Annotated in this window: 48 protein-coding genes and 1 pseudogene (2 of these 49 only partly in view); 26 read left to right on the top strand and 23 right to left on the bottom strand. The window is 68.0% G+C overall.

Features of this window, described 5'->3' with window-relative positions; translation table 11 throughout:
• Positions 1–1,699: the 3' portion of a malto-oligosyltrehalose synthase gene (treY, locus tag ABFX45_RS34060; RefSeq protein WP_346134500.1), read on the top strand. The gene continues 374 nt to the left of window position 1, outside the view; 1,699 of the gene's 2,073 nt are visible here — the last part of the coding sequence; the start codon falls outside the window, past its left edge; it ends in the stop codon at positions 1,697–1,699.
• Here the strand turns inward: treY and ABFX45_RS34065 are convergent.
• Positions 1,623–4,151: a tetratricopeptide repeat protein gene (locus tag ABFX45_RS34065; protein WP_146231491.1), complete on the bottom strand. Its 2,529-nt coding sequence runs from the start codon at positions 4,149–4,151 to the stop codon at positions 1,623–1,625. The two genes, treY and ABFX45_RS34065, sit on opposite strands and share 77 nt — an antisense overlap.
• A 202-nt stretch (positions 4,152–4,353) precedes the next feature.
• Between ABFX45_RS34065 and ABFX45_RS34070 the strand changes: the two genes are divergently transcribed.
• Positions 4,354–6,153, top strand: a complete 1,800-nt coding sequence (locus ABFX45_RS34070) for a trypsin-like serine protease (protein WP_346134502.1) — start codon at positions 4,354–4,356, stop codon at positions 6,151–6,153.
• A gap of 97 nt (positions 6,154–6,250) precedes the next feature.
• Entirely contained in the window at positions 6,251–7,924 is a 1,674-nt protein-coding gene (gene treZ / locus ABFX45_RS34075; RefSeq protein ID WP_109635448.1) for a malto-oligosyltrehalose trehalohydrolase, read from the top strand.
• Here treZ and ABFX45_RS34080 read toward each other — a convergent pair.
• Positions 7,843–8,187 (bottom strand): ANTAR domain-containing protein, encoded by a 345-nt coding sequence (locus ABFX45_RS34080; RefSeq protein ID WP_109635450.1) that lies wholly within the window; start codon positions 8,185–8,187, stop codon positions 7,843–7,845. The two genes, treZ and ABFX45_RS34080, sit on opposite strands and share 82 nt — an antisense overlap.
• A 215-nt stretch (positions 8,188–8,402) precedes the next feature.
• Here ABFX45_RS34080 and ABFX45_RS34085 point away from each other — a divergent pair, with 215 nt between their 5' ends.
• The 4 genes from ABFX45_RS34085 (at position 8,403) to ABFX45_RS34100 (ending at position 10,245) form a co-directional block, all read left to right on the top strand.
• Positions 8,403–8,582 (top strand): CsbD family protein, encoded by a 180-nt coding sequence (locus ABFX45_RS34085; protein ID WP_030473283.1) that lies wholly within the window; start codon positions 8,403–8,405, stop codon positions 8,580–8,582.
• Positions 8,560–9,219, top strand: a complete 660-nt coding sequence (locus ABFX45_RS34090; protein WP_346134505.1) for a UdgX family uracil-DNA binding protein — start codon at positions 8,560–8,562, stop codon at positions 9,217–9,219. Before ABFX45_RS34085 ends, ABFX45_RS34090 begins: the two co-directional genes overlap by 23 nt.
• A gap of 233 nt (positions 9,220–9,452) precedes the next feature.
• Complete coding sequence (locus ABFX45_RS34095) at positions 9,453–9,710, top strand: helix-turn-helix domain-containing protein (RefSeq protein ID WP_109635455.1); 258 nt, start codon at positions 9,453–9,455, stop codon at positions 9,708–9,710.
• Between the two features lie 31 nt (positions 9,711–9,741).
• On the top strand, positions 9,742–10,245 hold the full coding sequence (locus tag ABFX45_RS34100) for a GNAT family N-acetyltransferase (protein ID WP_346134507.1): 504 nt from the start codon (positions 9,742–9,744) through the stop codon (positions 10,243–10,245).
• A gap of 225 nt (positions 10,246–10,470) precedes the next feature.
• On the opposite strand, the gene ABFX45_RS34105 is transcribed toward ABFX45_RS34100, so the two are convergent.
• A complete protein-coding gene (locus ABFX45_RS34105) occupies positions 10,471–11,649 on the bottom strand; it encodes a cytochrome P450 (RefSeq protein WP_346134509.1) in 1,179 nt (392 codons plus the stop codon).
• Between the two features lie 165 nt (positions 11,650–11,814).
• Here ABFX45_RS34105 and ABFX45_RS34110 point away from each other — a divergent pair, with 165 nt between their 5' ends.
• The 3 genes and pseudogenes from ABFX45_RS34110 to ABFX45_RS34120 form a co-directional block, all read left to right on the top strand.
• Positions 11,815–14,625 carry a glycosyl hydrolase family 95 catalytic domain-containing protein gene (locus tag ABFX45_RS34110; RefSeq protein WP_346134511.1) on the top strand — a complete coding sequence of 937 codons (2,811 nt, stop codon included), beginning with the start codon at positions 11,815–11,817 and terminating at the stop codon, positions 14,623–14,625.
• A 47-nt stretch (positions 14,626–14,672) separates the two neighbouring features.
• Entirely contained in the window at positions 14,673–15,455 is a 783-nt protein-coding gene (locus ABFX45_RS34115) for a Tat pathway signal sequence domain protein (RefSeq protein ID WP_346134513.1), read from the top strand.
• 38 nt (positions 15,456–15,493) lie between these two features.
• A pseudogene (locus ABFX45_RS34120) lies at positions 15,494–15,925 on the top strand (glycoside hydrolase family 27 protein); the annotation flags it as partial.
• A gap of 2,217 nt (positions 15,926–18,142) precedes the next feature.
• On the opposite strand, the gene ABFX45_RS34125 reads toward ABFX45_RS34120, so the two are convergent.
• Together ABFX45_RS34125 and ABFX45_RS34130 are read right to left on the bottom strand one after the other, a co-directional pair.
• Positions 18,143–18,937, bottom strand: coding sequence for an inositol monophosphatase family protein (locus tag ABFX45_RS34125; protein WP_346134515.1), 795 nt, complete (start codon positions 18,935–18,937; stop codon positions 18,143–18,145).
• Entirely contained in the window at positions 18,937–19,821 is an 885-nt protein-coding gene (locus ABFX45_RS34130; protein ID WP_346134516.1) for a DUF5919 domain-containing protein, read from the bottom strand. Before ABFX45_RS34130 ends, ABFX45_RS34125 begins: the two co-directional genes overlap by 1 nt.
• Positions 19,822–20,016: 195 nt before the next feature.
• Between ABFX45_RS34130 and ABFX45_RS34135 the strand changes: the two genes are divergently transcribed.
• From ABFX45_RS34135 to ABFX45_RS34175, 9 genes are all read left to right on the top strand, one after another.
• Positions 20,017–20,439: a hypothetical protein gene (locus ABFX45_RS34135; RefSeq protein ID WP_346134518.1), complete on the top strand. Its 423-nt coding sequence runs from the start codon at positions 20,017–20,019 to the stop codon at positions 20,437–20,439.
• Between the two features lie 21 nt (positions 20,440–20,460).
• The gene (locus ABFX45_RS34140) at positions 20,461–20,748 is read left to right on the top strand and encodes a hypothetical protein (RefSeq protein WP_346134520.1); all 288 of its coding nucleotides are present in this window, start codon (positions 20,461–20,463) and stop codon (positions 20,746–20,748) included.
• Positions 20,749–20,795: 47 nt separating this feature from the next.
• Complete coding sequence (locus ABFX45_RS34145; protein WP_428834268.1) at positions 20,796–20,996, top strand: AMED_5909 family protein; 201 nt, start codon at positions 20,796–20,798, stop codon at positions 20,994–20,996.
• Between the two features lie 19 nt (positions 20,997–21,015).
• Complete coding sequence (locus tag ABFX45_RS34150) at positions 21,016–21,282, top strand: hypothetical protein (RefSeq protein WP_346134524.1); 267 nt, start codon at positions 21,016–21,018, stop codon at positions 21,280–21,282.
• Between the two features lie 302 nt (positions 21,283–21,584).
• On the top strand, positions 21,585–23,066 hold the full coding sequence (locus ABFX45_RS34155) for a cell division protein FtsK (protein WP_346134526.1): 1,482 nt from the start codon (positions 21,585–21,587) through the stop codon (positions 23,064–23,066).
• A 98-nt stretch (positions 23,067–23,164) separates the two neighbouring features.
• Entirely contained in the window at positions 23,165–24,793 is a 1,629-nt protein-coding gene (locus tag ABFX45_RS34160) for a replication initiator (protein ID WP_346134528.1), read from the top strand.
• 23 nt (positions 24,794–24,816) lie between these two features.
• Positions 24,817–25,005, top strand: coding sequence for a helix-turn-helix domain-containing protein (locus ABFX45_RS34165; protein WP_346134530.1), 189 nt, complete (start codon positions 24,817–24,819; stop codon positions 25,003–25,005).
• Between the two features lie 103 nt (positions 25,006–25,108).
• Positions 25,109–26,440 (top strand): tyrosine-type recombinase/integrase, encoded by a 1,332-nt coding sequence (locus tag ABFX45_RS34170; protein ID WP_346134532.1) that lies wholly within the window; start codon positions 25,109–25,111, stop codon positions 26,438–26,440.
• A 68-nt stretch (positions 26,441–26,508) separates the two neighbouring features.
• Complete coding sequence (locus tag ABFX45_RS34175; protein ID WP_346134534.1) at positions 26,509–28,044, top strand: NPCBM/NEW2 domain-containing protein; 1,536 nt, start codon at positions 26,509–26,511, stop codon at positions 28,042–28,044.
• Here ABFX45_RS34175 and ABFX45_RS34180 read toward each other — a convergent pair.
• From ABFX45_RS34180 to gabT, 5 genes are all read right to left on the bottom strand, one after another.
• Positions 27,998–29,293 (bottom strand): amino acid permease, encoded by a 1,296-nt coding sequence (locus ABFX45_RS34180; RefSeq protein ID WP_233439422.1) that lies wholly within the window; start codon positions 29,291–29,293, stop codon positions 27,998–28,000. The genes ABFX45_RS34175 and ABFX45_RS34180 overlap by 47 nt on opposite strands.
• 1,095 nt (positions 29,294–30,388) lie before the next feature.
• On the bottom strand, positions 30,389–30,952 hold the full coding sequence (locus ABFX45_RS34185; protein ID WP_109635468.1) for a CAP family protein: 564 nt from the start codon (positions 30,950–30,952) through the stop codon (positions 30,389–30,391).
• 341 nt (positions 30,953–31,293) lie between these two features.
• Entirely contained in the window at positions 31,294–32,256 is a 963-nt protein-coding gene (locus ABFX45_RS34190) for a LacI family DNA-binding transcriptional regulator (protein WP_346134537.1), read from the bottom strand.
• A 101-nt stretch (positions 32,257–32,357) separates the two neighbouring features.
• Positions 32,358–33,770 carry an aldehyde dehydrogenase family protein gene (locus ABFX45_RS34195; protein ID WP_407656895.1) on the bottom strand — a complete coding sequence of 471 codons (1,413 nt, stop codon included), beginning with the start codon at positions 33,768–33,770 and terminating at the stop codon, positions 32,358–32,360.
• Positions 33,665–34,948: a 4-aminobutyrate--2-oxoglutarate transaminase gene (gene gabT / locus ABFX45_RS34200; RefSeq protein ID WP_109635475.1), complete on the bottom strand. Its 1,284-nt coding sequence runs from the start codon at positions 34,946–34,948 to the stop codon at positions 33,665–33,667. The genes ABFX45_RS34195 and gabT overlap by 106 nt, the downstream gene beginning before the upstream one ends.
• 81 nt (positions 34,949–35,029) lie before the next feature.
• Here gabT and ABFX45_RS34205 point away from each other — a divergent pair, with 81 nt between their 5' ends.
• Positions 35,030–36,292 carry a PucR family transcriptional regulator gene (locus ABFX45_RS34205; protein ID WP_109635478.1) on the top strand — a complete coding sequence of 421 codons (1,263 nt, stop codon included), beginning with the start codon at positions 35,030–35,032 and terminating at the stop codon, positions 36,290–36,292.
• Here the strand turns inward: ABFX45_RS34205 and ABFX45_RS34210 are convergent.
• The gene (locus ABFX45_RS34210; protein WP_346134540.1) at positions 36,266–37,078 is read right to left on the bottom strand and encodes a dioxygenase family protein; all 813 of its coding nucleotides are present in this window, start codon (positions 37,076–37,078) and stop codon (positions 36,266–36,268) included. The two genes, ABFX45_RS34205 and ABFX45_RS34210, sit on opposite strands and share 27 nt — an antisense overlap.
• 109 nt (positions 37,079–37,187) lie before the next feature.
• Between ABFX45_RS34210 and ABFX45_RS34215 the strand changes: the two genes are divergently transcribed.
• Positions 37,188–37,775, top strand: coding sequence for a histidine phosphatase family protein (locus ABFX45_RS34215; protein WP_346134542.1), 588 nt, complete (start codon positions 37,188–37,190; stop codon positions 37,773–37,775).
• Positions 37,776–37,779: 4 nt separating this feature from the next.
• Here the strand turns inward: ABFX45_RS34215 and ABFX45_RS34220 are convergent, their stop codons facing one another.
• From ABFX45_RS34220 to ABFX45_RS34245, 6 genes are read right to left on the bottom strand one after another with little or no spacing between them, the layout of a single operon-like run.
• Complete coding sequence (locus ABFX45_RS34220; RefSeq protein ID WP_109635485.1) at positions 37,780–39,111, bottom strand: PEP/pyruvate-binding domain-containing protein; 1,332 nt, start codon at positions 39,109–39,111, stop codon at positions 37,780–37,782.
• Positions 39,108–39,710 carry a transcriptional regulator gene (locus ABFX45_RS34225; RefSeq protein ID WP_346134545.1) on the bottom strand — a complete coding sequence of 201 codons (603 nt, stop codon included), beginning with the start codon at positions 39,708–39,710 and terminating at the stop codon, positions 39,108–39,110. Before ABFX45_RS34225 ends, ABFX45_RS34220 begins: the two co-directional genes overlap by 4 nt.
• Positions 39,707–40,762 (bottom strand): TetR family transcriptional regulator, encoded by a 1,056-nt coding sequence (locus tag ABFX45_RS34230; RefSeq protein ID WP_346134547.1) that lies wholly within the window; start codon positions 40,760–40,762, stop codon positions 39,707–39,709. The genes ABFX45_RS34225 and ABFX45_RS34230 overlap by 4 nt, the downstream gene beginning before the upstream one ends.
• A 46-nt stretch (positions 40,763–40,808) precedes the next feature.
• A complete protein-coding gene (locus ABFX45_RS34235) occupies positions 40,809–43,187 on the bottom strand; it encodes a TIM-barrel domain-containing protein (RefSeq protein ID WP_346134549.1) in 2,379 nt (792 codons plus the stop codon).
• A complete protein-coding gene (locus ABFX45_RS34240; RefSeq protein ID WP_109635493.1) occupies positions 43,184–44,575 on the bottom strand; it encodes a glycoside hydrolase family 28 protein in 1,392 nt (463 codons plus the stop codon). Before ABFX45_RS34240 ends, ABFX45_RS34235 begins: the two co-directional genes overlap by 4 nt.
• 13 nt (positions 44,576–44,588) lie before the next feature.
• Complete coding sequence (locus ABFX45_RS34245) at positions 44,589–46,013, bottom strand: glycosyl hydrolase family 28 protein (protein ID WP_346134551.1); 1,425 nt, start codon at positions 46,011–46,013, stop codon at positions 44,589–44,591.
• 144 nt (positions 46,014–46,157) lie between these two features.
• On the opposite strand from ABFX45_RS34245, the gene ABFX45_RS34250 reads away from it, so the two are divergent.
• Positions 46,158–47,132 carry a helix-turn-helix domain-containing protein gene (locus ABFX45_RS34250; RefSeq protein ID WP_233439423.1) on the top strand — a complete coding sequence of 325 codons (975 nt, stop codon included), beginning with the start codon at positions 46,158–46,160 and terminating at the stop codon, positions 47,130–47,132.
• Here the strand turns inward: ABFX45_RS34250 and ABFX45_RS34255 are convergent.
• The 4 genes from ABFX45_RS34255 to ABFX45_RS34270 all read right to left on the bottom strand — a co-directional run bounded on the left by ABFX45_RS34255 (position 47,117) and on the right by ABFX45_RS34270 (position 52,813).
• Positions 47,117–50,860: a S8 family serine peptidase gene (locus ABFX45_RS34255; protein WP_346134554.1), complete on the bottom strand. Its 3,744-nt coding sequence runs from the start codon at positions 50,858–50,860 to the stop codon at positions 47,117–47,119. The genes ABFX45_RS34250 and ABFX45_RS34255 overlap by 16 nt on opposite strands.
• A gap of 182 nt (positions 50,861–51,042) precedes the next feature.
• Positions 51,043–51,678 (bottom strand): lamin tail domain-containing protein, encoded by a 636-nt coding sequence (locus ABFX45_RS34260; protein WP_109635503.1) that lies wholly within the window; start codon positions 51,676–51,678, stop codon positions 51,043–51,045.
• Positions 51,679–51,806: 128 nt separating this feature from the next.
• Positions 51,807–52,391 carry a lamin tail domain-containing protein gene (locus ABFX45_RS34265; RefSeq protein ID WP_109635506.1) on the bottom strand — a complete coding sequence of 195 codons (585 nt, stop codon included), beginning with the start codon at positions 52,389–52,391 and terminating at the stop codon, positions 51,807–51,809.
• A 113-nt stretch (positions 52,392–52,504) separates the two neighbouring features.
• Complete coding sequence (locus ABFX45_RS34270) at positions 52,505–52,813, bottom strand: helix-turn-helix transcriptional regulator (RefSeq protein WP_233439424.1); 309 nt, start codon at positions 52,811–52,813, stop codon at positions 52,505–52,507.
• Between the two features lie 254 nt (positions 52,814–53,067).
• Here ABFX45_RS34270 and ABFX45_RS34275 point away from each other — a divergent pair, with 254 nt between their 5' ends.
• The 4 genes from ABFX45_RS34275 to ABFX45_RS34290 all read left to right on the top strand — a co-directional run bounded on the left by ABFX45_RS34275 (position 53,068) and on the right by ABFX45_RS34290 (position 56,749).
• Entirely contained in the window at positions 53,068–53,478 is a 411-nt protein-coding gene (locus ABFX45_RS34275; protein ID WP_109635508.1) for a nuclear transport factor 2 family protein, read from the top strand.
• Positions 53,475–54,092, top strand: a complete 618-nt coding sequence (locus ABFX45_RS34280; RefSeq protein ID WP_109635510.1) for a ScbR family autoregulator-binding transcription factor — start codon at positions 53,475–53,477, stop codon at positions 54,090–54,092. The genes ABFX45_RS34275 and ABFX45_RS34280 overlap by 4 nt, the downstream gene beginning before the upstream one ends.
• A 98-nt stretch (positions 54,093–54,190) precedes the next feature.
• On the top strand, positions 54,191–55,417 hold the full coding sequence (locus ABFX45_RS34285) for an ATP-grasp domain-containing protein (protein WP_346134558.1): 1,227 nt from the start codon (positions 54,191–54,193) through the stop codon (positions 55,415–55,417).
• Between the two features lie 69 nt (positions 55,418–55,486).
• Positions 55,487–56,749: a serine/threonine-protein kinase gene (locus ABFX45_RS34290; RefSeq protein WP_346134560.1), complete on the top strand. Its 1,263-nt coding sequence runs from the start codon at positions 55,487–55,489 to the stop codon at positions 56,747–56,749.
• A gap of 4 nt (positions 56,750–56,753) precedes the next feature.
• Here the strand turns inward: ABFX45_RS34290 and ABFX45_RS34295 are convergent, their stop codons facing one another.
• Together ABFX45_RS34295 and ABFX45_RS34300 are read right to left on the bottom strand one after the other, a co-directional pair.
• Positions 56,754–57,419, bottom strand: coding sequence for an HAD family hydrolase (locus ABFX45_RS34295; protein ID WP_109635521.1), 666 nt, complete (start codon positions 57,417–57,419; stop codon positions 56,754–56,756).
• Between the two features lie 21 nt (positions 57,420–57,440).
• Positions 57,441–57,671, bottom strand: partial view of a wax ester/triacylglycerol synthase domain-containing protein gene (locus ABFX45_RS34300; protein ID WP_109635524.1) — the final stretch only. It continues 1,059 nt past the right edge of the window; 231 of the gene's 1,290 nt are visible here — the last part of the coding sequence; its start codon lies beyond the right edge, outside the window — the gene reads right to left on this strand; the stop codon is at positions 57,441–57,443.

Consider the following 57,671-nt stretch of genomic DNA (forward strand, 5'->3'; position numbering starts at 1 on the left):
CCTGCTGCCGGTGCTCGCGGAAGCCTCGGACGACGAGGTCCACGAGCACCACCTGAAGGTCGACTGGCGGCGCGGCAACACCGAGCTCAACTACCGGCGGTTCTTCGACATCACCGAGCTCGCGGCGGTGCGGGTCGAGGATCCCGAGGTGTTCGACGCGACCCACCGCGAGGTGCTGTCGTGGGGCGTCACGGGGTTGCGCGTCGACCACCCGGACGGGCTCGCCGACCCCGGCGGGTACTTCCGGCGGCTGCGCGAGCACTTCGACGGCTGGCTGGTCGTGGAGAAGATCCTCGGGCCGGACGAGCCGCTGCCGCAGAGCTGGCCGGTCGACGGCACCACGGGCTACGACGCGTTGCGCGAGGTCTGCGGTGTGTTCATCGCGCCCACGGACGCGTTCGCGGGTGACTTCCACGAGGTCGAGCACGCGTCCCGGCAGCAGGTCGCGGACTCGATCCTGGTCGCGGAGGTGCGCCGGATCGCGCGGCTCGTGCAGGGTGTGCCGTTCGAGGACGCGTGCGCGGCGGTCGCCGAGGTGATGGTCAACTTCCCGGTGTACCGGTCGTACCTGCCGGAAGGCTCGCGGTACTGGGAAACCGCGGTACGGCTGAGCAAATCACCGGCGGTGCGCGCGCTCGACGAGCAGGTCCGCGCCGATCCGCACGGCGAGCTGGCGACCAGGATCCAGCAGACGTCCGGCATGGTCGTCGCGAAGGGCACCGAGGACACGGCGTTCTACCGGTACACGAACTTCGTGGCGCTCAACGAGGTCGGCGGCGCACCGGACCGGTTCGGTCTGCCGGTGGAGGAGTTCCACCAGCGCGCGGCAGCCCGTGAGGCGCAGACCCCGGACGCCATGACCGCGCTGTCGACGCACGACACCAAGCGGTCGGAGGACGTGCGGGCGCGGCTCGCGGTGCTGGCCGAGATGCCGGAGGAGTACCTGGCGTTCGAGTCGGAGATGTCCGCGAAGCACGGCCTCTCCGAACCGACGCTGAACCGCCTGGCGTGGCAGTCGCTCGTCGGCGCCTTCCCGATCACCGCGGAACGCCTGGGCCAGTACCTGGAGAAGGCGTCCCGCGAAGCCAAGATCAAAACGTCGTGGGTCGACCGGAACGCCGAGTTCGACGCCGAGGTGGCCGCGTGGCCCTCGAAGGTGCTGAACGAGCCGGAGGTCGCTGCGTTCGCCGAGCGGATCAAGGCGCCGGGCTGGTCGAACTCGCTGGGGCAGAAGCTGGTCCAGCTCATCGCGCCGGGTGTGCCCGACGTCTACCAGGGCACCGAGCTGTGGGATTTCTCGCTGGTCGACCCGGACAACCGCCGGCCTGTCGACTACGTGGTGCGCCGGGAGCTGCTGGACCGCATCGACGACGGCTGGCTGCCGGAGGTCGACGACTCGGGCGCGGCGAAGCTCCTCGTCGTGAGAAAGGCCCTGCAGGTCCGCGCTCGCGGTCTGCACGGCTATCGGCCGTTGCGCGCCGAGGGCCCGGCCGCGGAGCACGTGCTGGCGTTCGAACGATCCGGCGTGATCGCGGTGGCGACCCGGTTGCCGGTGACCCTGGCTCGCACGGGGTGGCAGGACACGGTGTTGCCACTCCCGGATGGACGGTGGACGGACGTGCTCACCGGGCGGCCGGCGCCGGAGAGCCTGGCGTCGCTGCTCGACCGGTATCCAGTGGCCTTGCTGACTCGCGGCTAGCCGAGGGCACGGGCAGGTTCAGGTCGGCGAAGAGCGCCACCGCCTCGGCGCGGTGGCGCAGCGCCTCTTCGTGGCGGCCCGCACGGGACAAGGCGGCGGCGAGACCGTCGAGGGCGCGGGCCCGCTCGAACCGGATTCCGGTCTGCGAGGCCAGCTCGAGCGCCCGCTCGTGGAACGGGCGCGCGGAGGCGGGGCGGCCGAGCGCGGTCAGGGTTTCGCCGTACCGGTTGAGGGCCTCGGTCTCGACGCTGAGCTCGCCGACCTCCCTGGCGAGCGCGAGAGCCTCGTCGTGGTGGTCGAGCGCGAGCTTCGTGAAGCCCAGCCTCATCAGGACCTGGGCCAGGTAGGCCAGCGCGTACGAGCGGTTGGACCTGTCGTCCAGCTCGTCGAAGATCGCGAGCGCCTGTTCGTAGTGGTCGCGGGCGGGTCTCCACTGCTGCAGGCACTGGTGGGTCTCGGCGATGTTGGCGAGCACCGCGCCTTCGCCTTCCCGGTCGCCGACCTCGCGGCGGATCACCAGTGCCTGCCGGTAGTGGAGGAACGCCTCCTGGTAGCGGCCCATGCGGTGGTAGATGATGCCGACGTTGCCGACCGTCGCACCCTCGCCGACCCGGTCGCCCAGCTCGCGGCGCAGCACCAGCGCTCGCAGGTAGAGCTGCAGCGCCAGGGCGTAGTGGCCGAGCCGCTGGTGGACGTTGCCCATGTTGTTGAACGCGGCGGCCTCGCCTGCCCGGTTTCCGGTGGCGCGGTGGATCTCCAGCGCCCGCGCGAAGTGGTCGAGCGAGCTGTCGTGATCGCCCAGCCGCCAGTGGACCCGGCCGAGGTTGTGCAGTGCGGCGCCCTGGTCGGCGAGGTCACCGGTGTTCAGCACGTGCTGGTAGAGGGTGATGGCGTCGTGGTGCCGTCCGGTCATGTCGAGATGCTTCGCCAAGATCGTCATCAGCCGTGCCGTGTGGCGGTGCCAGCCGTGGCGGGCCGTGTGGTCGGCGATCGCCATGAGATTCGTGTGCTCCGTCTCCAGCCACGCCCTGGCGTCGGCGACGGAAGCGACGGGGGCGCACTCGTGCCGTTCGGCCGGGTTGAGGGTGTTGCGCGCGGCCGCCGCGGTCTGCAGGTAGTGGTCGAAGAGCCGGGTCAGTGCTTCTCGTTGCGCGGACTTGGGTTCCTCGTCGACCACGCGGGCGTCCGCGAAGACGCGCACCAGGTCGTGCAGCTCGTACCGTGATGGCGCCTTGAGCTGCAGGAGGTGGTCCGCCAGCAGGTCGTCGAGGTGGCGTTGCGCGAGGTCCGGGTCGACGCCGGCCAGCGCGGCGGCGGCGTCGGCGCCGAAGTCGGGACCGGGATGCAGTGCGGTGAGCCGGAACGTGCGCTGGTGCCCGGCGGGCAGGGCGCGGTAGGAGAGGTCGAGTGCCAGTTCCACGCCGCTGTCGAGGTGCCGGTGGTCGTGCCGCTCGGTCAGCCGGAGCAGGTGGTCCGCCAGTGTCCAATGCGGACGGTCCGCGATGATGCCCGCGACCAGCCCGACCGCCAGCGGCAACCGGCCGACCAGCTCGCCGATCCTGGTCGCCGTGTCCAGGTCGGCGGCGATGAGGTCCGCGCCCGCACTGCGGCGCAACAGGTCCAGCACCTCGTTCTGGCCGAACACGGTCAACGGCAGCCGTCGCGCACCGGGCAGCTCCGGCAGCGTGCGGCGGCTGGTGACCAGCACCAGCGCGTCGGGGCTCTCCGGCAGCAGCGGCCGCACCTGGTCCTCGCTCATCGCGTTGTCCAGCAGCACCAACGCTTTTCGTCCGACCAGCAGCTTGCGGAACGCCGCACCGCGGGCAGCGAGGCTCATGGCGTGGATGCGGTCGCCGGACAGGCCGAGATGCCGCAGGAACCCGTCCAGGACGGCGGCGGGATCGGCGGGTGGCCGCTCGCGGTCGTACCCGCGCAGGTTCACCGAGAGCTGCAGGTCCGAATAGTTTCCTTGGCGCAGCAACAAGTGTGCGGCACGAGTGGCGAGCACCGTCTTGCCCACACCCGCCATGCCCTCGATCACGACAACGCCCGGACCTGCCAGGATCATGTCCAGCTCGTCCGCACGGCCGGTGAACTCGGCGATGTCGTCCGGCAGCGAGCTGTTGACGCGGACGATCTCGGCCTCGGTCGCCACACCGGTGATCACCTGGTGCGCGAGCCGCCATTCGGCGGCCGTGGCGTCCTCCTCACCGAGCAGCACACGGGCGATGTGCACCACCAGTTCGGCGTCCATGCGAGTCCGCCCGGCCTGGAAACACCGGAAAACCGTGTTGTAGGAAGGAAGTTCGGCGATCCCCCTGGCCCGTCGGAAACTCACCACCCGGCGATGGACCTCGTGGTAGCTCACACCCGCCCACGACCGCAACGCGCGCAGCCGACCGGCGAGATCTTCGAACGACTGCGCCCCCTGCGGTCCGGGAGGATCTCCCACCGGGCCGCTTCTTCCCCCTCTGGCCACGCACTTTCTCCCGTTCCCCCCAGGAGGGCTTCAACGTACTGAGGCCGTAGCGCACTGTCACTCGGCTGAACCGCTCAGTGGTCGAAGTTGGTCGAGAACGGTGACGGAGGAGGGGGCCAGTCGGCACTGTCGGCCGCGGTGAACAGCTCAACAATGCGAGGGGGAATCGCGAAAAGTGAGACTCATCAAGAGATCCCTGGCGGTACTGGCCGCCATGAGCATGGCGACCGCGGGGATGGCGGCCCAGGCTCACGGGGACGACACCGATCCGCCGAGCACCAGGATCGTCGGCGGCAACCCGTCACCGACGAACGCCTACCCGTGGATGGTGTCCATCTCCCGGCCGGGCGTGTTCAGCCACTGGTGCGGCGGCACGCTGATCGACCCGTCCTGGGTGCTGACGGCCGCGCACTGCGTCCAGGGCCTGTCCGCGTCGAACTTCAGCACGCTGATCGGCCAGACCCGGATTTCCGGCGGTTCGGGCGGTGACGTCCGCAGCGTCGCCGAACTCCGCATCCAGCCGCAGTACACCAGTGCCAGCGGCAGCGGGTTCGACGTCGCGCTGATGCGGCTCAGCTCCCCGTCGTCGAAGGCGACGCTGCCGATCGCCTCGTCGGCGGAGCGCAACCTGTGGATGCCGAACGTCACGGTCCGCACGATGGGCTGGGGCGCCACGTCCGAGGGCGGCGCCGGGAGCAACGACCTGCGTGAGGTCGACGTTCCGGTGCAGCCGGACGCGACGATGTCGAGCGCCGCGGCCTACGGCAGCGCGTTCAAGCCGGCCTCGATGCTCGGCGCGGGCCCGCTGGCCGGTGGCCTCGACAGCTGCCAGGGCGACTCGGGCGGTCCGCTGCTGACCGGCACCGCGCGAGGCTGGCGCCAGGTCGGCATCGTGTCGTGGGGTACCGGCTGCGCCCGGCCGAACAAGCCGGGCATCTACAGCCGGATCGGCGAGCAGTCGATGAACGACTGGGTGCGCCAGAACGTCCCCGGCTCGTTCGCGGACGGGTTCGCCAGCAAGAGCGGCGACTTCAACGGCGACGGCCGTGACGACATCGCGACCTTCACCCGCGGCGGCGCCGCCGACGTGTACGTGGCCCTGTCGAACGGTTCTTCGTTCGTGGGCACTTCGGTGAAGTGGCACGACTTCTTCGCCGTGGGCGACGAGTTCCCGTTGATCGGTGACTTCAACGGGGACAACCGGGATGACATCGCGACGTTCACCCGTGGTGGTGCGGCCGACGTGTACGTGGCGCTGTCGAACGGTTCTTCGTTCGTGGGCACGTCGATCAAGTGGCACGACTTCTTCGCGGTCGGCAGCGAGACGCCCTTGGTGGGCGACTTCAACGGGGACAACCGCGACGACATCGCGACGTTCACCCGTGGCCCCGCGGCGGACGTGTATGTCGCGCTGTCGAACGGTTCTTCGTTCGTGGGCACTTCGGTGAAGTGGCACGACTTCTTCGCCGTGGGCAACGAGGTTCCGCTGGTCGGTGACTTCAACGGGGACAACCGGGATGACATCGCGACGTTCACCCGTGGTGGTGCGGCCGATGTGTACGTGGCGCTGTCGAACGGTTCCTCGTTCGTCGGTACCTCGATCAAGTGGCACGACTTCTTCGCGGTCGGTGCGGAGTTCCCCGCTGTGGGTGACTTCAACGGTGACGGCCGGGACGACATCGCGACGTTCACCCGTGGCCCTGCGGCGGACGTGTACGTGGCGCTGTCGAACGGGTCGTCGTTCGTGGGCACGTCGATCAAGTGGCACGACTTCTTCGCGGTCGGCAGCGAGATCCCCGGCACCGGTGACTTCAACGGTGACGGCCGGGACGACATCTCGACGTTCACCCGCGGTGACGCGGCCGACGTCTACGCGGCCCTGTCGAACGGTTCCTCGTTCGTGGGTACCTCGGTGAAGTGGCACGACTTCTTCGCCGTCGGTGCCGAGATCCCCGCGGGCGGCACGCTCTGGTGACCTGATCACCCCTGCCCGGGAGGGGGTGGCAGCCGCGGCTGCCACCCCCTCTTGGCGTCATCGGCGCCGCACGGCGAAAGGCATTAGCCTTGGCGCGGTGAGCTTCTCTGTCTGGGCGCCGATCCCCGAGTCCGTGCACGTGCGCGTCGACGGCTTCGACCACGAGATGAAGCGTGACGGCGACTGGTGGCACTCTGAGGCCGAGGGGACGGACTACGCGTTCGTCATCGAGGGCAAGGCGTACCCGGATCCGCGGTCGCTGTGGCAGCCCAACGGCGTGCACAAGGCGTCCCGCGTGTATCACCACGACTTCGAGTGGACCGACAGCGCGTGGACCGGCCGTGCGTTGCCGGGTGGCGTGATCTACGAGCTGCACATCGGCACGTTCACGCCGGAAGGCACGTTCGACGCGGCCATCGGGAAGCTCGACCACCTGGTGGACCTGGGCATCACGTTCGTCGAGGTCATGCCGGTCAACAGCTTCGACGGCGCCGAGGGCTGGGGGTACGACGGCGTGCTGTGGGGCGCGGTCCACGAACCCTACGGCGGCCCGGACGGGTTCAAGCGGTTCGTCGACGCCTGCCACGGCAAGGGGCTCGCCGTGCTGCTCGACGTGGTCTACAACCACCTCGGGCCGTCCGGCGCGTACCTCGACCGGTTCGGCCCGTACTTCGCCGGTCGCAACGACTGGGGCCCGGGGCTGAACCTGGACGGGCCAGGTTCCGACGAGGTCCGCCGGTACGTGATCGACAACGCCCTGCAGTGGCTCGGGGACTTCCACGTCGACGGCCTCAGGCTCGACGCCGTGCACGCGCTGGCGGACCAGCGTGCGGTCCACGTGCTCGAAGAGCTGGCGGTCGAGGTGGACGCGCTCTCGGCGTCGGTTGGCCGCCCGCTGACGCTGATCGCCGAGTCCGACCTCAACGACGCCAAGCTGGTCACCGCGCGCGAAGGCGGTGGTTACGGCCTGCACGCGCAGTGGTCCGACGACCTGCACCACTGCCTGCACGTGGCGCTGACCGGCGAGACGTTCGGCTACTACGAGGACTTCGCGGCGCCGGGAGCGTTGAAGAACACGCTGGAGAAGGTGTTCTTCCACGCGGGCACCTGGTCGTCGTTCCGCGAGAAGCACCACGGCAAGCCGGTCGACACCGCGCTGATCCCCGGCCACCGGTTCCTCGCCTACACGCAGAACCACGACCAGATCGGCAACCGGGCGACCGGCGACCGGTTGCCGGCGAGCGTGTCCACCGGGAAGCTGCTGTGCGCGGCGGCGATCGTGCTCTGCTCGCCGTACACGCCCATGATCTTCATGGGGGAGGAGTGGGCGGCTTCGACGCCGTGGCAGTTCTTCGCGTCCTTTCCGGACCCGCAGCTGGCCGAGGCGGTCAGGACGGGCAGGCGCCGGGAGTTCGCGCGGCACGGCTGGGGCGAGTCGGACGTACCGGACCCGATGTCACCGAGGACGGTGGAGAACTCGCGCCTCAAATGGGACGAAGCCACCACTGGCGATCACGGGAAGGTGCTGGAGACGTACAAGGCGCTGATCGCGTTGCGCCGGTCCCGCCCTGAGCTCGCCGATCCGCGGCTGGACAGGTTCGTGGTGGAGCAGGACGGACTGTGCTTCGTGCTGCACCGCGGTACGACCCGCGTGGTGGTGAACCTCGGCACGACGCCCGTCCCGCTGCCTCAGGGGGACGTGCTGCTGACCTCTTCGGCCAGCCCGTCGTCGCTTTCGCCGGAGTCGTTCGCGGTCGTCGCGTTGACGTGATCCCACAACACCTGGTCGGCCGGATTGACCGGCCTGCCGAGGTGGGCGTGCACGAACGCCGCCACCAGCCGGTCGGCGGCGACGTGCAGCTTGATGTTGTGGTGTTGCGATACGTGCACCAGCAGCTGGAAAGCCTGCTGGGGTGTGCACGGCTTGAGTGCGGCGATCAGGCCCGTGGCCTGCCCGATGACGGTCCGGGACGCCAGAGCTTTGCGCAGCCCTGCCACCTCGGCCTCGAGGGCGGTGATTCTCGCGGACGACACCGCCGGCTCCTTTCACGTCGTCATGGTCACAGCGGCATGCCGATGGGACGACGGGCTCGGAGCGCTCGAAGAAGCGGGACACACCCAGAGCAAGCCGTCTCACCGGCTTGCGGCTGGGTTCTCAACCGCGAGTGATCACCTTATCAACTGTTTCGGACGGTGCTCGCCGGGTAACCAATCGACGTAGCTGACCACGTAGCGAAGGAGCCTGATCCATGGGTGCCGACGACAAGTTCAGCAACAAGGCTGAAGAGATGAAGGGCCGCGCCAAGGAGGCCGTCGGCGACGCCACGGACAACGAGCAGTGGCAGGCTGAGGGCCGCGCCGAGCGCGCGAAGGCCGACATCAAGCAGGCCGGCGAGAAGGTCAAGGATGCTTTCCGCTCGGACAAGTAACGCCATCAGCGCCGCTCAGTTCGTCCCCGAGGGGAAGGACTGGGCGGCGCTGCGTTCTGCGTCCTGCGAGTGCCGCGGCTGCGAGCTCTACAAGGACGCGAAGCAGACCGTCTTCGGCGAGGGGCCGGTGCCGGCGCGGCTGATGATGGTGGGCGAGCAGCCCGGCGACAAGGAGGACGTCGAGGGCCACGTGTTCGTGGGCCCGGCGGGACGGTTGCTGGACAAGGCGCTGGCCGCCGTGAAGATCGCGCGGGACGAGGCCTACCTCACCAACGCGGTGAAGCACTTCAAGTTCACCGAGCGCGGCAAGCGCAGGATCCACCAGCAGCCCCGCCGGTCCGAGGTGGTGGCGTGCTTCCCGTGGCTGCGCGAGGAGATCAGGGTCGTGCAGCCGGAACTGATCGTGTGCCTGGGTGCTGTCGCGGCGAAGGCGTTGCTGGGATCGTCCTTCAAGCTCACCGAGCACCGCGGCGAGGTGCTGGAGCAGGACGGGCTGCGGATCGGGGTGACGGTGCACCCGTCGGCCGTGCTGCGTGCCGAGAACTGGACCGAGGCCTACGAGGCCTTCGTGGCCGATCTCAAGGCCCTGAAGAAGTCCCTCCAGAACGGGACAACCCCCGGACGACTCCCGCGCTAGCGGGCCGAGCGGGACCAGCGCTCGAAGTCCGGGGGCCGGGTGGCTGCCTTGGTTTACGACTAGGCGTCACCGAAGGGCTGGTCCTAGCGGACAGCCACCTCACGAGTCCTGTAGCTATACAACTTTGGACCACCTCCTCTCTTGTGTACGACGAACCTATGTCGTGATCCGCGGGCCTCGCAACGGAGTTTTGCGGGGCTCTTGACTTGCCTGATTCGCGTAGAATCCGCGTCATGGTGCGCATTCCCCTGACGTCGCTGGAACGGGAGCGCGGCAGGCGGCTCGGTCAGTTGCTGCGGAACGCGCGCGGCGAGGAGAGCATGGTCGAGATCGCGGCCCGCGCCGGGTTGTCGGCCGAGACCGTCCGCAAGATCGAAACCGGCCGCGCGCCGACACCGTCGTTCTTCACCATCGCGGCCCTCGCCGGTGCGCTGGGCATCTCGCTGGACGCCATCAACGAGGTGCTGGCGCCGCAAAGCCGCTCGGCCTAGTGCCACCGCGCGATCTTTGTAGAGTCCAGCCATGCCCGAGCTGAAGACGCTGCACGCCGGCCACGCCCCGGCGGTCCTGGCCTTCGAACTGGCGAACCGCACCTACTTCGCCGCCTCGATCCCCGACCGCGGCGACGACTTCTTCGACCGGTTCACCGAGCGGTACAACGCCTTGCTGGCCGAGCAGGAGGCCGGCATCTGCGCCTTCTACGTGCTCGTCGCCGAGGACGGCTCGGTGCTCGGCAGGTTCAACCTGTACGACCTGGAGGACGGCACCGCCGGACTCGGCTACCGGGTCGCGGAGCGGGTCGCCGGCCGCGGCGTGGCGACCGCGACCGTCCGGGAGCTGTGCCGGAGGGCGACAACGCTGCACGGCCTGCACACCCTGCGGGCCGCTGTCTCCCACGACAACGCCGCGTCCCAGAAAGTGTTGACCAAGGCCGGGTTCGTCCCGGTCGGTCCTGCCACCCCTGCCGATCTCAGCGGCAAGCCGGGCACTTGGTACCAGCGCGACCTGCCGGCGAACAGTGGGTGATCGTTCACGGACGGGTTACCACTGAAGTCGGTGCTACCTGAAATCCATTTCAGTGGTGCGCGCCGCATTCCTGGCGTTCGCACTCGTCGGTGCTCCCACAGCACCGTCCGAGCAGGTCAGCAGGGGTGAGATGCTGCAACGCGCGCCGACCACCGTCCGCTGAAGCACGGCCTTGAGCCGACCAGCAGGTACAAGGCCGTCCAGCTCAAGAACGTCAACGGCTGATCACCAGGCGACCGGCATGGCCAGCGGACCTCGCATGGCCATGCCGGTCCGCCACGGCACGTCACCGGCCAGCCGCAGTGCCGGGAACCGTTCGAGGATCGCCGTCAGCGCGACCTGGAGGTCCATCCGCGCGAGCTGCGCGCCGATGCAGTGGTGCGGCCCGTGCCCGAACGTCAGGTGTCCTTTGGCGTTGCGCGTCACGTCGAACCGGTCGGGGTCGGGGTACTGGCGCGGATCGCGGTTGGCGGCATGCTTGGCGAGCAGCACGGGTTCGCCCGCCTGCACGGTGCCGCCGCTCAGTTCCACGTCCTCCAGCGCGTACCGGGGCAGGATGTCGCTGATCTCCTGCGCCGGGATCCAGCGCAGCAGCTCCTCCACGGCGGCGGGCATCAGCTCCGGGTTCGAGCGGAGCAGCTCGGCCTGGCCGGGGAACTGCAGCAGCGTGTACACCGAGTTGGCGATGTGGGCGGCGGTGGAGTCGTAACCGGCGCCGAGCAGCAGCACCGTGAGCTGCACCAGCTCGTCGGCGGTGAGCCGGTCGCCTTCCTCCTGCGCCACCACCAGCGCGCTGATGAGGTCGTCCTCCTGGTGCTCGCGCCGCTGGTCGGCGAGCCCGGAGAGGTAGGCGGCGAGCTCGCCCAGCCGTGACAGCTTCTCCTCGTCGGTCATCGCCGTGATCGACATGAACGCTGCGGCCAGGTCCTGGAAGTGGTCGCGGTCGGTGTAGGGCACGCCGAGCAGGTCGCAGACCATCAGCCCCGGCAACGGAACCGCGTACGCCGTCACGAGATCGGCCGGTGGGCCGGCCTTCTCCATCTCGTCCAGCAGCTCGCCGGCGATTCGTTCGGCACCGGCCCGCAGCTGTTCGACCCGACGCACGGTGAACGCGTGCGCCAGCAGACGACGCAACCGGGTGTGGTCCGGCGGGTCGAGGTCGGTCAGGATCGCGCCAATCCGCTGCGGGCCCATCCGGGGCGTGTCACGGACGGCGGCCTGCGCGAGGCTGAACCGCGGATCGCCGAGCGCCAAGCGGACGTCGTCGTATCTGGTGAGCAGCCAGCCTTCTTCGCCGTGCGGGAGCTTGACGCGGGCGAGCGGCTCGTCGTCACGCAGACGGGCGTACATCGGGTCGATCTCGAGCCCGTCCACCGGACCGAACGGGTAGGAACGCGCTATCACGGCATCCTCCAAAGTTCGCGGCGGTAGCCAGGCTACTGCTCGCGGTAAACGGTTTCATCCGACGCTTGACTGGTCTTGACCGCCTCTGTGGGCCGTCCTAGGCTGCGAGCGTAGGTACACCTCCGATCTTTTGTTCGCAGCCGCCGCGAACCTGAAGGGTGTTCTGTGGAGCTGTCGCGGCGGGGGCTGTTCGGTGGGGTTGCGGCTGGGGCGGCGCTCACGGCGTTGCCGGTGAGGGCGAACGCGGACCCTCCGGTCGCCGGGTGCGCCACGAGGATCGACTGGGAGCGGTTCCTCGGTGAGCAGGACCTGGTGTGGCAGCGGATCCCGCGCGCCTGGTACGAGGGCCCGTTCCTGGGCAACGGTTTTCTCGCCTCCGCTGTCTACCGCGAACCAGGCGCGAACGCCATCAGGTTCACCGTCGACCACGCGGAGGTGCAGGACCACCGGCCCCAGTTCGGGAACGAGTGGGGAGTGGCGCGGCTGCCGGTCGGACGTGTCCTGCTGACGCCGCGGGGCAAGATCACCGGGGTCGACCTCAGGCTCGACCTGTGGCACGCCGAGCTGCGCGGCAAGATCGTCACGGATGTGGGTGAGCTGGCGGTCAGGGCGTTCGTGCACGCCGAGAAGTCGTTGCTGCACCTGGAAGTGCGGCCGACGAGCGGCGAGAAGGACTTCGGGCTGGAGTTCCTGGCGCTGGACGCGGTGAGCCCGCGTGTCATCCGCGAGCCACCGCCCGCGACGCTGCCGCCCAACCCCAAGCCGGTCACCCGCACCGAGAACGGCCTCACGCTCGTCACCCAGGAGATGGTCGCGGGCGGCCAGACCGCCACGGCGTTCCGGATCAGGAAGCTCCGCGGCCGCACGGAGTTGCTGCTGTCGGTGGACCACTCATATCCGGATCGGACCGCCGAGGCGGCGGTGCGGGACGCGGTGACCAGGGCGCCGGTGCCGGAGGTGCTGCGGTACCAGCACCAGCGGTGGTGGCACCGCTTCTACCGCAAGAGCTTCGTGTCGGTGCCGGACGCGTTGATGCAGAGCTTCTACTGGATCCAGCTGTACAAGCTCGCGTCGGGCGCGCGAAGAGAAGCACCGATCATGCCCACCACCGGGCCGTGGCTGGAGCCGACGCCGTGGCCGTCGGTGTGGTTCAACCTCAACGCCCAGCTCGAGTACTGGCCCGTGCTCGCGTCGAACCACCTCGAACTGGACCCGATCCCGCGCACGATCTCGCAACACCGGCAGATCCTGGTCGACGCGTTGAGGCCGGAGTTCCGGGCCGACTCGATGGGGTTGCGGCGCAGCACAGACCCGACGTTCCAGGACGCCGGGTTCGTCGGCTCGCCGCTGCATCCGTCGCCGGACCCGGAGATCGGGAACCTGCCGTGGCTGCTGCACAACGCGTGGCTCAGCTACCGGCACACCATGGACGAACGGATCCTCAGGGACACCGTCTTCCCGGTTCTGCGCAGATCCACCAACTACTACCTGCACTTCCTGCGCAAGGGCAACGACGGCAAGCTGCACCTGCTGCCCACCTACTCGCCCGAGTACGGTGTCGCGCCGGACTGCAACTACGACCTCGCGTTGCTGCGCTGGTCGTGCCGGACGCTCATCGACAGCGCGAAGATCCTCAGGATCGACGACCCGCTGGCGCCGAAGTGGCAGGAGGTGCTCGACCAGCTCGTCGAGTACCCGGCGGACGCGGGCGGGTTCATGATCGGGGCCGGGGTGCCGTTCGCGAAGTCGCACCGGCACTACTCGCACATGCTCGCGGTCTACCCGTTGCACGAGGTCAACTGGGAGCAACCGGAACGTCGTGACCTCATCGAACGCTCGCTGAAGCACTGGCTGAGCTTCGAGGGGTCGTTGCGCGGCTTCACCTTCACCGGTGCCGCTTCGATCGCGGCTCAGATGACCCGCGGCGACGAGGCGCTCCGGTACCTGCGGGAGTTCGTGGCCCGCTTCGCCCAGCCCAACACGATGTACTTCGAGGCAGGCCCGGTGATCGAGACGCCTCTCTCCGCGGCGAAGTCGTTGCAGGACATGCTGATCCAGAGCTGGGGCGGGTTGATCCGGATCTTCCCGGCGGTGCCGCCGGTGTGGCGGGACGTCACGATCCACGACACCAGGACCGAGGGCGCGTTCCTGATCAGCGCGGTCCGGCGCGAGGGCAGGACGCGGTTCGTGCGCGTGCACAGCGAAGCCGGTCAGCCGTGCCGCATCCGCACGGGCATCGAAGGACCTCTGCGCGTCCGCGGCTGCTCGAAGTGGAGCGTCCAGGACGGCGTCGTCGAGCTCGAGCTCGAGCGCGGCCAGGAAGCGTTGATCCACGCGAAGGGCGAGCGCGACTTCACCATCGCACCCGTCCGGATCACCGAGCCCGCCAGGCGCTGGGGCCTGCCCGCGTTGCCGCCCGGTGGCAGCGCGGTGCCGGTGGACATCAGCGCGGCGCTCGACAACGACGGTCTCTCCAACGAGTTCACCAGCCGTGACGGCGACTTCGACGGCCTCGGCAACACCTACCCCGCCGCGCAGTTGCCGCAGACGGGTTCGGTGACCGACGACGGCATCCTGTTCGAGTTCCACAACGGCGATGAGGCCAGCAAGAACAACGTCATCGCCAACGGGCAGACACTCGCCGTCCCCGCCGGGAAGTACGTGAAGCTGCACCTGCTCGCGGCCGCGGACACCGGCAACGTCGACGCGAACGGCGCGGTCAGCTACGCCGGCGGCTCTGTGCCTGTGCGGTTCCGGGTGACGGCCTGGCAGCAGCGGCCGCAGTTCGGCGAGTCTGAACCCGTCGCCACCACGCTGATGCACACGCCGTCGGGTCCCGTGCAGAAGCAGGTGTCGATCTTCCACCAGACGATCGAGCTGGATGCCGCCCAGGAACTCTCCGCCGTCATCCTGCCCAGGACGGGCGGGCCGCGCCTGCACGTCTTCGCGATCACCTTGGAGAAGCCCAAAGCCTGATCGTCACCCGCCGCCACCGAAGGAGAGATTTCCGAAGGAGGCAGACGATGGCAGAACTCTCCCGTCGCGGCGCCGTGAAACTCGGCGCCGCGGGGGCACTGGCGCTGGGCCTGACCCGGCCCGCGTACGCGGATCCGGTGATCGAGGCCGCCTGGGCGCTGAAGTGGAACCCGACACCGTCCGGTGACGGCCTGAGGGCGTTCGAGGGCCTGGAGGACGACCGCGCGGGTTCGCACGGCGGCGTGAAGCACATCTACGTCGAGGGCGACCACTGGCGGTTCGACATGCACACCCGCGACCGCGACGGTTCCGACCGGCAGCGCAACGAGTCCAAGGGCATGCGGTCGGGCGGCACCACGCACAAGATCGGCAAGGACCAGACCTGGAAGATCACCTACCAGGCGTTCTGGCCGTCCTCGCTCACCGCCACGACCCGCTTCACGCACATCATGCAGATGAAGGTGCAGGACGTCGTTGGTCCACTGTGGACGCTCACGCCGCGGATGAAGGACAAGCCGACGCTGACGATCCTCACGTTGCGGGACAACGACGCCAACACCGAGCACGTCGTCGGCGACTGGACACCGTTGCAGAACAAGTGGATCGACGTCGAGTTCGAGTGCAAGGCGTCGAACAGCGGCGGCCACCTCGCGTGGCTCTTCAAGGACGCGGGCACGGTCGTCGGCCAGGGCCGCACGATGGCCGTCGACCTGTGGCGGGACAAGAACTACCTGCGCCCGAAGTGGGGCATCTACCGGAGCATCGAGAGCTCCGGCCTGCAGAACACCTATCAGCTCATCCGCAACTACAGGGGTTACAAGTGGGAGTGAGATCTCTGCTGACGGCGCTGGCGCTCGTCGCCGCCTCCGTGGCGGCACCGGCGGCTCAGGCCGATCCGGGCCCGGCCGTCGATCCGGCGCTGGCACTGACACCGCCGATGGGGTTCAACAACTGGAACACCACCGGCTGCGACATCAACGAGCAGATGATCCGCGACATGGCGGACATCTTCGTGTCCAAGGGGTTGAAGGACGTCGGCTACCAGTACGTGAACGTCGACGACTGCTGGGCCGACCTCACCCGCGACCCGGCGACGGGCCGGCTGCGCAACCACCCGACCCGGTTCCCCAGCGGCATGAAGGCGCTCGCCGACTACATCCACGCCCGCGGCCTCAAGTTCGGCATCTACACCAGCGCGGGCACCCTGACGTGCGCGAAGACGATGCCCGGCTCGTTGGACCACGAGGAGATCGACGCGCAGACGTTCGCGGACTGGGGCGTCGACTACCTCAAGTACGACATGTGACGCGGTGGGGTTGCTACCAGGCGGGGCGAACACGGGCAAGCGCTCTGACCTGCTGGTTTGTTCTCGTTGGGTCCGGTTAGATCCGGACGCTTTTGAACCTCCCACGGCCTGGCGACGGCCTGAGAAATGATCATGGGCAGCCCTTCGACCTCCGCGCTGGGTGGGGATCGAGGGGCTTTTCGGCGTGCTCGGTGCCCGGAACGCGATCATGGTGACGGGCGCTTTGAAGATCGGCAGGACCTCGGCAACGCGGACGTCCGCAAGCGCGGGCTTGGGTGCCGGGCGACTGCACGCGGCTACGGCTTGGGCCTCCAGCTCGTAGACGCCCCACATGGCGAGCTGTCCGGCGGGGGCCTGGTGGCGGCGGTTCCTCATGATCGGCGCTCCTGCGGTCGAGGTTCTCGGCTTGAGTGGGGGCGGTGGCTGCTCGCCCCCGCTTCCACGGCCCTGGCCGCAGTTAGCACCGTGTCGTTGGTGTCAAGGGTGGGCCTTGACCCATCGCGTAGCGACGCCGTAGGCGCCCTTGATACCGGCGGCACGGTGTTAAAGGATCTGGCCTCCGTGGGAGCAGTCAGCGTGTGTGAGCTGCGCTTTCGCTGCCAATTCCGCGCGGTGAGCTTTGTAGTTCGCCTGGGGTGTGGCGGCCGGCCAGGTTGGCCGCTGCTGGTGGCGCGCGGACTCGGCCACCTGCGCGCGCTGCCGCGCGGGGCCGACAGGCGGAGCGGAGCGGGAGCCTGGCGTGTCCCGATGCGGGCAGCGGGCGCAACGGTGGGCGGTGTCAGCGCGACTGACCCGCCCGCGCGCCGCCAGCGGCGGCGCGCCTTGATCCCATAAAGCACAATTCTTCAATGCACGGAATACGCTTGCGGTGGCTGGCGATTCCTGACTGCTCACGTGCGTCAACTTGAGTGAGGACTGCGAACCAACATCCCGCCCTCCGATCGTCCGATGACGCTTGTTGATGGGGTCACCTGTTCGGGGGTATTGCGACCATGTGCGTGTCGATAGTGTCTGCTGCGCGGGGAGGCATAGGGGGGCTCTAAATCTCACGCCATGCTTTGTATGGCGCATTCTGGCGCGCGACCAAATCCTGCGCGTCAGCCTCTCACGCTCCCTCGCATTTACCTATACCAAAGGGGGAAGTTTTGCGTAGATACAAGGCACTGGCCGCATTATGCGGTATCGCTTTTACTGTGAGCGTGACTGCCACGCCAGCCTCAGCCCAGTCCGATGAGGCGCCTAGTGGAGTCGTGTTTACGGCGACGGAGTCAGGAAGGGCGCCGTCCGGACCTGTGCCGACCGAAGGCGTGGTCGTTTACTGGGGTTTCACGGACGAAGGCAAGTTCTTTCAGACGCAGTCACTGGATGCGTCAGTGCCTGCGCACCGTGGAGTGAAGGACCCGGCTAAGGTTCTTCCGCTGGACAACACCGCTACTCCGACATACGTCAACGGCGACGGCACTCAGGCCACCCAAGGGCCAACGATCCAATCGCTGTACTGCGAACGTTACATCTCCGCCATCAGACTGTCGGCGGGGCGCCTTTCAGCTGATGCTGACCAGCGCTGCACAGGATCGTTCCTCCAGCATTGGGTCAACTACAGGTTTGAGCGCGATTCGTGGCGCGGCTGGCTCGGGTACACGGACTGGGCGAACTCCTCCGCTACCCGTAATTATCGCTGGGTCTGGACCTTTGACGTTGACTGCGGAGAGCCTGAAGATACCGGGATCTACAACTACAGGCTGAACACGAGGGGCTACGCACAACACACTAACGGCACGGTCGTCGCCGGTAGTCCAGTTTGGGGCGAATCCGGCCGATACGGCTGTGGTGGTGGTAACGGCTCCGCCTAATTAAGCAAACTCGCTTGGGGGTGGCCAAATAGCAGAAGGTCGCTCCCAAGCGAGCATCCTACTTTTCGCCAGAACTTACCTCCCGTGCAATGTATCGAGGGTTACAGTAAGCCCCATTGTGTCCTGGGCAATCATCCTTGTGATGGAAATACCCCAGTCGAAGCGCGCGACGGTATGCCCAAGGTGTGGTGAACCGCCAGTCGCGAGCCACCGACAGATACTTCGGGGTAGTGACACACCAGACGAAATACTCGTGCGGCTCGATCGCTCCTGGTCGAAATATAGGCATTCGAACCCTCCCTTCTACCCGTGCGCATCATTATGGCACGCTTCCCCGTTCGGCAAGCGTGATGGCATGTCAGACGACGGACTGAACCAGCGACAGAAGTTGATCGGCGACACCGGGTGCGGCAGCAACAGTGTGCGCGGATGCGCGTGTGTGCTGAGCGCCTGAGGTGTCCATCACGACTGCCCCGGCTTCGCGGGCGATCAGAATGCCTGCGGCTAGGTCCAGTTCTTTGTTCGACAGGACGATGGCGCCATCGATGCGACCTTCGGCCAACCAGACGAAGTCATGGGCCGCGGACCCGAACATGCGGACTCGCTCGACCTGTGCCGCGAGTGCGGCCGTGAGCGCGATTCGCTGGCGGTTCTTCTCGGCTGAGCCCTCGCCTAGTGCGTAGTCGCCGATAGCCACAATGGACTTTGATAGCTCGACCGTCTTGCTCGTTTCGAGCCTCTTCCCGTTGACGAACGCGCCACCACCCAAGGTGGCGGAGTAGTGAAGTTCCATGTAGGGCAACGAGATCGCGGCGACAACCGTGCGGTCGTCCTGCATCAGCGCGAGGGATACGGCACTCAACGGCACCCCATGCACGAAATTGGAGGTGCCGTCGATCGGGTCGAGACCCCACACGTACTTGCTGTCAGCGGCGCCGTCGCTACGTCCTTCCTCCTCGCCTATGAAGCCGATTTCAGGAGTGGTCTCGGCAAGGTAGGCGCGGATCTCGCGCTCGATCCTGACGTCCACCTCGGTGTAGGTGTCGCGGTCGGTCTTCTCGGTGACGGTGTGCGGGCGGGTGGTCTTGATCAGCTCGTGGCCGATGCGGACAGCATTTCGAGCCACGTCCGCCAGGTGGTCGAGCTGGTGCATCAAGCAACCTCCCGTGCGCGATCCCACATGGACTCGAAGACCTGAGTGAACGTCGTGTAGAGACCGGGCATGGTCTCATCCTTCTCGATGACGAGAGTGGGCGATTCGACACCTCGTGCATCCGGCAGGTAGGGCTGCACCACGCACTTGAACTCGTCGACGATCGTGATGTTGTAGCGGATCGGCTCGTCATAGACGCGGATGGCAAGCGACCCCTTGGCGCTCGGCGACACCTTCGACCCGAGACGGCCTAGAGCCTCAATGTTCAACCGAGTGAGCGTGCTGAGGTGCCCTTCGGGTAACCCCTCTTCTCGTTCGCGCGCGGCGCTGTAGGTCCCGTTCGGGTCCAGGAACAACGCCCGGATGACCGTCCCTTCCTCGATCGCGTCGAGCAGGCTCTTGTCTGAGTACTGCTGACACAACATGTTGAGCGACAGACCAACCATGCTGATCTGCTTCGCGCCGTCGAACAGCGTTCGCGGGGTGACGTTGTGCAGGAACTCGGTTCGCGTCGCGTAGGCGGCGGTGATGTCGGCAAGCCTGGCTTGCTGGGGTAGCTGCACCGGACGCGGAGCGGGGGCGGTGTTGGTGTTGCGGTGCGGCGGGGTCACGAGGCTTTCACCGTCGCCCTCGTGAGGCGCGAAAAGCTGCTGTGCGGTCCAGCCCGGAAACATTTTCTCCAGGACGCGGCAATGGTCCGCATACGGCAGGCCCAGCAGGTCTCCGGACGTCCACCGGTAGAACTGGGCTTTGCTCGGCCACTTGCCGACAAGATCGCCGTCAAGCTGCCTCGCGACGCGGTCGTACTCCTTGCGGAACGTCAGGTAGCCCTGCATGTGCCGCTGCCTCAACAGCACTCTCAACAGCGTCGATTCGGTCGGCATGAACCTCTCCCCGTGGCGCGAGACGAGACGACGGTACCACGAAGACGAGACCAAGACGAGACTGTCCGAGTATGCCGCGCGTCAGAAGAGACAGGGACGGAACGCGGACGGGACAAATCGGCGCCGAATCTGGTTAGGCAAGTTCCAGAAACAGCAGTGCGCCGCGAACGAGCGGCCCTACAGAAGGAGAACCAAGTGGGTATCCCCGCTGGCCATCGGTTCCCGATCACGTTCGATGAGTTGTTCCCGCAGGGGTTCTTCGTGTTGAGCGTTGAGCGGGCGACGGAGTACTCGGAGGGCAAGCAGCCTCGTCCGGCCGTGGACAAGCTGACGGGCCTTCCGGTGTGGACGGTGCAGGGCACGGACCCGTCCGCGAAGGGCAAGAACACTGGTCAGGTCGTCAAGATCGCTTCGGAGTACCAGCCGGTGCCGCCGGAGGTGCTGCCCGGCACGCCCTTCCGCCCGGTGGTCTTCCGTGGTCTGAAGGTCACGCCGTACGTGCGGGACGGCTGGGTGAGCTACACGGTGTGGGCGGAGGAGATGTTGGCTCCGCAGTCGTCGAACCGTGGTGGGAAGCAACAGGGCAACGCCACGCCTGACGCGTCCAAGGCAGCGTAAGCCGTGGCCGACCTGAGGGCGTTGGGTGAGCAGTGGAAGAAGGCCTATCAGCAGTTCACGGCCGCCGATGAGGCGAACCGCTATGCGGCTGCTGATGATCCGGACGCCGCCGCTCGGATCGCGCCCGCTTATCGACAGGTGGCGTGGTGCTGGCGTCAGCTGGCCGGCCACGACGAAACGCCGTGGTGGGCCAAGGCGGCTGCACTGCACGCCGCTGAGATGTTCGATCACCAGGCGGAATCGCGCGAACGGCTGTTGCGCCAGGACACCGACGCCTACGGCGAATCAGGTGCGGGGAGGTTGACGTGACCGTGGTCGAGCGTCGCGAGGCTACGTGGGCTCAGGCCCAGAGGATCGTGTCGTTGGCTGAGGCGCATGAGGTGCTGCCCCGGCTGATGCCGCGCAAGGGTGCTGCGGTGGCGGATGTGAAGCGGTTCCACGAGAAGAGCGCGGAGGTGTATCGGCGCGTGGCGGAGATGGACCGTGGTCACCACCACGAGGCCCTGTACTGGGCTGAGCGAGAAGCGCAGAAGGCACGAGAGCTGGGCGGGCAGTGAGCCAGAAGGGAGCTATGTCGTGGCCGCAGAGATCCTGACTGAAGAGCTGCTGCGCACTTCGCTGGTGCGATTGTCGCGTGAGGTCGCGAAGACTCATCCTGAGTTCGGCGAGATGCTGACGCAGAACATGATGCGCACGTGCAGCCTCGTTCCGGATCCAGAGCGGGCGAAGCACTATCAGGAACTCGGCGTCCTGCTCATCGATCTTGGGTGTCTGTACATGGCCGAGTCGGACGCGCTCATGGGGCAGTCCGAGGAACCGGGGTCGCAAGACCTTGTGAGGTAAGGGGTTGCGTCGTCGGCGCGTGGCTGCGGGCCGCGTGCTGGTGACGCATGCCCTTGGTGCACAACTGAAAAGTGGGTGTGCGGCCGGTTGGTGGTCGCCAGGGGAACAGCCGAAGTCTTGGCGGGCTGTGGTCTGTTCCCGTGGCGACTCACTGACTGGTCTTTCTTGTCGTCTTCGTTGCTACGCAAAGGAATTCCAGTCGTGACAATGGTATCTGTCTACACGGGTGCGGCGTCAAGCCGGACCGTTAGCCCGGTGGTGTGGATGTCCTCACTGTCCCTCGTGTGTGGGGGTGAGGCCTGATGGGTAGGTGGGTTGATCCGGCCCCGTTCGAGGGGGTGCGTCCGCGTGTGCCGTGGTGGGCGCTGGTTCCCGGAAAACTGAAGTGGATCGCGGCGTTCCTGGCGCTGGTGTGGCTGCTGCTGGTCGGCGGCGTCCGCCTGGCGCTCATGGTGGTGCGGTACCCGGTGGTGACGCTGACTCCGGCGTTGCTGCTGGTGTGCTGGTGGCGGCTCGGGGTCGTGCCGCTGGTCCTTGTGCTGCTCGCGGTCGCGGCCGGCCTGGTGATCTGGTGGGGTCTGTCGCGAGGTTCGTTCCGTGGTCAGGTGTGGTTGCGGCTGGTGACAGAGTGGCGGCGCGCCTCGGTATATGTGCCGCGCTGGAAGACCACCGTGCGGCTTGCCGAGCTGGCCAAGGAGTGGCGGGGTCGCGAGTACCTGCCGAAGCTGCGGCGGGTTCGCTCGGATGGCTGGCGGGACCGTGTCCGGGTGCGGATGATCCCGGCTCAGTCGCACGAGGAATGGGAGCTGCGGCGGGCTGGCCTGGCGCACTCGTTCGGGGCGCGGTCGTGCCGGGTTCGGGTGCTCAAGCCCCGGATGCTGGAACTCGACTTCGTACACGCCGATCCGCTGGCTCGTCCGGTGCCGGTGCCGCCGTTGTGCAACGACGCGGATGCGGTGGACCTCAAGCGCGTGGTCATCGGTGTCCTGGAGACCGGAAAGGCCTGGCGGCTCAAGCTGCTCGGTAACCAGGTCCTCGGCGTGGGTGTGCAGGGCGCGGGTAAGGCGTCGGTGCTGTGGTCGATCGTGTGGCACCTCGCCCCGGCCATCCGGACGGGTGCCGTTCGCCTGGTGGGGATCGATCCCAAGGGCGGTATGGAACTCGGGCAGTGTGAGGAAGCGTTCTCGCGGCTCGTGTTCGACAACGGCGCGGCTGCGGTCGAGCTGCTGGAAGAGATCGCGGCAGAGGTCAAGGAACGGGCCGCGAAGTACCGGGGTGTGCGCCGGTTGTGGGCTCGTCGCAGCGGTGAGCCGTTCACGCTGCTGATCATCGATGAGTTGGCGGATCTCGTTGCCTACCAACCGGATCGCAACCTGAGGGAACGAGCGGTGCGGGCCATCTCCACCATCACGTCACAGGGTCGAGCGCCCGGTTACGCGGTGCTGGGGTTGGTGCAGGACCCGCGTAAGGAGGTGGTGGCGTTCCGGCACCTGTTCGGAACGAAGATCGCGCTACGGCTCGATGAGGCCCCGCAGGTGGACATGGTGCTGGGTGAGGGTGCGCGGGCTCGGGGCGCTGCGGCTCACGAGATCAGCGAGAACACGCCCGGTGTGGCGTGGGTGAAGACCGACGGGCGCGGCATGCCGGAACGTGCGCGGGCCTTCTACGTCACCGACGCGGACTTGGTCGAGCTGGCCATGTTCTTCGGGATCACCGAAGCGACGGTGCACGCGTTCCCGAACCGCCCGGATGGCAGCGATGTGAGTGGGGGTGAGGCGGCATGACCAACAACCGAGAGGAGACCATGAAGGCCACTGTGGACAGTACGGAAACTGTTGCTGCGCCTGGAGTTGTTCCGGCTGTCACGGCTGACGTTGCCGGGATGACCTCGGCGGAGCGTGCCCGGATGCCGCTGACCCTCGACGTGGTCAAGGCGGCGGCAGAGCAGCACGGGGTGTGCGTGCGTCCCGTGCTGCGGGAGGTCGTGGACCTCGACACCGGTGAGGTGCGCATGGTCGGGGTGCGGTGCAACTCGACCGTGGCGAGCAAGTGCCCGGCGTGTGCGGATCGCAACCGGCGTTCGCGGATGGCGCAGTGTCGTGAGGGCTGGCACCTCGATCACGAGCCCGTGGCGGAGCGGGAGACCGCCACGCGTGATCAGATCGAGCTGGTGACCTACCGGGCCGATCTGACGGCCGAGTACCGCCAGACGCAGCGTGAGCAGGACGCGGTACAGGTCGAGGACCTGCGGGAAGCGATCCGGGAGGCGGACTCTGACCTGCGGCGCGAGGGAGTCCGCGGGAACCTCCCCTCCGTGGATCGGCCGGCCGCGCCTGCCCCGGTCCGCTCGACTCGTCGGCGTCAGGATGCGCCGAACCTGCCTCGTCGCAAGGTCACCAAGACGACGGTGGGGCGGGAGTTTGCGGGCAAGTACCGGCCCTCGACGTTCGTCACGGTCACGCTGGACTCCTACGGCAAGGTGCGCTCGGACGGCACGCCCGTGGACCCGAGCACGTACGACTACCGCCGTGCTGCTCGGGACGCGGTGCACTTCGCGTCGCTGATCGACCGGTGGTGGCAGAACCTTCGCCGTGTCGTGGGCTGGGACGTGCAGTACTTCGGCACCGTCGAGCCACAGAAGCGCATCACCCCGCACGCCCACTTCGCTGTCAGGGGCTCGATCCCGCACGCGGTGGTGCGTCAGGTGACGGCGGCAACCTACCTCCAGGTGTGGTGGCCTGACCACGACGAGATCCGCTACAGCGGTGACCGGTTGCCGGTGTGGGACATGCGCGCCAAGGGTTTCGTGGACCCTGACACCAATGTCCCGCTGACCTCGTGGGCGGATGCGGTCGCTGATCTGGACACTCCTGCGCACGTGGTCGAGTTCGGTTCTCAGGTGCACTCCAAGGGCATCCTTGGCGGCACTGAGGAAGCTGGGCGGCACATCGGTTACCTGACCAAGTACCTGGTCAAGTCGATCTCCGAAGTCGTCGCGGTCGACGAGTCGCAGCGGGTGTCCGAGCACGCGGACCGCCTGGCGGCCGAGCTCGCGATCACGCCGTGCTCGGAGCGGTGCGCGGTCTGGCTGCTCTACGGCGTCGCGCCGAAGGGTGCGCACTCCCGGATGACTCCGGGCCGGTGCCGTTCCAAGGCTCACCGCCGCGAAACCCTCGGCCTGCCGGGTCGTCGGGTGCTGGTGTCGCGGCGCTGGTCGGGGAAGACCCTCGCCGAACACAAGTCCGACCGTGCCGCGTTCGTCCGCGAGGCGTTGGCGGCGGCTGGGATCGCCAAGCCGGAAGGAACGGACCGCACGCGGCTGATGTGGGCTCCGGTCCGCGCAGGTGATCCACACGCACCGAGTCGAGCGGAGCTGCTGATGCAGATGATCGCTCAGCGGCTCAAGTGGCGGGCCGAGTACGAACAAGCTCAGGCGGTGCTGGTCGCGCTGCCCCGACCTGCCCCCGATGAGGGGCTGAATCTTTCAGCAACTCATCGGGAGGCGGCCTGACCAGCGACGGAAGGGGGGATCTCATGAGTGATCGACCGCGCTTCATCACCGTGGAATGCCTGTGGACCCCGGCCGTTCTGGCCGAGTTCCTCGGCATCCCCGAGAAGACGCTGACCGACTGGCGCTATCGCAGCGTGGGACCTGCGTTCGTCCGGCTCGGCAAGCACGTCCGCTACCGCCCGGACGACGTCCGGGACTGGCTCGACGGCTAGACCGCCGCGTAGCTCTCCGCAGTGAAGACCAGCCGGGCAGGTTCCTCCCGGTCTGCCCGGCTGGTTCTTTCAGCAACTCATCTACCAGGAAGGACACCACCCGATGGCGGGTCACGTACAAGACCGCTGGTACCGCAACAAGATCGACCCGGCTACCGGAAACATCATGGTCGGCCGCAACGGCAAGCCACTGAAGGAGCCGACGCCCGAGCACGGGAAAGGGATGCGCTACAAGGTCCACTACTACGACGACGCGGGCAAGGAACGCAACAAGAGCTTCCCGGACAAGCAGAAGGGCAAGGCGGACGCGTTCCTGCTCTCGATGCAACACGACGTGCTGGCCGGCGTGTTCACCGACCCGGGCGCGGGAAAGGTCCTGTTCCGCGACTTCGCCGCGAAAGTCCTCAAGGGACGGTCACAGGATGAGTCCACTGTGGAGAACATCCGGCAACGGCTCGATCAGCACGTCTACCCGTTCATGGGAGACAAGGCCCTCGCCTCGTTCAACAACGATCTGATCCGGGACTGGCTGGCGTGGATGACCGAGCGCACGGACGCGAAGGGCAACCCCAAGGTTCCGGCCGCGTCCTACCGCGCTCAGATCTTCGACACCGTGTCCTCCATCCTCGACGTGGCCGCGTCACCGTCCGAAGGACGAATCAAGTTCAACCCGTGCAAAGACAAGTCGATCAAACGCCCTGCTCCGGTCCCGAAGAAGATCACGGTGTGGGCGGACAAGAGGCTGCGCTCGGTCGGCCTGGCGCTGCCCGCACGTTTCAAGCCTGTCACCGAGCTGGGCGCGGGAGTCGGACTGCGGCAGGGTGAGATCTTCGCGTTCACCCTCGACGACGTCGACCGCGAACGCATGGTGTACCACGTCAACCGCCAGGTGGTCACCGTGCGAGGGAGGCTGAAGTTCAAGCTTCCCAAGGGACACAAGACCCGCGTGGTGCCGATGGGCCGTGGCGTGCTCGCGGATCTGGACGACTACGCGGAGAACTTCCCGCCCGTGGAGGTGACGTTGCCGTGGGCGGAGGACGACTCCCGCAAGACCGAAACCGTGCGCCTGCTCATGGTCAACGCGAAAGGCGGCGTGTACACGCGCCAGGCGTTCAACAACACCATCTGGCGGCCCACGTTCGCCAAGGCCGGACTGACCTACACCGAGGGCCAGGACGGCATGCACGCGTTGCGGCACCTGTTCGCCTCCCACATGCTCGCCCGAGGCGTCAGCATCAAGGAACTCGCCGCGTTCCTCGGCCACTCCTCCGAAGCCTTCACGCTGCGCGTGTACGCCCACCTGATGCCCGACTCCTATGACCGCGCACGCTTGGCGATCGACGACCTGTTCAAGCCAAGGCCCGAACCAGCCAAGACCGACGACACGGCCACGGACGGCCCGAGTAGCGGCCTGGCCACGGTTCACGGCCTGTAGACGGCCTGAGCCCGGAAAACAAGATCAACAGAGCCTGTTTTGCCTGGTAGCGGCCTATCCGCCGTCTCATGTACGACAACTGCAACAACGAGGGCCGTCCGGCACTCGAGCGCTACACGAAGATGCGTGACGCACTGAAGAAGACCGGCCGCCCGATCGTCTACTCGATCTGCGAGTGGGGCCAGAACAAGCCGTGGGAGTGGGGCAAGGGCGTCGGTCACCTGTGGCGCACCACCGGCGACATCAACGACACCTGGTCCAAGACCGTCGAGATCATCAAGCTCAACGCGCCGCTGGACGCCTATGCCGGCCCTGGCCACTGGAACGACCCCGACATGCTGGAAGTCGGCAACGGCAAGCAGACGACGACCGAGTACCAGAGCCACTTCGCGCTGTGGTCGATCATGGCGGCACCGCTGCTGATCGGCGCGGACCTGCGCAAGATCTCGCCGGAGCACCTCGACATCCTGCGCAACAAGGAGATCATCGCGATCAACCAGGACAGGCTGGGCGTCCAGGGGAAGGTGATCTACCAGAAGGACGGGCACTGGGTGTTCGTGAAGCCCCTGGCCAACGGCGACAAGGCGGTGACGCTGTTCAACGAGTCCGAGGTGAACGCGACGATCTCCACCACAGCCCGCGAAATCGGGCTGCCGCGCAGTGTCGGTTACACCGTGCGGGATCTGTGGCAGCACAAGAACTTCCAGTCCGCCGGCAAGATCTCCGCGTCGCTGCCGCCGCACGGCACCGCGATCTTCCGGGTGAAGGCGTCGCAGGACTGGTACCAGCACGAGCCCGCGATCGACACCTCGCTCGACATCGCGCAGCAGTACGCGGGCATCCCGAGCACGATCACCCCGGCCGGCGTGCCGTTCGTGGCCACGGTGACCGCGACCAACCAGGCGCCGATCCCGGTGCTGGACGCGTCCACGACGTTCAGGGCGCCCGCCGGGTGGAAGGTGGAGAAGCTCTCCTCCGAGCGCGCTCCCGTGTTGCTGACATCGCAGTCGGTGCAGAGCAAGTGGAAGGTGACACCACCGGCCGGGGCCGTGCCGGGTACGCACGTCCTGAACGGCTCGTTGGGCGCCACATGGGTCGGCCGCGGAAAGCTGACCCGCCCGGTGACCTCGCCGGCGCTGGTGCCGGTCGCGCCGCCGTCCGGTGGTTCGCTGTGGGCCAGCGACGTCACGTTCACCACCGAACGCAGCGGCTACGGGCCTGTCGAGCGGGACAGGTCCAACGGCGGCTACGTCGGTGGTGACGGCAAGACGCTGACCATCAACGGCAAGACCTACGAAAAGGGCCTCGGCACGCACGCCAACGCCGAACTGATCCTGTACGTGGGCGGGCGTTGCACATCGTTCTCGTCCGACGTCGGCATCGACGACGAGCGCGACGTGAACCAGCAGGGCTCGGCGATCTTCGAGATCTGGGCGGACGGCACGCGCGTGGCCTCCAGCGGCCTGCGCACGTGGAAGGACGACGCGGTGTCGATCTCCGGATCGCTGCAGGGCGCCAAGTTCCTGCGGCTCGTCGTCAACGACAGCGGTGACGGTGTCAGGTTCGACCGCGGAGACTTCGCCGGCGCGAAGCTGACCTGCTGAGCCCGACCGCCGCGATGACGGCGACGAGCACGCCCGTGGACAGGATCTGTCCACGGGCCTGCTCGTCGCTCAGCATCAGCAGGATGATCGCGACGATGCCGGCCAGCGTGAGCCAGGAGAGGTACGGATAGCCCCACATCGGCACCGTCGGGTTCGCGATGGTGCGGCGCAGGCGGAGCTGCGAGATCGCGATGAACCCCCAGAGGACGAGGAGCGCGGATCCCACGGCGTTCAGGAGCAGCAGGAAGACCGTGTCCGGCCAGAGGTAGTTCAGCAGCACCGAGAAGAAACCGAACGTGACGGACGCCAGCACCGCGTTGCGGGGGACGCCGTTCTTCTTGTTCAGCAACGCTTTCGGGGCCTCACCGCGTTCGGCCAGCGAGTACAGCATGCGGGAGGCGCCGTACAGGGTCGCGTTGATGGCGCTCAGCAGGGCGATCAGGATGACGACGCTCATGACCTGGCCGGCTGCCGGGATGCCGATGTGGTCGAGGACTGCTACGTAGGGGCTGGCGCCCACCTCTGAGCTGTTCCACGGGAGGAGCGTCACCACCACGGCCATCGAACCCAGGTAGAAGACGAGCAACCTGGTGATGGAGGAGCGGACGGCCTTGCCGACGGCGTGCTTCGGGTCCTCGGCCTCCGCGGCGGCGATGGTCACCACTTCAAGGCCGCCGAACGCGAACACCACCGCCATCAGGCCTGCCAGTACGCCGCTCCAGCCGTTGGGGAGGAAGTCGTGGAGGTTGCTGAGGCCTGGGGAGTCGACCGTGGGGATCAGGCCTGCGATGGCGGCTGTGCCCAGGGCCAGGAAGAGGATGATCGCGGCGATTTTCAGGCCGGCGAACCAGAACTCGAACTCGCCGAAGTTGCGGACGTTGGTGAGGTTGATGGCGGTCAGGGCTGACATGAAGATCAGGACCCAGGCCCATTGGGGGACTGCTGGGATCCAGCTCGAGGCGATCTTTGCTGCGCCGGTGGCTTCTACGGCCAGCACTACTCCTACCGCACACCAGTAGAGCCAGCCGATGGTGAAGCCTGCCCAGGGGCCGATCGCCTTTTCGGCGTGGACGGAGAAGGCGCCGCTGCTCGGGTGTTCTGCTGCCATTTCGCCCAGCATGCGCATTGTGAGGAGGGCCAGCAGGCCGGCCAGGGCGAAGGAGATCAGGACTGCTGGGCCCGCCAGTGCGATGCCCGCTCCTGTGCCTACGAAGAGGCCGGCGCCGATCACACCCCCCAGGGCGATCATGGTCACATGGCGTTGTCGCAGGTTGGTCACGCTCTCCAGCCTCGTTCTAGTGTGCCGATGGCGGGCCGATAGTGAGTTCATGGCGGCGGGGAGTCAAATCGTGTGATCGCAGTTACACGAACCGATTGTTCTTAGCTAAGTGAGGGTGAGATCGATGAACTCGCCTGAGGGAGTTGGGCCGCAGGGGACTACGCCGCCGGGAGTTGCGTCGCAGGTTGTCGCGTCGCCGGGAGTTGTGCCGCCGGGAGTTGCGTCGCAGGGAGTTGCGTCGCGGGGAACCACGTCGCCGGGACTTGCGCTGCAGGGAACTGCGCCGTCGGGAGATCTGCCTCGGCTCGACACGTTCTCCAGTGCGCTTGAGCGGTACTCGGAGTGGGGGTGGTTGGTCCTGCGGTCGGAGAATCGGTTGCTGTTGACCACTGATCATCAGGTGTCCGCGGTGGAGCTTGCTGCCGGGGTCGGTGGGGAGGTGCAGCACTTCCTGTCTGTGCGGATGCTGGGTGGGCCTGTGGTGGTTTTGCCCAGGGCTCCTGGGAGGTGGCTCATCCTCACGTCGTCTGCTGATGAGGCTTCGCAGGTGAACCTGATTCGGTTGCGGGCTCGGGGAGCGCTCACCCATCGGCTGGGGACGTTGGTGCCGGTGCCGCCTTCTCGGATTGATCGTGGAGTTGTGGGGTGGCTGGGGGAGGCTCCGGGGGAGAAGCCGTCTTTGCCGCCGTTTTCGGCTGTTGTGGCGGCTTTGAGGGCGGTTACTGAGACTGCTGGGTTGCGGTGAGTGTGCTGCTGTGGGGCCGTTCCGGCGTTTGCGCGTCGGTTGGGTGGGGCGTCCCCCGGTTGCGTTGGCGGGTTCCTGTTTCGTGTCCGTAGGTGGGCGCGTTGGGGTGCGTGTGTGGCGGTTGCGTAGGTGGTTGCGTTTGCGTGGCGGCCCGCGTTGTGAAAAGCAGCTCGGCTTCGCCATCGCGTTCGGCTCGCCGCTCGGCTTCGCCTTCGCCTTCGCGAGAGGGGCGCGTGCCGCGCGTGGTCACCTTGTGGTGGGTGGGAGGACGTTTGCCACGAACTGGGTCAGGGTGTTGCCCCGGGCGGCGAAGTTGACCACTACGTAGGTGCCGCTGGCGCCTGTTTCAGGCCCACGCCCACTCGGTCGGACGACTTCCAGACCATGGCGGTGAAGTGCAGGACCTCGTAGTTGATGTTGGAGGCGGTCATCTCCTTGGTGTAGTCGTGGCCGCGGGATTCGCTGTACCAGTTTTCCAGGGCGTTTGTGGCCACCCTGTCCATTGCTCGGGTGCGGCTGCCGATCCAGTAGAGGTTCTCGCCGTAGGGGTTGTTCGGGCGGTGTTCGAAACCGTCTGTCCCGCGTAGATGGTCTGCCCATTCTTGGGCTGTTCGGGTCACCTCGGAATCGAGGGAGAGAGGGCCTACGCCGTGCTTTGCGCGGTAGGCGTTGAGGAGTTCTACCGTCTTGGCCACCGGGTCGGCGGCGAGGGCTGGGGTGGCTGGGATCAGCAGCAAGGTGGCCACGGCGATTACGGTGAGCATCGTTCGCAGGACTGTTTTGTCCCCCGGATGGGCCAGGTTGGGCAACCCGTTGGGGTAAAGCTGCTGTCTTGATTGGCTTTGTGTAGCCATTGGTTGGGCCAACTGTGTGATGAACGCCACACCGTGGAGTGTGTGGTGGGGGTCACCCTATGGACCCCTTGCGTTCGTGAGTGATACCCCGGTTGCGGTGCAAATTCACTCCACAGGACGCCGTGAGGGCTCTACCTTTGTGATGTCAGCCACGACGGAAGGAGCCGGACATGGAGCGCCACGAAATTCTCGCTGACGAGGACGGCCACATTCGCGGGTACGACTAGAGAGACGTCCTCGGCCGTGCGCGGGGGAGCCATCCCGAGAGGCTTCCCCGCGGCCGGAGTGACGGTTGAGTCGTACGTGTCAGTGATTGGGAAGTCGGCCGTGGAAGCGTTCGTGATTTGCGGGCGACTGGTGGTTGGGCCGCGTCACGTGGACATCGGGTGTTTGCGGGTGCTGGCGCGGATGACGAGGTTGGTGGGGAGCTCGCGGCGTTCGGCTGGGGCGTCGTCCAGGCGTTCGGCCAGCAGGTCCACGGCCACCTTGCCCGCTTCCTCGGTCGGCATGGCCACCGTGGTCAGGGCTGGGGAGCACATCGCGGCGTAGAGGATGTCGTCGAAGCCGGTGACGCTGATTTGCTGCGGGACCTTGATGTCGTGTTCGGCCAGGTGGCTCAGCACGCCCAGGGCCATCAGGTCGTTGTAGGCGATGAACGCGGTTGCGTTCGTTTTGAGTGCCTGTTCTGCGGCGGTTCGGCCGCCTGCGAAGTTCGGCTCGAAGGGGCCCAGCACTCGTGCGCGGCCCTGGAGGCCCTGCAGCCTGCGGTTGTGCGACCAGGACATGGTGGGGCCGCCCAAGTAGACGTACTCCGTGTGGCCCAAGGACTCCAGGTGCGTGATCACCTGGTCCATGCCAGAGCCGCTGTCCATCAGGACTGACGAGACGTCCGGCACGGTGCGGTTGATCAGCACCAGTGGGGTCAGGTTTGCCAGCTCGGTGATGGTCTCGTCTGACGACAGGGGTGAGCAGAGCACCACGCCATCGACCTGGGCCGCCATCGTGCGGACCAGTTCGGCCTCGGTTTCCGGGTCTTCGCGGCTGTCGCAGAAGAAGACCGAGGTGCCCGCCTCGCCGGCCCTGGTCTGCACGCCGCGCAGCACTGCCGGGTAGAAGGGGTTTTCCAGGTCTGGCACCACGATGCCGAGGTTGCCGGTGCGGCCGGTGATCAGGCTTCTCGCGGCGCGGTTCGGCTGGTAGCCGAGTCCTCGCACCACGTCCAGGACCCGTTGCCGGGTGGTTTCCTTCACGAGGCCGGGCGCGCTCAGGGCGCGCGAGACGGTCGAGACGGAGACCTGAGCTTGGCGAGCGACATCCCTGATGGTGACGGCCACTCGTGCATCATCGCAGTCAAGGTCAAGATCGGCCCATTCGTCGGATGAATGGGCCGATCGGGGTTTCCTTGGCCGGTACCGGGAAAACGGCCGGGAAATGTTCAGAGCTCCAGGCCGGTCAGCACCAGGACTCGGGGTTCGGTCAGGTCGTCCATCGCCGCGCGGAGGCCCTCGCGGCCGGTGCCGGACTCCTTCACGCCGCCGTAGGGCATCTGGTCGGCGCGGTAGCTCGGCACGTCGCCGACGATGACGCCGCCCACCTGGAGTCGTTGCGCTGCGCGGAAAGCCAGGCGCACGTCGGTCGTGAAGAGGCCCGCCTGCAGGCCGTAGCGGGAGGCGTTGACGCGGTCGAACGCCTCGTCCACCGAGTCGACTCGCGCCAGCAGCACGACCGGGCCGAACACCTCCTCGGCGCTCACCTTCGCGTCCTCCGGCACGTCGGTCAGCACGGTGGGCGCGTACACCCTGCCGTCGCGGGAGCCGCCGGTCAGCACGGTCGCAGAGGCCTCGTTCACCCACGCCTCAACGCGTTCCGCCGCTGCGTCGCTGATCAGCGGGCCGACGTCGTTCGCGACGTCGAGCTTGTTCACATGCTGCACAACGGCTTCGGACACGGCGCCGTAGACGTCGGTGTGCACGTAGACGCGCTGGACCGAGATGCACGACTGGCCCGCCTGGTACATCGCGAACGTGGCGATGCGCTGCGCCGCGAACTCGATGTCCTGCCAGTCGGGGGCGACGATCGCGGCCGCGTTGCCGCCCAGCTCCAGCGTGACGTGCTTGCGCGGCACGCGTTCCTTGATGCCCCAGCCGACCGGGCCGGAACCGGTGAACGAGACGACCGGCAGGCGCGGGTCCTCGACGAGCGCCGCCGTGTCCTCATTGGACAGGTGCAGTACCGACCAGGCGCCGTCGGGCAGGTCGGTCTCGGCCAGCAGCTCGCCGAGCAGGAACGCCACCTTCGGCGTCGCGGGCGCGGGCTTCAGCACGATCGGGGCGCCGACCGCGAGGGCCGGGGCGACCTTGTGCGCCACCAGGTTCAGCGGGAAGTTGAACGGCGCGATGCCCAGCACCGGCCCGCGCGGCACCCGGCGCACCAGCGCGAGGCGGCCCTCGGCGGCCGGGTCGGTGTCCAGGCGCTGCAGTTCGCCGGAGAAGCGGCGAGCTTCCTCGGCGGCCCAGCGGAACGTGGAGATCGCGCGGGTCACCTCGGCGCGTGCCCACTTCAGCGGCTTGCCGGAGTCGTCGTTGATGGCCTGGGCGAACTCCTCCGCGCGCTCGGCGAGCCGGCGTGACACGTGGTCCAGGGCGGCGGCGCGGCGGTGTGCGGGCAGCGCGGCGAACTCGGGGGCGACGTCATGAGCCTTGGCGACGGCGTTTTCGACGTCTTCCGGGGTATTGAACGCGATCATGCGAGCAGGGCTCCTTCGAGCACGTCGAGACCTTCGGCGAGCAGGTCGTCCGGGATGACCAGCGGGGGCAGCAGACGGATCACGTTGCCGTAAGTGCCGCACGTCAGCACGACGACACCCTGGTCGTGGCACGCCTTCGCGACGCGGGCGGCGACTTCGGGCGTGCGTTCGGTGAACTCGATGGCGAGCATCGCGCCACGGCCGCGGATCTCCGCGATGATGTCGGTCTTCTCGGCGACGGCACGCAGCCGGCCGAGGACCGTCTCCTCGATGCGGCGTGCGGCGGCGTTCAGGTCGCGCTCGCGCATCGTGCGGATGGCACCGAGAGCTGCAGCGCACGCGACCGGGTTGCCGCCGTAGGTGCCGCCGAGCCCACCGACGTGCACGGCGTCCATGATCTCGGCGCGGCCCGTCACGGCGGCGAGCGGGAGGCCGCCCGCGATGCCCTTGGCCGTGGTGATCAGGTCCGGCACCACGCCCTCGTGGTCGGAGGCGAACCACGAACCGGTGCGGCAGAAGCCGGTCTGGATCTCGTCGGCGACGAACAGCACGCCGCGTTCACGGCACCACTCGGCGACCGCCGGCAGAAAACCCTCGGCGGGCGCGATGAACCCGCCCTCGCCCTGGATCGGCTCGATCACGACGGCGGCGGTGTTGTCCGCGCCGACCTGCTTCTCGATGGCGGCGATCGCCTGCTGCGCCGCCTGGGCACCCGTGAGTCCGTCGTGCAGCGGATAGGACGCCGCCACCCGGTAGACCTCGGGCGCGAACGGCCCGAAGCGGTGCTTGTACGGCATGTTCTTGGCGGTCAACGCCATCGTGAGGTTCGTGCGGCCGTGGTAGCCGTGGTCGAACACCACGACGGCCTGCCTGCCGGTGACGTGCCTGGCGATCTTGACCGCGTTCTCCACGGCCTCGGCGCCGGAGTTGAACAGCACCGACCGCTTCTCGTGGTCGCCGGGTGTGAGGCGGTTCAGCTCCTCGCACACCTCGAGGTAGCCCTCGTAGGGGGTGATCATGAAGCAGGTGTGGCTGAACCTGTCGATCTGCGCGTGCACGGCCTCGGCCACCGCGGGGGCCGGGTTGCCGACGTTCGTGACGGCGATGCCCGAGCCGAGGTCGATGAGCTGGTTGCCGTCGACGTCGATCAGCAGGCCGTCGTCGGCGGAGGAGATGTAGGCGGGCAGCGTCGAGCCGACACCCGCGGCGACGGCGTTCTTGCGCCGCGCCTGGAGTTCCAGCGACTTCGGGCCGGGGATCGCGGTGCGCAGTCGGGTCATGTCCTCAGCATGGTCCTGGTCACCGCGCCACGCAGTGTCTTAAATGGTGATCTGAGGTGCTCGCGTTGTACAAATTGGCACATGCCCATCACGCTGCGGGAACTCGCACGGACGTTGCGGCTCCCGGTGCTCGCCGGGGACGTGACGAAGCCGGTGGGCTGGGTGCACGGCACCGAGCTCGCGGACCCGACCCCGTTCCTGGAGGGCGGCGAACTGCTGCTGACCACCGGCCTGAGGCCCTTCAGCGCCGGCTACGTCGAACGCCTGGTGCGTGCCGGTGTGGTCGGACTGGGCTTCGGCACCGGCCTCGGCCACGACGAGGTGCCGCGTGCCCTGGTGGAGGCGGCTGCCGACGCGGGGCTCGGGCTCGTCGAGGTGCCGCGCGAGGTGCCGTTCATCGCCATCAGCAAGGCGGTGTCGAAGGCCATCGCCGCCGACGAGTACGCCGCGCTCACCCGCACCAGCGAAGGCCAGCGCGCGCTCACCAGAGCCGCCGTCCGTGCGGGCGTCGGGGGAGTGGTGCGCAGGCTCGGCCAGTGGATCGACGGATGGGCCGTGCTGCTCGACGCGGCCGGCCGGCCCGTGCACGCCCACAACCCTCGCCTCGTCCCGGACCTGACGGCCGAGCTCGCGCGCCTGACGACCGCGGGTGGCCTCGCCAGCGCGGCGTTCGAGCTCGACGGCGTGCACGTGTTCCTCCAGGTCCTCGGCAGCCGTTCCCGCGGCGTGCTCGCGGTCGGAACCACCAGGCCGGATCCGGGCATCGTCAACACGGCCGCCTCGCTGCTCGTCCTCGCCCTCGCGCAGAACGACTCCGCCGACGCGGCGAGAAGGGATCTCCGGGCAGGCCAGTTCCGGATGCTGCTGGCCGGGCTGGCGGTCGACGGCCTGCCTGACCGGTTCCGGGTGTTCCTCACCGGCGAACCGCCGGACGGCGACGTGTTCTGGGCCGAGCACGACGGCGACATCGTCGTGCTCACCACCGAGTTCGACGGCTTCGCATCGTCCGAAGTGGACACCACCGAGGTCGCGCGGGGTTACCGCGAAGCCCGGCAGGCGCGGCAGGCCGGCCTCCGCAGGTTCGAGGACCTCGCCGGGCACGTGCGGCTCCCGGACGGGTTCGCCGACGCGTTGTTGAGGCCGCTCGACGAGGAAACGCGGGAGACGCTGAGGGTGTGGCTCGCGCACCACGGCGCCTGGGATCCGGCGGCGACGGCGTTGGGCGTGCACCGGCACACGCTCCGCAACCGCGTGCGCAAGGCCGAGCAAGCCCTCGGCCGCTCGATGGACTCACCGGGGCTGCGCGCGGAACTGTGGCTAGCCCTCCACCGCGAAGGTCAGTGAGGCGGTGTAGCCGGACTGGGCGTTCCCGGACATGGTCGCCATCTGGTGGTCCACGCCGTCGCGGAACACCATGTCCTGCTTCAAGGTCGTCCGCGACATGTTCCGGACGCTCTGCGTGTACCCGGTCGTGCCGTAGACCTCCTTGCAGGTCGTCTCCGGCAACGCGAGCTGCGAGGTCGTGATCTTGTTGCCCGCCTTGGTGGCCTCGGCGAGGCTCGGGTAGACCTCGAAGTGGATGTGCGGCCAGCGCCCCGAGTACGCGCCGGGGAAGACGCTGACGAACTTCAGCTTCCCCGCCGAGTCCGCCTCCTGGACCCCGCGCAGGAAGTTCTCGTTCTTCACGCGGTCGGAGTACATCGAGTAGTCGCCGTTGATGTCGCAGTGCCACAGGTACAGGGCGGCACCCGCGTACGGCGTGCCGTCTTCCTTCTGGACCGTCAGCTCGATGTTCAGCTGCACTCCCTCGGCAGTGCGGGTGGACGAGCCGAAGCTGGAACGGATGTCCGACCGCACGATTCCGCTCTGCGTGAGGGCGTTCGGGCCGTTGGAGCCGTCGCCGGGGAACGGCCCGGCCGTTTCCTCGGGAATCGCTTCCAGCGGGCTGCCGGCTGCTGTCGTTCCCGCTGAACTGGTGTTGCTGGTGGTGGCGGTCGAGCTCGACGTGGTGGTCGACGGAGCACAGGCCACGAGGGTGAGGCCTGCGCCGCCGAACAGCGACAACGCCCGCCGGCGCCCGATCAGGGTGGCGAGGTCGAACTGGAGGCCGCGATCGTGGTTGTCCGTCATGGGAACAGATTGCGGCCGATTTCTGTGAGATGCCTGTGCGCCACCTGTCGAGACGTTAGCTGGTGTTCGGATGGTGTGAACATCTGGATGGTGTGAGTATCCTGAGCTGATGGCGACACGACACCTGTACGTGGTGAGGCACGGCGCGGCGGACCCGTTCGGCGAGCTGACCGAGGCCGGGCAACGGCAGTCGGAACTGCTCGGAGAACGTCTGGCCGGTCTGCCGGTCGACGCCGTGTGGCATTCACCGCTCGTCAGGGCGACACGATCCGCCCAGATCATCGGCCGGTACCTGCCGGGTGTCGCTGTGCGGGAAGCGGCCGAGCTGATCGACCACGTGCCGCACGTGCCGGACGAGATCCCTCCCGCGTGGGCGGGGTTCTTCGACGGGTACGACGCCGCCGAGGCCGCTGCGGGCGCACGTGTCGCGGAAGCACTGATCGGCCGCTTCGCCCGCCCGGCGGACGCCGAGACCCACGGCGTCCTGGTCACCCACGCCTATTCGGTGGCCTGGCTGGTGCGGCACGCCCTCGACGCGCCACCGGCCAGATGGCTCGGTCTGAACTGCGGGAACACGGCGCTGACCGCGATCGAACACCGCGACGGCGCAGCTCCGGCACTGGTGCTGTACAACGACATGGGCCACCTTCCGCCGGAGCTGCGCTGGACGGGGTTCGGGCCTGCTGTGCGGCCCTGAGCCTTCAGCGGCGGAGCACGGCATGGGCGGCGCTGAGGCGTTGGGCTTCATCGCGTTCCGAGCGATCGCCCGACACGTCGTCAGCCCAGCGCAGCAGCCGGTGCAGGTGGGCGTCCGCCGCGTCCGTGACGACGCGAGGGCTGCCGAGGACGACTTCGCCACCGGTCCCGTCGATGGTGAGCAGGGTGCCTTCGTCGAAGGTGCGTCCCCCGATGCTCACCGAGCTTCCCGCGACGACGAGGCCGGAGACTCCCACGATGGCGGGCTTTCCCATCGCCCGTGCGACGACCGCGGCGTGGCTGGCCGGCCCGCCGCGGGCGGTGACGATGCCGGTGGCCGCAGCCAGGCCGCGCATGTCGTGCGGCGACGTCTCGGGGCGTACCAGGACGACCGGACCGTCCACCGCCAGGCGCACCGCCGCGTCGGCCGTGGTCGCCACCCTGCCGGTCGCGACGCCGGGACACGCGCCCAGTCCTCTGGCCAGCACCTCTGCGGTCGCTGCGATCCGGGGTGTGCGGACGTGCCGGAGGTGCTGTGGCGAGATCCTGAGCAGCGCCTCGTGCCGGTCGATCACGCGTTCGTCGGCCAGGTCGGTGGCGAGGCGGACAGCGGCTGCTCCCACGAACCGGCCCGGACGGACCTGCAGCAGCCACAGCTCACCGGCCTCGAAGGTGAACTCGACGTAGCACGCGTCGCGGTAGTGCGCCTCGGCCCGGCTCAGGGCGTCGAGCAGACCGGCCCACACCGTCGGTTCCCGGTCCGCCAGCTCGCGCAGGGGCAGGGTCGATGAGCTGCCGGAGACGACGTCCTCGCCCTGGTGTCCAAAAAGGACCTCGCCGTACGGGACGTTCGCGCCGGTGTTGGGATCGCGGCTGAACACGACTCCGGTGCCGCTGCGGTCGTCGCGGTTGCCGAACACCATCCTCTGCACGATCGCGGCGGTACCGAGATCGTGCGGGATGTCGTGCAGTTCCCGGTAGGTTCGCGCCCTTGGTGTGTTCCACGAGGAGAAGACGGCTTCCACCGCGGACCTGGCGGTGGCGGTGGTTGTGAGCTCCAGGTTGAGGATCGTGTCCATCATGCCGGGCATCGACACGGCGGCCCCGGAGCGGACGGACACCACGTCGAGCCCGGCGATCGCGGTCGCGAGTTCGTCGTCGAGCCCGTCGGGAAGACGCCCGTCCCGCAGGAACGCGCGACAGGCCTCCGTCGTGACGACGAACCCAGCGGGCACAGGCAACCCGAGACGGTGCAGGACGACGAGCCCGTGTGCCTTGCCTCCCAGCACCTCCGCCGAATCTCCGGTCTCGGCGTTGAGCTGCCTGATCCACCTCATCGCGGGATCCCCAGTGTCACCAGCAGGTCTTCGTGCAGTTCGGCCCACACGGTGTGGTAGGACGCGGTGCTGTCGGCCACGTGCTCCAGCTCGCCGGAGCCTGCGCGGCCGAGGGCTTCGGCGAGGCGGGTCCGATAGCGGCCGAATTGCGGCAACGCCGATGACAGCTGGGCGCAGACGACGGTGGCACGCCCGTGGAAGTCGGCGAACCGGTCGAGCACGCGGGCGTCGTACGAGGAATCACTGTGGTCGTTCGCGATCATGACGCCGTCGACGGACCGCAGCTGCCAGGCCGTGCAGAGGTCGAGCAGTTCCGGGTTGAGCACGAGAAAACCGTCGAACGCCTTGGTCACCGCCGGGCGGGCACCTGCCGACTCCAGCTCGGCGATGATCCGCTCGACATCCGCGGTCCTGCCCGTCTCCGTCAGGCTCCACACGCCGAACTCGGCGAAGCGAGTGACGAGACCGGCGACCGCGAGATCGATCAGCTCGGACTCGACGTCGGACTCGCTGAGACCCGTGGTCGCCGCGACGCGTTCGAGACCGGCGGTGCCGACGCAGCGCAAAGCGTGCAGCACCAGCAGGTCCGGTCCGCTCACGTCGTGGTCTTCCGCGTGGCCGACACCGCGTGGCCGGCGCCGCGCCCGCCGGACCGGGCGACGATCACGCCGTCCCGGACCCGCACCGCGGTCTCGGTCTCGTCGTCGACATCCGGCAGTCCGAGCGCCGATGCCACCAGCGCGTCGTCGTCGAGAACCAGCCGGATGCGCTGCCAGACATCGGCGGGGAACACCCGCCGCAGGCATCCGGTGAGGTCGGTGATCCTGAGCCGGACCAGGCGGCCGATCTCGGCGGGGTCGCCGGTGACGACCACGATCGTCACGTTCTCGCCGGAGCGGACGGCTTCCTCCGCGGCACCCAGACGACCGGCGCCCAGCACGGTGATCAGACCGTCGGAGGCGAGGTCGGCCTGTCGGCCGCTGATCCGGTCGACGAGTCCCTCCGGCGCGGTCCAGCTGTCCGCACACGGCTTCGCCGGGGTGACGAAGGGCAGGTGCGGCGGCGCCCAGTTGTCCGTGAGGCCGATGCCGGCCAGGTGCCCGCACGCGTGCGTCAGGTCGAAGGGGTCACCGGACCCCGGCGCGGTCTCGGCACGATGACTCGCGCCGACCAGCAGTGTCAGCACCAGCTCGGCCAGCCGCACCCGGCGCGCCGGGTCGCCCGCTTCCAGCGCGATGGCGAGCAGCAGCGCCTCCAGCCGGGCGACCTGCGCCAGCACCTCGCGTGCGTGCTCGTCGTCGAGGACGCCGTCCAGCGAGCGCAGTTGCAGGCGCCCGCCCCACGCCGTGCCGCCCAGCGGCAACCGTTCGAGCCAGACCCTGGCGAACTGTTCCAGCGCGTCGCCCGTCGATGCCGGCGGTGGCGGAGGCTCACCTGCGGCGGCCTCCGCCACGTCGATCAGCACAGCCAGGTACAGGGCGCGTTTGCTCGGGAAGTTCGAGTACACCGCGCCACGGGTCAGCTCGGCCCGGTCGGCGATCCGGTCGATCTTCGCCAGGGCGTAGCCGTGCTCAGCGAACTCCTTCTTCGCCGCCGCCAGCACGGATGCCCGTGTGCGTTCCTGCTGTTGTGCTCGAGTCAACCGAACCATGAACATCAGGATACGCACAAAATCCAGATGTTCGTAACATTTGATATTAGGTGAGGGTGAGCAGCACGGTGCTGGAGCCGCTTCGGGGTAGGAGCTTCAGCACCGTGCCGCCGAACGTGCCGGGCGTTGAGGAGACGGACGCCCAGCCCGTTGTCCTGCCGCGCAGCTCCTCGACGGTCGACGCCGGCAGCGGCTGCCCGTCGATCACCACGCGCTTCACCCCGGCCGGCACCATCAGCTGCGCCTCCCTCGGCGCGCCGGTGAGCCGGACGAGGAGGTGCTTGCCGAACGAGTCGGCCTGGAGGTTGCCGAACCGGCCATCGGCCGAAGGCGAGACGAGCCAGCCCGCGCGGTCCTTGCGGTCCAGGTCGTTCACGCCCCACGGCTTCGGCCACACGTCGGGCGTTCGGAAGTTGAACGGCATCGCGGCGGAAGCCCGCAGGTAGAGCGGGAACTCGTCCAGAGTGGCCTCTCGCGTCACGGTCCGTCCGCCGGTCACCCGAGCCCCGGAGAACAGGTCGATCCACTCCCCGCGAGGCAGCCACACGTCGACCGGCGTCGGTTTCCCGGCCGCGCCGTCGGTCTCGGCCCGATCCGCCGTGACAGGAGCCGCGAGCAGGTCCGGCCCGACCATGAACTGCTGGTCCGCCTTCCACGCGGCCTCGGCGTGCGGATACCGGAACGCCATCGGCTGCGTGATCGGCGTGCCGTCCTTCGAAGCGCGAACCGCCTGCTGGTACAGGTACGGGAACAGCTCGTAGTGCAGCACCGCGGCCCGCTTGAACCGCTCGAACGTCGCCGCGTCGTACACCCACGGCGTCGCGTTGCGCCCCGAGCTGCCGACCTGGAACACCGGCGTCACGGCCGACTGCTGCGCCCACCGCACGAACAGCGACTCCGACGGCCCGCCACCCAGGTTGCGGTAGCCGCCGATGTCCGAGCCGTGCACAGGGTGGCCGGAGATCCACGAGTTGATGCCGCGCCGGTTCGTGAGCCGCAGCCCGTCGAAGCTCATGTCCGCGTCGGCCTGCCAGAACCCGCGCAGCAGCGTCGGCATCCCGTCGCCACCCGCACGGAACAACGTCGTGTAGTTGTCGCCGTGCACCTTCCGCAGCGCGTTCACCACGGATTCGGCGTACAGCAACGGGTACCGGTTGTGGATCAGCGTGCCCGGCCCGCCGGCGAACGTCGTCTCCTCGAAGTTGTGCTCCTCGCCGCGGTCTCCCTTGACGAAGTTCACGCCCATCCGGAACACCGCTTCGAGCTTCGCCTCGTAGTGAGCGCGCGCCACCGGGTTCGTGAGGTCGATGTCCCACACGTTGGTGCGGTCGGACTGCGCGAAGGAACCGGCGGGGTAGTCGTGCGGGCATTCCTTGCCGTCGGACATCTTGTTCAGGAACGGCGCCACCCACACACCCATGTTCACGCCACGATCGCGCATCCAGTTGATCGTGCCCTGCGCGTCCGGGTACATCGTCTTGTCGAACTTCAACGCGCCGATGCACGCGTAGGTCGGCCTCGCACCGACAGGGCCCTGTTCCCACGGGTTGTCGACCCAGAGCGTGTCCAGTGGAACGCCGCGCGCCTGGAACTGCGTGACGTCCTCGACGACCTCGTCGGAATGGGTGTACTTGTCCCGCCACTTCGTCAGCGCGAACTGCCGCGCTGGTGGCAAGGTCCGCGTGCCGACGCGCTTGAAGTACGCGGAGTTGACCTGCGCCGGTGAGCCCGCGTAGACCTCGTAGTCCAGCCGGGAGGTCTTGAAGCACAACTGGATCCGGTCCGGCACGCCGAACGCCACCGGGCACGGCGCCGGCTTGTCCGCGCAGTGGTCGTCAGCCACCGCACCGGGGAACGCCGTCCGCCCGATCGCCTTGGTGTCCGCGTAGACGCCGTAACCCGCGCTGGAGATGAAGAACGTCGAAGGCGCGCCGTTCTTGTTGCACTTGCCGAAGTTCGACGCACCGACGAACACGGCCTTGTTCAGCAACACCTTCCGTTGCAGGTCGACGAACATCGTGTGGGCGCCACCGCCGAGGAAGTGCTCCTCCAGCGACCCGGTGAGGTTCGCGGAAACCTGTGCGACGCCGAGAGAAGGCTCCAGCGTCCAGCCCACCCGCAGCCCGCGCTCGGTCCGGGTCACGACCACGGAGGCGGTCCTGGACGCCTCCGTGGTCGCCACCACGTACCGGACGCCACCAGGAACCCGTTTCTGTGCAACGACCTTCGTCAGCGCATGAGAAGTACCGTCGGCCAGCCGGTAAGACGTTTCGCGCTGCCCGGTCAGCATCCGGCCGCGGTCCCGGAAGTCCAGCGAGAACGGGTCGCTGACGGCCTTCCACGACAGGCCGCCACCAGCCACCGCGACCGGTGAGCCGGCGGAAAGTCCGGCAGCCACCAGCAAGAGCGCCAGGAGGAACCTCACGCCGGCACCACCCCGTTGATCGTGGTGTTGCGGAACACCAGGTTGTCGGTGTGCTCGATCAGGTTCGGTTCGGTGATCGAGGTGAACGTCGAGTTCGAGATGAGCACGTTCCTGATGTGCGACTGCGGGAACCCTCGGAACGTCGCCGCGATTCTGCCGCCGTTGATCCGCATCCGGTCGATCGTCAAATTGTCGATCTGCGGGAAGAAGCCCTTCGTGCCGCCGTTCTGGTAGAACATCGACACGAAGAGGATCTCGCGCTCGACGTTCTGCCCGAACACGTTCCGCAGGTGGACACCGTCGATGACGCCGCCGCGGTCCTGGTTGGTCTTGATGTAGAGCGCGTGCTTGATCGGGTACCGGCCGGGGTAGTCGGGCGCGTTGATCTCGCAGTCGCGGCAGAACACCTTCCGGACGCCACCCGACATCTCGCTGCCGATCGTGATCCCGCCCCAGCGGCCGGAGAACTTGCAGCGCTCGACCACGATGTGGGTGGACGGGATGCCGACCCGCCGTCCGTCGGCATCCCGTCCGCTCTTCACCACGACGCAGTCGTCGTTGGTGTTGAACTTGGAGTCGTGCACGTGCGCGTACGACGACGAGTCGAGGTCGACGCCGTCGCCCTGCGAGTTCGTCGAGTAGATCTCGATCCGGCGCACCGTGATGTTCTGCGAGAACACGAAGTGCAGCGACCACATGGCCGGGTTCTTGATCAGCACGTCCTCGACGAGCAGGTTCCTGCAGCGGAAGAACTGGATCATGTTCGGCCGCATGTTCTTGCCGACGCCCATGATGCGTTCCTCGACCGGCTTGCCCTCCTCGCCCCACTGCCGCAGCAGCGCGGTCGAGCCGGCGCGCCACTCCGGCCACGGGCCGTTGGTCGCGTCGCCGTCGATCGTTCCCTTGCCGGTGATGGCGATGTTCTTCTGCTCGAACGCGTAGATGAACGGCTGGTAGTTGTAGCAGAGCGTGCCCTCCCAGCGGGTGAGCACGAGCGGCAGGTAGTCGTTGGGATCGGTGGAGAACCTGATCGTGGCGCCTTCGGCGACGTGGAGCTCCACATTGGACAACAATCTGATGCCGCCGGTGAGGAACGTGCCCGCGGGAACGACAACACGTCCCCCACCGGCTCGGTGGCACGCCGTGATCGCGCGGTGGAACGCCTCGGTGTTCTTGGTGAGGCCGTCACCCTTCGCGCCGTACGCGGTGACGTCGTAGTCCTTCCTGCGGAAGCGCGGCGGGCAAACGCGCGCCAGGATCAGCGGCACTTCCCGCCACGGGTCTCTGCCCAGACCCGGAGCTTCGGCGGCCGCCACGCCTGCCGGGAGCAGGAGACCGGCGGCCGTCAGGCCGGACACACGCGCGAAATCACGACGTGACAAGGACACGGGGAATCTCTCCTCAGACCTTCTTGCCGTTGATGGTGACGTTCGTGAACGTGGTGCCGTCCGCGTTCTTGATGCTGGGCTTGGCGGTCGTCACACCGGTGAAGGTGCTGTTGGAGATCGCCACGTTCCTGATGTGCGACTCGGCCAGGCCGTCCAGGGTCACCGCCGTCTTCTTGACCCCGTTGACGGTGAAGCCGTCGGCGGTGATGTTCTGCACCTTGGGGTTCACGATCGGGCCGTAGCCGGGGCCGGTGAGGCTGTAGTTCAGCGTCACCATGATCGCCTCGCGGTCGACGTCGGTCGCCTTGATCCGCCGGGCGTGGATGTTCTCGACGGTGCCGCCGCGCCGCTTGTTCGTCTTGATGTACAGGACGTGGAACGGCTTGTACGACGAGCCCTTCTTCACCGTGCAGTCCTGGAAGAACACGTTCCGCACGCCACCGGACATCTCGCTGCCGACCGTCAGCGCGCCCCAGCGGCCCTCGAACGAGCAGTTCTCGATGACGATGTTCTCGCTCGCCACGCCCACCCGTCGCCCGTCGATGTCGCGGCCCGCCTTGATCGCGATGCCGTCGTCACCGCAGTCGAACCGGCAACCCGTGATGTGCACGTACTGCGATGCCTCGGGATCGCAGCCGTCGACCATGCCGCCGCGGCTGTGGACGAAGATGTCGCGGATCGTCACGTTGCTGCACAACACCGGGTGCACGTTCCACATCGCCGAGTTCCGCAGCTGCACGCCCTCGACGAGGATGTTCCTGCACTCGTAGAGCGTGATCATGTTCGGTTTGAGGAAGTGGCCCATGCCGAACTTCCGCTCGGTCACCGGCCTGTTGTCCACCGCCTGCTTCTGCAGCTGTTCCCAGTCCGGCTGGCGCTTCTTGTCGTAGTCGAACCACGGTCCGGACGGGCCCTGGCCGTCGATCAGGCCGGGACCGGTGATCGCGATGTTCTCGGCCTTGCGCGCGTAGATGAACGACGAGAAGTTCATGCACTCGATGCCCTGCCACCGGGTGTAGACCAGCGGGTAGTCCTTGGGGTCGGTGGAGAACCTGATCGCCGCACCCTCGGAGACGACCAGGTTCACGTTGCTCAGCAGCGTGATCGCGCCGGTGAGGAAGCTGCCCTTCGGCACGACGACCTGCCCGCCGCCCGCCTTGTTGCAGGCCTCGATGGCCTTTCTGAACGCCTCGGTGTTCTTGGTCTTGCCGTCACCCTTCGCGCCGTACGCGGTGATGTCGAACCTCGTACCGGGAAAGGTCGGAGGGGTGATCTTGGCGAGGATCGCGGGCACCTGGTCCCACGGCGACTCGGCCATCGGGATCTTCGCGTGTTCCTCCGCCGACGCGACCGGCGTGGACAGGAACGACCCCGACAACATCGTGACACCAGCGGTGGCACCGGCGACTTTGAGAAAGTCGCGGCGGTTGGGCTCCATCGGCCGTCCTTTCGCGCGCGTGCGTTGGTACAACAGCGAGCGGCGGCGGCGGCGATGAGAAGGTGTGTAAACCTTTTCAACCGATGTCTACACCTGTTTCCGGCCCCGCGTCAACGGCTGCCCGAAGTCGGCATACTGGCTTGTGTGCTCGGATTGCGTCCGGTCGAACTCACGGTTTACGAGACGCTCGTGGACTCGTATCAACTCGGAGTGACAGAGCTCTGTCATGCCACGGAACTGGCTGAGCGGGCGGTTCGTGCCGCGCTGAGGTCACTGACCGAACTGGGTTTCGTCCACCAGGTCAACGGGCTGCACACGGCCGTCGCGCCGGACGTGGCTCTGGCGATGTACTTCCTGCGCCGGGAAGACGATCTGCGGCGGGACCGGTTGCTGGCCGGGGAGCTGCAGGTGCGCTACGAACGCGCGGCCGGTGTGCGCGCCCCCGCCGACCTCGTCGAGGTGGTGCACGGGCCGGAGGCGATCTCGCGGCGGGTCGACCAGGTGATGCGCACGGCCCGGCACGAGGTGCGCTTCGTGGACAAGCCGCCGTACGCCACGCCGCCGACAGCGTTGCACCCCGTCGAGGAGGAGCTGCTGAACCGCGGTGTCCGGTTCCGCGGGATCTACGAGCGGCGGGCGCTGGAGCTGCACGACCTGCGAGCCGACCTGGAAATGGGGTTGTCGCTGGGGGAGGAGGCCAGGGTCGTCGCGGTGGCGCCGACGAAGATGATCCTCGCGGACGGGCACCTTGGGCTGATCCCGTTGCACAGCACGGAGACGACGCTGGAGAGCGCGGTGATCGTGCACCGGTCGGCGTTGCTCGACTCGCTCGGGGCGTTGTTCGCACGACTGTGGGAGGACGCGGTGCCGCTGTCGTTGCCGGGCCAGCCGTCCAGCAACGAGATGTCGATCGCGGACGCGCGGCTGCTCGCGTTGCTCGCGACCGGGCTGCCGGATCGCAGCATCGCGAAACAGCTCGGGCTGAGCTACCGCACGTTCCAGCGGCGGCTGCACAGGCTCATGGACGAGCTGGGCGCGCAGACCCGTTTTCAGGCGGGTCTGCGCGCTGCGGCCAGAGGCGCGAGTTCCCTGCTACCCCCGCGTCAGCCGCCGGAGTGAGTCCGGAACGCCTTCTGCATGGTCTGCGTGACGGTGTTTCCGGCGCCGTCCCGGGCCTCGGTGCGCAGCCAGACGTCACCGGCGGGGTTGTCGACGGTGACCTCCCAGCGGTCGCCGCTCGGCTGGATCGCCGCCTGACGCCACGTCCTGCCCTCGTCCGCCGACCACTGCACCTTCACCAGCGTCACGGGCACGCTCGACGACGCGCGCACGTGGTAGACGAACGGTTTGCCGGCCGGTGCGGTGTTCGTGAGGCTGAGCGGCAGGTCGTGGCGGAGCCGGATGAGCGGCTGGAACTGACAGGTCGTCTGGCCCGCGTGGCACGAGTACCCGAGTGGCGGCGGGTTCTGCGAACGGTGGGACTGGAACGTCCAGGTGGTCTCGGTGCGCGGGGCCAGGGTGAACAGCACCGCGTTGACCGCACCCGCCACCGCTCCCGGCGCGTGCGTCTCGACCGTCTCGAGGCGGTAGGTCGCCTTCTCCGGCACCATCTGGAACGTCGGGTAGAACGCCAGCGGTTCCTGCACGGCGGGGACCTCGGTGTCGCCGCGGAACAGCCTGACCTTGGTCGTCGTGAAGAACTTGCTGTTCTGATAAGGGTTCGTGTAATGGCCGGGCGTGCCGTCGGTCCACTGCAGCTGCGGGACGAAGATGTCGCCCGCCCGGCAGTTCGAGCACAGCTGCCGCCAGGCCCCGTTCGCGGCCGGATAGCGGGCCGGGTGGTCGGACTGCAGCTCGATCGCGGTGCTGTGCACGGGTCCGGCGAACCACCGCTCGGTGGCCGCGGCGGCGCCCTCGCGGAACAGGTTCTCCTGGAACATGGTCATGGCGGCGCGCTGGCCCCTGGCGTCGAGGCCGCTCAGCGTCACGTGCCGCTTCCACACGATCCGCTCGTCGCCGGGACCGATGTACTCGGTCCACGCGGCCGGCGGTGTGAACGTGGTGCCGCGCAGGATCTGCGACTGCCACAGACCGGTCGGGAACGGGTACCACGTCTTCTGCACGGTCAGGCCCGGCTTGTCGGCGTGGTAGGCGGTCTGGCGCTTGACCAGCTTCGCCGGGTCGACCGTCCGGCGGTGGTCGGCCGGAATCCCGTTGGCGTCGAGGAAGCTCAGGTTGTAGACGGCCTCCGGGACGGCTTTGACGCTCAGTTTCACCGCCGTCTGCTTCGCGAGGAACTCACCGTCGGTGTTGCTGACACCCAACGACGGCAGTGAGGTGCTGGCGAGCCCGGTGAGCGGAAGAGCGCCTGGAGCGTCCACATAGGACAGGATTGCCTTCTTGCCGGCCTGTGCCGCGCTGGTGGCTGCGGTGTTGGCCGCCTTCACCATGTTCGCCGGGGTGTCCGGCTTGATCTTCACGAGAGCGGTGTCCCCGCCGATGGTCAGGTCGCGGTCACCCGCCCACTTCGCGGACAGCACGGCCACGTCGCCGTCGGTGCCCAGCGTTCGTCCGCCTGAGGTCAGGGTGACCGTCGCGGACTGCAGCGTCACGTTGTCCTGCAGCGAGATCGCGCCCCTCTTCGCGGCCGCGGCGGGAATGGCGCGGATCTCCCACGGCGCCGTGCCGAGCACGGCGGCCATTTCGGTGATCAGCGGCAGTTTCTCGCCCTCCGCGGGCACGACGCGGCGCATCGTCACGGTGCGGTCGCGTTGCTCGGCCGGACCAGGAGGCACGACCTCGATCGGCACGGTCTTCTGCGCGTCGAGTGAGACGCTCGCGGCGCCCGTGATGGTCAGCTCCGGCGCGGCGAGCGCGGACCACCGCCGCACACCGGCGGTGTTCTCGGTCGTCCAGGTCACCGCGGAGTATCGCCCGCTCGGCACGTTCGCGATGCCTTCGCCGTTCACGACGTCGAAGTAGAAGCTGGTGGTCTCGTCGAACGGGTCGTTGACGTCGTCGCCGCCGTTGGAGTCGTCGATCAGCTGACCCGTCGCGGGTGCCGGCGGGCGCCCGGTGGTGTCGCGGACGTGCACCGACACCGGGAACGTCTGCGGTGCCTCGTAGACGCTGACCGCGGTGCGCAGGCTTGCTCCGCCGCCGGTGGCCGTGACGACTCCGCCGTACACGCCCGCCGGGCCGACCTCGGGATCGAGGGTGAGCACGGCGGACGCCTTGCTGTGGGCCGCGATGGCCAGCCTGGTGGTGCTGAGGTTGAACCCGGTCGTGGACTTCCCGTCCCAGCCCTTGATCGTCGCGGCGAGGTCGAGGGTGAGCGGGGTGCCGGAGTCGTTGACGTACTGGATCTCCCTGGTCAGCACGCCACGCGGGCCGCGTTCGTAGCGGCCGAAGCTCGCCGACGCGGTGGCGGTGGCCTTCTGCCTGACCGCCCTGGCCACGTCGAGCCGGCCGGTTCCTTGTTCGTACCACGGCATACCGACGTCCGCGGCGCTGGTGACGAGCGCGTTCTTCAACGTCTGCGCGTTCCAGCCGGGGTGCTGCTGGGCGAGCAGCGCGGCCGCGCCGGCGACGTGCGGCGTGGCCATCGACGTGCCGGACGCGGCGGTGTAGCCGTCGCCGACAGGGGCGCCCATGCTCGTGTCGGCGGCACGAGCAGCCACGACACCCACGCCGGGAGCGTTGATCTCGGGCTTCACGTGCGCGTCACCGATGCGAGGGCCGGTGCTGCTGAACGGCGTGAGCTTGTTCTGGCGGTCGACCGCTCCGACGGTGAGCGCCGAGGTGGCGGCACCGGGGGAGGTGACCGAGCGGCCTGCCGGGCCGTTGTTGCCCGCCGCGACCACGAACAGCACGCCGGTCTCGGCGGAGAGACGGTCGACCAGGGCGCTCAGCTCGTCCGTGCCGTCGGTGACCTCACCGCCCAGGCTGAGGTTGACGATCTTCGCGCCGGACCTGGCCGCCCATTCGATGCCTGCCATCACCTGCGACGTCTCGGCCTCGCCCGCGCCGTTGAAGACCTTGGCGATCACCAGTTTCGCTGCGGGGGCGACACCTTTGTACTTGCCTCCGGAGCCCTGGCCGGTGCCCGCCACGGTCGCGGCGACGTGCGTGCCGTGGCCGTGCCGGTCGGTGACGTCCGGCTCGTCGGAGAAGTTCTCCGCCGCGGTGATCTTCCCGGCGACGTCGGGGTGGTTCGCGTCGATGCCGGTGTCCACGACGGCGACCGTGACGTCACGGCCGTCCAGGCCCGTGCTCCAGGCTTCGGGAGCGCCGATCTGTTTCGTGGTCTGGTCGAGCGTGATCCGGATCGGGCGGTCGTACGTCACCCGCACGCCGGACTTCGCGCTCATGTCGAGCGAAGTCCAGAACTCCCGTGCCTTCGCCTTCTCGACCCGGATGCCGGAAGCGTTGAGGCTGCCGATCCTCGTGTGTGCGTTCGCCGAGAAGCCGCCGGTCATCAGCACCGGAACCGTGGTCGTGCGGTCGTCGGACTGGCCGGTGCGCACGAGCTCGGTGACGTTGAAGAGGGTGCGTTCGACCGTGCCCGACGTGATGGCTCCCATCGCGTCGGACGGGTAGACGTGCAGACCTTTCGCCGTCGTCATGGTGTGGAAGATCGGTTCCTCGCCGTCGCGCGGCGCGGCGTGGATCTGGGCCGTCTTCCGGCCGTCCGACCGTTCGGTGTACTCCACGACGTCACCGGTGATGAGCGTGATCCGGTGCGAGGCCTCGGAGGTCTGTGTCGGTGGTGATGGTGGTGCGGCGGACGCGGGTGGTGCGCCCAGCGTCGCGGCGGCGATGGCAAGTGCCAGAACGTGTCGTATCACGGCGCCCTCCCACGGTGATCAGGTCACAGAAGGATGAGGGGCCGGAATTCGTTGGGATATAGGACAAAGCGGCGGTTAGTCGCCGTTGGCGACTTCGCGCCACGCGCGGAAGTGCCCGGGCTGCCGAGGGGCGGCGGCCCGGGCACGTGAGTGCACCCGCTTGGACGGTCAGAGCGAGTTGATCAGAAGGTGCGTTCCTGCAACGAGAAGTCGCGCTGGTTGTTGTTGGTGTCCTGGTTGAGCAGGTTGCGCGTGTTCGAGCCCGCGAGCTGAGCGGTGCGCTGGTTCTCGGGCTGCGCGTGCACGCCTTCCTTGGCAGCGGACACCGGAGCGGAGAATGCGACGCCGTCGATCTTGAACGCGGTGGGAGCCGTGCTGCCGAAGATCGCGACACCACCGAGCGCCGGAATGCCCTCGGCGCCGAGGAAGCGCACCGGGAGAACGTTCGGCGTCGAGGTCGTGCCGGAGAACTCGGCGCCCGTCAGCACCAGCGTGCTGCCGACGTTGTTCGCCGGAGCCAGCGTGAGCGGCTGGCCGGTCACGTCCATCAGCGGGATCGTCTGGATGACCTCGTTGCGCTGGTTGTAGATCCGGATGACCCAGTTGGTCAGGTCGACCTGCTCGTTCGAGAGGTTGACGATCTCGATCGCCTCGTCGAGCGGGCCGTTCGGACCCATGGTGGAGACCTCGTTGATCAGCACTGCCGGCAGCTGCATGACCTCCGGAGCCGTGGGCTCCTCGGCGGCCGTCGCCAGACCCGCGAACGCGATCGTGCTCGCGATTGCGAGCGCAGCGGCTCCGCCCAGCAGTCGACGCATTGTCTTGTCCCTTCGAGAAGTGAATTCGGGGTATTTCTCGCTGGCGGCAGGTCTGGCCGGGGAGAATGGCCCGTCTTGCCGCCGGGACTGACTTTGCTCCCATTCGTTCGGGCTCGAAAGGGGCCATTTCAGATAGGTTGCGAATTATTTTCGCCAGGAGACGGAATTTGGCAGGTGAAGTCGATCGAGTTGTGATCCGTGTCGCGGGAGTCGCCGTCGCGGCCCAGCGCGGAATCCGCACACGGGCGCGCGGCGCCGTCTTCGCTGCACGGGGAGGAGGAGCTCAGTCCGATGCTGTCCGCGTGCGCGCCGTACCGGTTTCGGGCGATTACGCCCGTGCCGTCCACGGTGTCCACGACGAGACCGTTCGGCATCGTTCCGCTGAACGCGCTGCCGACTATCACGAAGTATTCACCCGGAGGCAGGACGCTGTTGGGTGGGATGGTGGCGAGGATTCGCGGGGTGCGTCCCGCGCACGCCTGCAGCGTCCATCCTCCGACGTCTGTGGCGGTCGAGCCGGTGTTGCGCAGTTCGACGAATCCGCTGGAGCCGAGTGCGATCTCGTTCACTTTCACAGGGGAAACCCCTGGTGTGCTGCCGAACGAGCTACCGGCGAGTAACAACAACGTTCCAACTGTGTTCACGTAGGGGGCCACATTACGCAGTTTGGCCCCCTGTGCGCGGACGCACAGGGGGCCAAAGGTCCTTACCACCTGGGACTTGTGGGGAGGGCGGCGTCACGGCGGCCGCGCCCGAAGGCGTGTGACAGTGCCGCCCTCCCTTCTTCTCGCGGGCGGGCAGACCCCTGCCGTCTGCCCGCGCTCCGCTAGTGGGAGTGGTCCTCGTTGCGTGTCCTGCGGGATTCCCGTTCGACCACCGCGGCACGGTCTACCTCGGCGTGCGGCACATCGAGCGCCGCGCTGATCCAGGCACGCCAGTAGGGGCCGGGAATGCGTTTACCGCGTTCCCATCTCGACACTTCTTCACGGGTGACGCTGTCGTTTTGTGAGATCTCACACAACAGGTCCGCGAGTTCGCGCTGGGTGAGGCCCTGCTCTCGCCGTGCCTGTGGAATCAAGGCGGTAATCGGCGGGGTGTCCGGGTGCTCGTGGGCTTGACGGACTGCCTTGAGCACGGTTCTGCTCCGTTTCGGTGTGATGGCGGGTGCATCATCCACCCTGCCGCAGAAGCTCGAAGTTCGTGCCGTGCATTGCGGTGATACCGGCGGTCGTTGAAACTTCGCGTACCACTGGAATCACACGATCGGATGTTTGGGGTAAACGTAGATGGGCCAATGGGGTGTGCACACTCACATTTTGTGCCGCGGGCTAGTGTGAGCGGCACCGGGATCGTTGCCTCAGCAATGACCGGGATGAGAAGGTGGAGGAAATGCTCTCGACGGTCGAAGTGGTGCAGGTGTTCCTAGCGCGACTAGCGGCACAGGACGCACCCGGTATAGCGCGGCTGTGCGCGCCGACCGTGGAATGGGAGGCGCCCGACCCGAGCGGCGCCCGATGGGCACACGGCCCGCGTACCCGGCGGGAGGTGGAGTCCCAGTTCCTGACCTTGTTCGCCACGTTCGGCCTGGAGCAGCTGTCGGTGCGCCAGGTGATCGTCGACGGAGGAGACGCGGCTGTGGTCGGCTGGACGCGCTGGCGGGTCCTCGCGACCGGTGAGCGGGCGAACCTGCAGTTCGCAGCGGTGCTCTCGGTGCATCTGGGCGAGATCGAGCAGTACTGGCAGATGCCGGACACGCTCGCCGTCGCCGTCGCGACCGGCGCCGCGCGGACCGAGGTATGAGCGTCAAACGTGAGAAGTCGACACGCACGCGGGCGAAGCTCCTGCGTGCTGCCGCCGAGGTGTTCGACCGCGAAGGGTTCACGGGGTCCAGCCTCACCGCCGTGTGTGGGCGGGCTGACGTGTCGAAAGGCGCGCTTTATTGCCATTTCCGTTCGAAGGAGGCACTCGGCGTCGCGATCATCGAGGAGCAGTCGCTGCTGTGGCACCGGCTGCGCGACGAAGAGCTCGCGGCCGGGAAGCCGCCGATGCAGGCGCTGATCGCGATGTCGTTCGAGTTCGCCCGCAGGCTGGAGTCCGACCTCACCGTGCGGGTGAGCGCGAAGCTGTTGCGGGAAGCGGTGTTCTTCGACGTCGCGGCTGCGGCGCAGGTCGTCGGCTGGATCGCCGTCGTGCGGGACCTGCTGTCGAAGGCGCGGGACCACGGCGAGCTGCAGCCGGAGGTCAACGTGCGGCACGCGGCCGAGCAGATCGTCGCCGAGCTGCTCGGGTTGCAGCTCGTGGCGCAGGCGTTGAGCGGCGGCACCGACCTGCGCGCCCGGCTCGCCCGTGTGTGGCGGGCGTCCGCTCGCTGTCTGGTGACAGCTCCTGTCTACGAGACGTTGCGTTTCGAGTGACGGTCGTCTCGACCCAATCGAGACAGGAATGCCTGGTCGCGCTCCTTCCGTTGTGCTCCTCGTTCGGAAGACATCTTTATGATCTTGGAGGAGCAGCGGTGGCGAGCATCGTCGTGGTGGATCCGTACTCGGCCGGCAGGGGCATCGCGCCCGCGTTCGCCGAGCGTGGCGTCGAGGCGATCGCGGTGCTGACCACCCCGGAGCCACCCGCCGGGCTCGCCAGGACGTGGATCCCGGAGAACTACCGCGAGGTGCACGTCCTGGATGACCTGGACGAGCTGGCCGCGAAACTCGCACACCACGAGCCGCTGGCAGTCGTTCCGGGCACCGAGACCGGTGTCGAGACAGCCGAGACGCTGTCCGAGCTGATCGCGCCGGGCCGCTCGAACGTGCTGACGCTCTCGTCCGCACGGCGGGACAAGTGGCAGATGGCCGTGGCGTTGCGGACCGCCGGCGTGCCGCACCTGCGGCAGATCAGCTCGGACAACGCCGACGAGGTGGCCGGATGGCTGCGGCGCGAGGGCCTTTCGGAGTTCGTGCTGAAGCCGCAGGAGAGTGGCGGCACCGACGACGTGTTCGTGGCGCGGCCGGGTGACGACTGGCGGGCCAAGTTCAACCGCATCCTGGGCAGCGTCAACAAGCTGAACCTGCGCAACGACCGCGTGCTCGTGCAGGAGCTCGCGCTCGGCACCGAGTACGAGGTCGACACCTACTCCATCGACGGACGGCACGGCCTCGCCGCCGTCTGGCGCTATGCCAAGGAGTGCCGGGGCGACCGGCTCGGCATCTACCTGTCCAACACTCTCGTTCCGGCCGACGAACCGGTGGTGGACGAGTTGTTCGAGTACGTCTGCCAGGTGCTGGACGCGACCGGCGTGCGCAACGGTCCCGCGCACGTGGAAGTGATGATCACACCGGACGGCCCGCGGCTGATCGAGATCGGCGCGCGGCTGGCCGGCGCGGAACAGCAGGAGCTGACGTTCCTCGGCGTCCGGGAAAGCCAGATCACCCGAATGGTCCGCCACCGAGTGGATGATGACACGTCGGTCGGCCGGTACACGCAGCACCAGCACGTGAAGTCGGTGTACCTGTCCTCGCCCGCAGCCGGTGAGCTGGGCAATGCCGTACGCCTGGAGTCGCTTCCGTCGTTGCTGCCGAGCTTCGAGCGATCCGCGCTGCCGTACGGCGAGGGCTCGACCGTGCCGCGCACCGAGGACCTGTGGACTTCGCTCGGTTACGTGGTTCTGGCCACGACCGATCTCGCGCAGCTGAAACGCGACGAGGCTCTCGTGCGAGAAATCGAGGCGGGACTGATTGTAGTTTGATCTTCAGGTTGGCCGGGTAGCCGGAATTCCACGCGACCGGTTAGGTTGCTGCGCGACGAGCGGAGGCTGATGAGCGAACCCTGGGACGGCGACCTGACGGGCGCGGTGATCGACAACCGCTTCGTCGTCGGCTCGTTGCTCGGTTCCGGCGGCATGGCCGAGGTCTACCGCGCGTACGACCGTACGACCACGTCCTCCGTCGCCATCAAGGTCTTCACCGGCCCCGGCCTGCCCGACGACGAACTGCGCATGCAGCGCGAGGCCACGATGCTGTCGTCGCTGGAATGCCCTGGCATCATCCCCGTGTACGCGTCGGGAACGGTGTCGCGCCGCCCGTACTTCGTGATGCGCGAGATCACCGGCGGCACGCTGCGCCAGCGCATGCGCGAACCGCTGCCGCCCCGGTTCGTGGCGCGGATCGGCGGACAGGTCGCCGCGGTGCTGGACCACGTGCACGGCCTGGGCGTGGTGCACCGCGACATCAAGCCGTCCAACATCCTGATCGACGACGAGGAGAAGCAGGCCTACCTGGCGGACTTCGGGCTGGCGCTGGCGCCGGAGGTCACGCGGGTGACCACGACCGGCGTGCTGGTCGGGACCGCGGGCTACCTGGCGCCGGAGCAGGTGCGCGGGGCGGACGTCGGGCCCGAGGCCGATGTCTACTCGCTCGGCCTGGTGCTGCTGGAGTGCCTGACCGGGCGGTCCGAGTACCCCGGCGGGGACGCGGAGGCCGCACTGGCCCGGCTGGCCAGGCCGCCGAGGATTCCGATCGATCTGCCGCTGGCCTGGGTGTCGTTGCTCTCCGCGATGACGGACATGGAGCCCGCGCGCCGGCCGACCGCCGCGCAGTGCTCGCGGTCGTTGCTGGCGGCCTACGAGGCCAGCGCTGGGCTGCCGGCGTTGTTGCCGGACGCCGCGGTGTCCGATCCTCCCTCGGTGGTGCCGCAGCAGCGCCGGGGCAAGCGTTTGGCGATCTCCGGGGCGGCGGCGGTGGCGGTGGCCGCGGTGGCTGTCGCCGTGGCGAACCTCGGGGGCGTGGGAGAGGCTCCTGCGGCGGATGAGCGGCCAACGCCGGGCTCGTCGACGCAGGTGGTCACGGTGGGGCCTTCCACGGTGACGGTGGTGCAGACGCCTGCCGCGCCAGGGGCGCCGCAGCACGGGAGTTCCAGTGCGGGGACCACGGCGCCCAGCGTGGTGCCGACGACTTCCGCCGCTGGGGAGGGTTCGCCGGTGTCGAGCGTGGTGCCGACGGAGGAGCCGAGTGAGGATCCGGCTCGGCCGAGCAAGCCTGGCAACAAGCCGCCCAAGAAGTCGGACACGCCCCGGCCCTGAGCCTTCAGGCGCTCGGCTCCTCGAACTCGGCGAACGGCAGGTCCGTCAGCTCCGCCCGCAACGTGTCCAGGTCCGCGTACACCGCGGAAGCCCCGCGGTCGACCAGCTCGTCCTCCCCGAACCCGCCGGTCAGCAGCCCGATCGACGGCAACCCCGCCCTCCCGGCGGCCTCGCAGTCCCACACCGAGTCGCCGATGACGACCGCGCGGGAGCCCTTCACCTCGCGCAGCGCCACCTCGATCAGGTCTGGCGCCGGCTTCGAGTCCTCGACGTCGTCGGCTGACGTCCACGCCACGTCGCCGGGGTCGATCAGCTTCAGGTAGTGCTCGACGTGCTTGCGCTTGCCCGAGCTCGCGAGGACGACGGCCAGGCCCAGGTCGGTGGCGGCGCGGACCAGCCGGTGCGCGCCTTCGAGGGGCTGGACCTCGTCGATCATCTCGTCGAAGCACCGTTCCCACGCGTCGCGCACCGCGTCGCCGTGGTCCCGCTCCACCTGGTCGCCCGCCACGGCGGCCACCAGGCGGTCGCCGCCCATGCCGATGGAGCGGTGCACCTTCCACGCGGGCACGGTGACGTCGACGCTGCGGAAGGCTCGCAGCCACGCCACCGTGTGGTGGTAGTTGGTGTCGACCAGGGTTCCGTCCACGTCGAGGACCACGGTGTTGCCCATGCGCCAGGTTTGCCCGTCGTTCTACCTCGGCAAACCCACAAGCTCGCGCGCGTCCTGAAGGGACGCCAGCTCGCGGCGCAGCACACCGTCGAGCCACTGCGCGTCGGACATCCACGACTGGTTGGTGTGCAGGCAGACGTGCACAGAGGACCGGTACACGGACAGCGCGACGCCCACCGCGTGTCCTGGAGCCACTGGCGCCACCGGGTACAGCTCGCACAACGCGGCGCCGTCCAGGGACAGCGGCACGGA

It is taken from the genome of Lentzea roselyniae, from assembly GCF_039537795.1.
GTDB lineage: Bacteria > Actinomycetota > Actinomycetes > Mycobacteriales > Pseudonocardiaceae > Lentzea > Lentzea atacamensis.

Excerpts from the sequence above, each read along its gene's own strand:
- ABFX45_RS34085 (WP_030473283.1), top strand. The coding sequence starts at position 8,403 with ATGGGTGCCGACGACAAGTTCAGCAACAAGGCTGAAGAGATGAAGGGC.
- ABFX45_RS34130 (WP_346134516.1), bottom strand. The coding sequence starts at position 19,821 with ATGCCGACCGAATCGACGCTGTTGAGAGTGCTGTTGAGGCAGCGGCAC.
- ABFX45_RS34100 (WP_346134507.1), top strand. The coding sequence starts at position 9,742 with ATGCCCGAGCTGAAGACGCTGCACGCCGGCCACGCCCCGGCGGTCCTG.
- ABFX45_RS34260 (WP_109635503.1), bottom strand. The coding sequence starts at position 51,678 with ATGCGTCGACTGCTGGGCGGAGCCGCTGCGCTCGCAATCGCGAGCACG.
- ABFX45_RS34295 (WP_109635521.1), bottom strand. The coding sequence starts at position 57,419 with ATGGGCAACACCGTGGTCCTCGACGTGGACGGAACCCTGGTCGACACC.
- ABFX45_RS34165 (WP_346134530.1), top strand. The coding sequence starts at position 24,817 with ATGAGTGATCGACCGCGCTTCATCACCGTGGAATGCCTGTGGACCCCG.
- ABFX45_RS34205 (WP_109635478.1), top strand. The coding sequence starts at position 35,030 with ATGCCCATCACGCTGCGGGAACTCGCACGGACGTTGCGGCTCCCGGTG.
- ABFX45_RS34275 (WP_109635508.1), top strand. The coding sequence starts at position 53,068 with ATGCTCTCGACGGTCGAAGTGGTGCAGGTGTTCCTAGCGCGACTAGCG.
- ABFX45_RS34155 (WP_346134526.1), top strand. The coding sequence starts at position 21,585 with ATGGGTAGGTGGGTTGATCCGGCCCCGTTCGAGGGGGTGCGTCCGCGT.
- ABFX45_RS34245 (WP_346134551.1), bottom strand. The coding sequence starts at position 46,013 with ATGGAGCCCAACCGCCGCGACTTTCTCAAAGTCGCCGGTGCCACCGCT.
- ABFX45_RS34115 (WP_346134513.1), top strand. The coding sequence starts at position 14,673 with ATGGCAGAACTCTCCCGTCGCGGCGCCGTGAAACTCGGCGCCGCGGGG.
- ABFX45_RS34215 (WP_346134542.1), top strand. The coding sequence starts at position 37,188 with ATGGCGACACGACACCTGTACGTGGTGAGGCACGGCGCGGCGGACCCG.
- ABFX45_RS34290 (WP_346134560.1), top strand. The coding sequence starts at position 55,487 with ATGAGCGAACCCTGGGACGGCGACCTGACGGGCGCGGTGATCGACAAC.
- ABFX45_RS34280 (WP_109635510.1), top strand. The coding sequence starts at position 53,475 with ATGAGCGTCAAACGTGAGAAGTCGACACGCACGCGGGCGAAGCTCCTG.
- ABFX45_RS34170 (WP_346134532.1), top strand. The coding sequence starts at position 25,109 with ATGGCGGGTCACGTACAAGACCGCTGGTACCGCAACAAGATCGACCCG.
- ABFX45_RS34230 (WP_346134547.1), bottom strand. The coding sequence starts at position 40,762 with ATGGTTCGGTTGACTCGAGCACAACAGCAGGAACGCACACGGGCATCC.
- gabT (WP_109635475.1), bottom strand. The coding sequence starts at position 34,948 with ATGACCCGACTGCGCACCGCGATCCCCGGCCCGAAGTCGCTGGAACTC.
- ABFX45_RS34220 (WP_109635485.1), bottom strand. The coding sequence starts at position 39,111 with ATGAGGTGGATCAGGCAGCTCAACGCCGAGACCGGAGATTCGGCGGAG.
- ABFX45_RS34175 (WP_346134534.1), top strand. The coding sequence starts at position 26,509 with ATGTACGACAACTGCAACAACGAGGGCCGTCCGGCACTCGAGCGCTAC.
- ABFX45_RS34090 (WP_346134505.1), top strand. The coding sequence starts at position 8,560 with ATGCTTTCCGCTCGGACAAGTAACGCCATCAGCGCCGCTCAGTTCGTC.
- ABFX45_RS34095 (WP_109635455.1), top strand. The coding sequence starts at position 9,453 with ATGGTGCGCATTCCCCTGACGTCGCTGGAACGGGAGCGCGGCAGGCGG.
- ABFX45_RS34160 (WP_346134528.1), top strand. The coding sequence starts at position 23,165 with ATGACCTCGGCGGAGCGTGCCCGGATGCCGCTGACCCTCGACGTGGTC.
- ABFX45_RS34180 (WP_233439422.1), bottom strand. The coding sequence starts at position 29,293 with ATGATCGCCCTGGGGGGTGTGATCGGCGCCGGCCTCTTCGTAGGCACA.
- ABFX45_RS34210 (WP_346134540.1), bottom strand. The coding sequence starts at position 37,078 with ATGACGGACAACCACGATCGCGGCCTCCAGTTCGACCTCGCCACCCTG.
- ABFX45_RS34125 (WP_346134515.1), bottom strand. The coding sequence starts at position 18,937 with ATGCACCAGCTCGACCACCTGGCGGACGTGGCTCGAAATGCTGTCCGC.